The following is a 45,140-nucleotide window of genomic DNA, read 5'->3' as shown; positions in this document are numbered from 1 at the left end:
GCGCCTCAGCCCCCGGCGGCCCCGGGCCGTCCCGGCGCCCCGCAGCCTCCGGGCGCTCCCGGGGCTCCCTCTGCTCACGGTGCCGTGCACCACGCCGAGACGGTCCTGTCCGCTCCGCCGGTGGCCGGGCCGGGCGCGCCCCCGCCGCCCGCGCCGGGCGCACTCGGCATGCCGCACCCGCCCGGCGCCCCGGGCGTCCCCCCGGCGCCGGGCGCCTCCGCCGTGCCCCCCGGCACTCCGGGCGTCCCCGGCATGCCCCCCAGCGCTCCGGGCGTGCAGCCCCCCATGCCCCCCGCTGCCATGCCCCCCGGTCCCATGCCGCCAGGGGCCGCCATGCCCGGACCGGCACCGGCGTACGGCTATCCGCAGCAGGGGCAGCCGACCGTCGGTCCCGGTTACCAGGCCGTGCTGCGGTACCGCGCGCAGGACGGGTCGGAGCAGCAGCTGATCCGGCGTTCGGCGCCGGGGACGCCGCACCCGGAGTGGCAGATCTTCCACGAGCTGCGGGCCATGAACGTGCCGCCGGACCAGGTGCTGGAGCTGCACACGGAGTTGGAGTCGTGCGAACTGCCGGGGGCGTACTGCGCACGGATGATCCGGGAGCAGTGGCCGCAGGCGCGGATCGCGAGCATCGCGCCGTACGGCACGGACCACGCGAGCCGGCAGCAGGGCATGCGGCAGCTGCTGGCGCACCAGGGCGAGTTGCACCAGGTGGCGGACGGTCCCGCGCGGCCCGCGCCGGTGCGGGCGCCGCTGCCCCCGGTGCAGGCCGCGCCGCCGGTGCCCCCGGAGGGGATCGCGCAGGAGCTGGCGGCGGCGTTCGGGCCGGGGATCTTCCGGTTCGAGCAGCAGGCGGTGTCCCGGCAGGGCGTGCCGCCGATCGTGGCGCACACGCTGGTCGTGGCGGGGCTGCCGCTGGACATGGGTCCGTTCTTCTGGGCGCAGGCTCAGCCGGGCCGGCCGGTGCCGACGCTGGCGGAGCTGGCGGCGGAGCGCGGGGTGCTGCCGGCGGCGGACGCGGGGTCGTACCTGGTCATGGGCACGGACTTCGGCAAGGCGATCTGTGTGCAGTACGGGACGGCGAACATCGTGGCCGTGCCGGTGGAGGCGGGGCCGGGCGGTGCGCCGGTGCCGCCGCAGTTCGTGAACACCGGGCTGCCGGAGTTCACCCGGTGCCTGGCGCTGCTGGGCCGGATGTGGCGCCTCAGGTACGGGCTGAACCAGGAGCAGGCGGGCCGCTGGACCGTCGACTTCCAGGCGCAGCTGGCCGCCCTCGACCCGGCGGCGCTCGGTTCGCCGGAGAGCTGGTGGTCGGTGCTGCTGGAGCAGATGTGGGACGGGCTGCTGTAGCGCCGTGGCCGCCCGGCCTCCGGGTGTGAACATGCGGGCCCCGCACGTGCGCGTGCGGGGCCCGCTGCGTTGTCCGTCGGAGGGGCCGTTCGGAGCAGTGGCGTGACGTGCCTGCGGAGTGTCGCGTTATGAACCCTTACTCCCGATCCATCAAGATATGCGCGAAATCATCCTGTCGTGCAGGTCCGGTGGAGAGGGGTCCCCAGGGTGAGCAGCGCATCGATGCCGCCGCACGGCTTCGCGACCGTCCGGGGGCGTGGCTACCGTCCCGACCAGGTCGAGGCGTACCTGGAGGCGCTGTCCGAGGACCGGGACGCCGCCTGGGAGCGCGCCGCCCGGCTGACCGTGCTCGCCAAGGACATGGGGGCGGAGGCCGCGCTGTTGCGCGAGACCCTCGCCGAGCTCCCGCCGCAGACGTACGAGACGCTCGGGGAGGGCGCCCGGCAGCTGTACCAGTTCGTGCTCGACGAGGCGGACGCCCTGCGGGAACGCGCCCGGCGGGAGGCCGAGGAGGAGGTCGCGCGGGCCCGGGCGGACGCCGAGCGCGTCCTGGCGGAGGCGCGGGAGGCGGCGGACGCGGTCCGCGCGGAGGCCGACGAGCACGCCCGTCAGTGGCTCCTCGGTGTGCAGGCGGAGGCCGAGGGGATCCGCGTGGGTGCCCGGCGCGCGGTGAAGTCGGGGCGCATGGAGGCGCTCGCGGAGCTGCGTGAGGCGCGCCGGCGCACCGACGGCATGCTCGCCGAGCAGTCCCGGGAGCACGCCGCGCGCTGGGCCCGGGCCGAGCGGGAGGAGGCCGACCGGATGGCGGAGCTGGACGCCGGGCACGCCGAACGGGCGAGCCGGGCCGAGGCCGCGCTGGCCGACGCCGAGCGTGCCCTCGCGGAGGCCGAGGAGTACGCCCGCCGCTCCCCGGAGGAGGCAAGCGCGCGCGCCGAGGAGATCATCGCCGAGGCGCATGCGCAGGAGGAGCGCATCGCCGCGGAGACGGAACGGGTGCTGCGCGAGCACGGCGAGCTGTGGGACGAGATGCAGGCGCACATGGACTCCGTGCGCGACAGCCTCATCGAGCTGACCGGCCAGGTGGTCCTGGAGTAGCCGGCCGGCCCGGCGGAGGCGCCGGCACTCCCGTCAGCCCCCCTTCCGTACCGCCCCGGCCAGGATCCACCCCTCCACCGCCTCGTACTGGTGGCGCTGCCGTTCCGCCTTCGCGCGGCCCGACAGGACCGTGCCGAGCCAGCCGAAGAAGAACCCGGCGGGGATGGAGACGATGCCGGTGGTGGTGAACGGGAACCAGTTGAAGTCGGCGCCGGGGAACGCGGAGACGGGCGACCCGGAGACGAGGTTGGTGCCCGGCATGAGCAGCAGCACGGTCAGCGAGCCCCCGATCAGCGTGCCCAGCAGTCCGCCGCGGGTGTAGCGGCGCCAGAACAGGCCGTAGACCAGGGCGGGGGCGAGGGCGGAGGCGCCCAGGCAGAAGGAGAGCGTGACCAGGGGCTGCAGGCTGTGGTGCTGCACCAGCGTGGCCAGCAGGATCGTCGGCACTCCTATGGCGAGCGCCGAGACGCGGGCCAGGGTCATCTCGCGGCGGGCCGGCATCTCCTGCACCCGGGCGGCGAACACGTCGTGCGCCAGGGAGTTGGCGCAGGCGAGGATCATCCCGGCCACCGAGGCGAGCAGGGTCAGGAAGAGCGCGGTGGTGACCAGGGTGAACAGGAAGGTCTCCGCCGTCGACACGCCGGCGCCGAACACCGCGCGCGAGCCCATCAGGTACGCCGTGTTGCCCTGCGGGTCGGCCGTCGCGATCGCCGTACGCCCCAGCAGGGCCGTGGCGCCGAACCCCACCACCGTGATGACGAGGACGAACAGGGCGACCAGGGACACCGCCCAGGACATCGAGCGGCGCACCTGGCGGGCGCTGGAGGCGGTGTACATGCGCATGGTGATGTGCGGCAGGCAGGCGCCGCCGAGGACGACGGTCAGCTGGGAGGCGATCATGTCGACGCGGCCCGTGGGCGTGGTGCCGAACTCCAGCCCGGAGCGCAGGAACGCGGGCCCGGCGCCGCTCTGCCGCGCGGCGGCGGTGAACAGGGCGCCCGGGTCCCAGTCGAAGCGGCGCAGGACCAGCAGGGCGACCGCGGCGCCCGAGCCGATCAGCAGCACGATCTTCACGATCTGGATGAGCGCGGTGCCCTTCATGCCGCCGATCGCGGCGTAGGCGATCATGAGGAGGCCGAGTCCCACGACGCACCCGGTCTTCAGGGACTCGTTGGTGAAGCCGAGGATGAAGGCCATCAGCTGCCCGGTCCCGGCCAGTTGGACGAGCATCAGCGGCAGCAGCGCGGCGATGGTCACCGCGCAGGCCGTGACGCGTACGCAGCGGCCCGGCATGCGGCGGGCGAGGGCGTCGCCCATGGTGAACCGGCCCGCGTTGCGCAGGGGTTCGGCCAGCAGGAACATCAGCAGCATCAGCGACAGGGCCGTGCTGAGGGCGAGGACGACACCGTCGTAGCCGCACAGGGCGATCACTCCGCCGGTGCCGAGGACGGTGGCGGCGGAGATGTAGTCGCCGGCGATGGCGAGGCCGTTGCGCAGCGGGGACAGGGAGCCGTAGCCGGTGTAGAACTCGTCCAGGTCGTCCCGGTCGGGGCCGGTCATCACGCACAGCAGCAGGGTCACGGTGGCGGCGGTGGAGAAGGCGACCAGGGACATCGTCTGCGCCGAGTCGCTGAAGCCGGTGGACGCCGCACCGGCGGCGGCCGTCATCGGGCCGCTCCGCGCCGCGCGTCCAGTTCGGCGTGCCTGCGGATGCGGTCGGCGAGGGGATCGACGTGCCGGCGCGCGGTGTGCTCGTACAGGGCGATCGCCAGCCAGGTGACCGGGAGTTGCACGAGGGCGAGCAGCAGTCCGGCGGGGATGCCGTCGGCGACCGTGCGCGTCATGGTGCCGGGCGCGTACGCGGACAGGACGAGGAACAGCGTGAAGTAGCCGAGCGCGGTGAGCGTGGCCGTGCGCCGCTGCCAGCGGTAGGCGCCGCGCAGCACGCGCAGGTCACTGTGCCGGCCGAGGGGTTCGCGCGGCACCCGGCGGGCCGGGCGCGCCGGTTCGGGCGGCGCGGGCGGCTGCCAGGGGTAGGTGGGCGCCCCCGGGTGCGACGGCTCGCGCGGGGGCGGGGGGTACGAGGGGAAGGGTGCGTGGGACGGGTGGGCGGAGTACGGGGGACGGGGTGCGGGGGACGGCTGCGGCGGGTCGTAGGACATCCCGGGGCTCCTTGCGTGGCTCGGGTCCGTGGCGGCGGACCGCAGGGAGGTGGGGGAGCTGAGTCACGCACGCTACTCGCGCGCCGCGGGCCGCGCGGCGTTTTCACCGAACTGGCCGGTCGGTATGCGCTTTCCCCGGGAGGACGCGCCCCACCTGGGGTGTTACCCGCGTTAACCCTGCCCGGTTCAGTCCTGGAGCACCGGGAACCGCCGGGGCGCCACCAGCAGCAGCACCACGAAGGCCACGGCCGCCGCGCCCGCCGCCCCGAGATACACCGCGTGGACCGCGCCGGCGATGGCCCGCCGGGTCGCCTCGGGGGCCGTACCGGCGTCCAGCGCGCGCGTGACGGAGTCCAGGTCGCCCGCCCCGCCGAGCCGCGCGGCCAGCACACCGTTGGCGACGGCGCCGAACAGGGACGCGCCGAGGGTCTGGCCGGTCTGCCGGCAGAACAGGACCGACGCGGTCGTGGTGCCCCGCTCCGACCAGCCCACGGTCGACTGCACCCCCACGATCAGCGGCAGCTGGAACAGCCCCAGCGCCCCGCCGAGCAGCAGCATCAGCAGCGTCGGCTGCCACCACGACCCCGGGTACGGCAGGAACGGGAACGCGCACAGGATCAGCGCGGCCAGGCCGATGCCGAGCAGCGCGGTGTCCCGGAAGCCGATCCTCCGGTAGACGTGCTGGCTGAGCGCGGCCGACACCGGCCAGCTCAGCGTCCACACCGACAGCACGAACCCGGCGGCCACCGGCGCGAGCCCGAGCACCGACTGCGCGTACGTCGGCAGGAACACGCTCGGCGCCACCATCAGCAGCCCCAGCGCGCCCAGCGCCAGATTGACGGCCGCGATCGTCCGGCGCCGCCACACCCACCCGGGGATGATCGGCTCCGCGGCCCGCCGCTCGATCCGGACCACCACGGCCACCAGTGCCAGGCCCGTGCCGAACAGGGCCAGCGACGGCGCCGACAGCCACGGCCACGCGACCCCGCCCTGCACCAGCGCGGTCAGCAGCACCCCGCCGCACGCGAACACCGCGAGCGCGCCGGCCCAGTCCACGCGCGCCCGGCGTGCCTTCTCCCGCTCCGGCTCGTGCAGATGACGGACGATCAGCCACAGGGCGGCGGCGCCGATCGGCAGGTTGACCAGGAAGATCCAGCGCCAGTCGGCGTAGGCGGCGAGCACCCCGCCGAGCCCGGGGCCGGCCACCGCGGAGACCGCCCACACCGTGGAGAGCTTGGACTGGATCTTCGGGCGTTCCGCCAGCGGGTACAGATCGGCGGCCAGCGTCTGCACCGTGCCCTGCAACGCCCCGCCGCCCAGGCCCTGCACGATCCGGAACGCGATCAGCGCCCCCATGTTCCAGGCCGCCGCGCACAGCACGGAGCCCAGCAGGAACACGGCCGCGCCCGCCACCAGCACCGGCTTGCGGCCGAAGGTGTCGGAGAGTTTGCCGTACACGGGGAGCGTGACGGTGACGGCCAGCAGATAGCCGGAGAACAGCCAGGAGAAGACGGAGAACCCGCCGAGGTCGCCGACGATCTGCGGTACGGCCGTGGAGACCACGGTGGAGTCGAGCGCGGCCAGTGCCATCGCCAGCATCAGCGCGGCGACCACCGCGCCCCGCCGCCGGGTGTCCTGGCGCCGGCCGGCCCCGCCGCGTATCGCCGGTGTCGTACTCCCCACCGCGCACCCCTCCCGTGGTCCCTGCCGGACGCTGCCCGTGCCCCCTGCACGTATCACCGGGACGACAGCTTCCCACGGTGTGCGGGGCTTGCGCCTGACGCGGCGGAAGGGTGGAGGCTTTCCGCACCGAAGGGTGGAGGCGCCCCTGAGAACGGCTCCACCCGGCGGTGGAGCACCCCTAGGGGTTCCTCCGTACTACGGCTCGGGGAGGGTTCGTCCCGGCGGAGGACGAGACGGGACACGGGTGCTCCTTAACCTGGCTTTACGCCGCTGGGGGGCGGCGGACCGCACCGGCGGGGGGTGGGGATTACCCCCGGGAAAGACGGGGCTCCGCACCAGCGCGTGACGCCCCCGCCGACCGCGAGACTCAACGACGTAAATCCAGGACGACGCCCGGAACACCGGGACATCGACCACGACCTGTCAACCGACATAGGAGACATACCGTGACTTCGGCTGTGACCATTCCCGGGCACGGGGGCGATTCGGAGGGTGCGGCGCGAAGCGCCTCGATGAGGGGTGGCGGCCGGGTGACGGGAGGGCGTACGGCCGTTGCCGCGCGGGCGCGGCAGGTCGTGAAGGCGTACGGGTCCGGCGAGACCCGTGTCGTCGCCCTGGACCACGTCGACGTGGACATCGCCCGCGGCCAGTTCACCGCGATCATGGGCCCCTCCGGGTCCGGCAAGTCCACCCTGATGCACTGCCTCGCCGGCCTCGACACGGTGACGAGCGGTCAGATCCACCTCGACGAGACCGAGATCACCGGCCTGAAGGACAAGAAGCTCACCCAGCTGCGCCGGGACCGGATCGGCTTCATCTTCCAGGCGTTCAACCTGCTGCCGACGCTGAACGCGATCGAGAACATCACGCTGCCCATGGACATCGCCGGCCGCAGGCCCGACCGGGCCTGGCTGGACCGCGTGGTGGAGACCGTCGGGCTCGCCGGGCGCCTCAAGCACCGCCCCACCCAGCTCTCCGGCGGCCAGCAGCAGCGCGTCGCCGTGGCCCGCGCGCTCGCCGCCCGCCCGGAGATCATCTTCGGCGACGAGCCGACCGGGAACCTCGACTCGCGCGCCGGAGCGGAGGTGCTCGGCTTCCTGCGCCGCTCGGTGGACGAACTCGGCCAGACCATCGTCATGGTCACCCACGACCCCGTGGCCGCCTCCTACGCCGACCGCGTGCTCTACCTCGCCGACGGCCGGATCGTCGACGAGATGTACCAGCCGACGGCCGAACAGGTCCTGGACCGCATGAAGGACTTCGACGCCCGGGGGCGCACGTCATGACCGTGCTGAAGACCTCGATGCGCAACTTCCTCGCGCACAAGGGCCGCATGGCGCTGTCGGCGGTCGCCGTCCTGCTGTCGGTGGCGTTCGTGTGCGGCACGCTCGTGTTCACCGACACGATGAACACCACCTTCGACAAGCTGTTCCAGGCCACCTCCTCCGACGTCCAGGTCAGCGCCAAGGGCTCCTCCGACACCGGGGAGACCACCTCGCGCACCGGCAAGCCGCCCGTGCTGCCCGCCTCCGTGGTCGGCGAGGTCCGCAAGGCCCGGGGCGTGCGCTCGGCCGAGGGCACGGTGTTCTCCACCGCGGTGACCGTCGTCGACGCCGACAAGGACAAGCTGTCGCCCAGCAGCGGCGCGCCCACCATCGTTGGCAGCTGGAACGGCAACGACGCCCGGACCATGGAGATCACCTCCGGTACGGCGCCCAAGGGCCCGGACCAGGTGATGGTCGACGCCGACACCGCCGACAAGCACCACCTGAAACTCGGCGACGAGATCGGCGTGATCACGGCCGTCGGCGCGCACCACGCGCGCGTGTCCGGCATCGCCGCCTTCAAGGTCACCAACCCCGGCGCGGCGATCTTCTACCTGGACACCAAGACCGCCCAGCGGACCCTCGTCGGCCGGACCGGCGTCTACACCGACGTCAACGTCATGGCCGCCCAGGGCGTGAGCGACGCGCAGCTGAAGAGGAACGTCACCGCCGTCCTCGGGCACGGCTACAAGGTGCAGACCGCCAAGGAGGTCGCCGACGCCAACCAGAAGGACGTCCAGAGCTTCCTGAACGTCATGAAGTACGCGATGCTCGGCTTCGCCGGGATCGCCTTCCTCGTCGGCATCTTCCTGATCATCAACACCTTCTCCATGCTGGTCGCCCAGCGCACCCGCGAGATCGGGCTGCTGCGCGCCATCGGCTCCTCCCGCAAGCAGGTCAACCGGTCCGTGCTGGTCGAGGCGCTGCTGCTCGGCGTGCTCGGCTCGGTGCTCGGCGTCGGCGCGGGCGTCGGCATCGCGATCGGCCTGATGAAACTCATGGGCCAGATGGGCATGAACCTGTCCACCGACGACCTCACCGTGGCCTGGACCACCCCCGCGATCGGCCTCCTCCTCGGCGTGATCGTCACCGTCCTCGCCGCCTACCTGCCCGCCCGGCGCGCCGGCAAGGTCTCGCCGATGGCCGCCCTGCGCGACGCCGGCGCCCCGGCCGACGCCAAGGCCGGCGCCGTGCGCGCCGTCATCGGCCTGCTCCTGACCGCCGCCGGCGGCTGGTGCCTGTACACCGCCGCCACCGCCGACCAGGCCAAGACCGGCTCCGGCTGGCTGGGCCTGGGCGTGGTGGCCACGCTCATCGGCTTCGTCGTCATCGGACCGCTGCTCGCCGCCGGACTGGTCCGCGTTCTCGGCGCGGTCATCCTGCGGGTCTTCGGGCCCGTGGGCCGCATGGCCGAACGCAACGCGCTGCGCAACCCGCGCCGCACCGGTGCCACCGGCGCCGCCCTGATGATCGGCCTCGCCCTGGTGGCCTGCCTGTCCGTGGTCGGCTCCTCCATGGTGGCCTCGGCCACCGAACAGCTCGACAAGACCGTGGGCACCGACTTCATCATCCAGGGCGAGCAGGAGTACAACCTGATCAAGCCGCAGATGGTGGAGAAGGTCAAGAACACGCCCGGTCTGGAGCGGGTCACCGAGTACAAGCTCCTGGACGCGTCCCTGACCACACCGGACGGCCGGGTCAGCAAGAAGGAGACCATCAACGCGGCCGACCCGACCTACGTGCAGGACCTGCGCACCAAGACCGTCGCCGGTGACCTCGCCGACGCCTACGAGCCCGACTCGATGTCCGTCTTCGAGGGCTTCGCCAAGGACCACGGCATCAAGCTCGGCTCCACGGTCGCCGTCCACTTCGAGGACGGCCGCACGGCGAAGCTGACGGTCCGCGCGATCACCAGCGACGACGTCGTCGTCGACAAGGGCGCCATGTACGTCTCCATCGCCACGGCCGCCAGGTACGTCCCGGCCGACCGCATGCCCCTCGACCAGCTGATGTTCGCCACCGCCAAGGACGGGCAGGAGGCCGCCGCCTACAAGGCGCTGAAGTCGGTACTGCGCGACGACCCGGCGCTGACCGTGCGCGACCAGACCGACTACAAGCAGGCGCTGAAGGACCAGATCGGCCAGCTGCTCAACATGATCTACGGCCTGCTGGCGCTCGCGATCATCGTCGCGGTCCTCGGTGTGGTGAACACCCTGGCCCTGTCGGTGGTCGAGCGGACCCGGGAGATCGGCCTCATGCGGGCCATCGGCCTCTCCCGCCGTCAGCTGCGCCGCATGATCCGCCTGGAGTCCGTGGTGATCGCCGTCTTCGGCGCCCTGCTCGGCCTCGGCCTCGGCATGGGCTGGGGGGCGACCGCCCAGAAGCTCCTCGCCCTGGAGGGACTGAACGTCCTGGAGATCCCCTGGCCGACGATCACCGGCGTCTTCGTCGGCTCGGCCTTCGTGGGCCTGTTCGCCGCGCTGATCCCGGCGTTCCGCGCGGGCCGCATGAACGTCCTGAACGCCATCGCGACCGACTAGCGGACAGCCGCGCGAGCTGAGCCGACGGCCACCGCACACGGGGGTTGCGGCGGGCGGACCCGGTGCCGGGGAGTCCTCAGGGACTGTCCGGCACCGGGTTTCCGCGCTGTCCGGCCGCCCGGGGTTGTCCACAGCCCCCCGCACCGCCGCCCACGCCGTCGTACGCTGGACAGCCCCGGCCCGTCACACGAGTCGGGCCCTTCGTGTTGCCGACCCCCTGGACGGAAAGCCCCTCCATGAGCCTGCACGGTCTGCTCGACGCCGTAGTCAAGGACCCCGCCCTCGCGGAAGCGATCAGGGCGGCGGCGGACGGCAACCGCCCGCACGTCGACCTCGTCGGCCCCCCGGCCGCCCGCCCCTTCGCGATCGCCGCGCTGGCCCGCGAGGCCGGCCGCCCGGTGCTGGCGGTCACCGCGACCGGCCGGGAGGCCGAGGACCTGGCCGCCGCCCTGCGCTCCCTGCTGCCCGAGCAGGGCGTCGTGGAGTACCCCTCCTGGGAGACCCTCCCGCACGAGCGGCTCAGCCCCCGCAGCGACACCGTCGGCCGCCGCCTCGCCGTCCTGCGCCGCCTCGCCCACCCCAGCCCCGACGACCCCGAGACCGGCCCGGTCTCCGTCGTCGTGGCCCCCGTGCGCTCCGTGCTCCAGCCGCAGGTCAAGGGCCTCGGCGACCTGGAGCCGGTGGCCCTGAGGACCGGCCGGAGCGCCGACCTGAACGATGTCGTCGAAGCCCTCGCGGCCGCCGCCTACGCGCGCGTGGAGCTGGTCGAGAAGCGCGGCGAGTTCGCCGTGCGCGGCGGCATCCTGGACGTCTTCCCGCCCACCGAGGAACACCCCCTGCGCATCGAGTTCTGGGGCGACGACGTCGAGGAGATCCGCTACTTCAAGGTCGCCGACCAGCGCTCCCTCGAAGTCGCCGAGCACGGCCTGTGGGCGCCGCCGTGCCGCGAGCTGCTGCTCACCGACGACGTCCGCGCACGCGCGCGTGCCCTCGCCGAGGAACACCCGGAGCTGGGCGAACTCCTGAACAAGATCGCCGAGGGCATCGCGGTCGAGGGCATGGAGTCCCTGGCCCCGGTCCTGGTGGACGACATGGAGCTGCTGCTCGACGTCCTGCCCAAGGGCGCCATGGCCGTCGTCTGCGACCCCGAACGCGTCCGCACCCGCGCCGCCGACCTCGTCGCCACCAGCCAGGAGTTCCTCCAGGCGTCCTGGGCGGCCACCGCCGGCGGCGGCGAGGCCCCGATCGACGTGGGCGCGGCCTCCCTGTGGTCCATCGCCGACGTCCGCGACCGGGCCCGCGAGCTGGACATGATGTGGTGGTCGGTGTCCCCGTTCGCCGCCGACGAGGAACTGGACGCGGACACCCTCAAGCTCGGCATGCACGCCCCCGAGACCTACCGCGGCGACACCGCGCGGGCCCTCGCCGACACCAAGGGCTGGCTCGCCGACGGCTGGCGCACGGTGTTCGTCACCGAGGGCCACGGCCCGGCCGCGCGCACGGTGGAGGTCCTCGGCGGCGAGGGCATCGCCGCCCGCCTCGACAACGACCTCGGCGAGCTGAGCCCGTCGGTGGTGCACGTCTCCTGCGGCTCGATCGAGTACGGCTTCGTGGACCCGGCGCTCAGGCTCGCCGTCCTCACCGAGACCGACCTGTCCGGCCAGCGCGCCGCCGGCCGCGACGGCACCCGCATGCCCGCCCGCCGCCGCAAGACCATCGACCCGCTCACCCTGGAACCGGGCGACTACATCGTCCACGAACAGCACGGCGTCGGCCGCTACATCGAGATGGTGCAGCGCACCGTGCAGGGCGCCACCCGCGAGTACCTGGTCGTGGAGTACGCGCCCGCCAAGCGCGGCCAGCCCGGCGACCGGCTGTACATCCCGACCGACCAGCTGGAGCAGATCACCAAGTACGTCGGCGGCGAGGCACCCACCCTGCACCGCCTGGGCGGCGCCGACTGGACGAAGACCAAGGCGCGCGCGAAGAAGGCCGTCAAGGAGATCGCCGCCGACCTGATCAAGCTCTACAGCGCCCGCATGGCCGCCCCCGGCCACGCCTTCGGCGCCGACACCCCCTGGCAGCGCGAGCTGGAGGACGCCTTCCCCTACGCGGAGACCCCCGACCAGCTCACCACCATCGCCGAGGTCAAGGAGGACATGGAGAAGTCGGTCCCCATGGACCGCCTGATCTGCGGCGACGTCGGCTACGGCAAGACCGAGATCGCGGTGCGGGCCGCCTTCAAGGCCGTACAGGACGGCAAGCAGGTCGCCGTCCTCGTCCCCACGACCCTGCTGGTGCAGCAGCACTTCGGCACGTTCTCCGAGCGGTACGGACAGTTCCCGGTGAACGTGCGCGCGCTGTCCCGCTTCCAGACCGACACCGAGGCCAAGGCCGTCCTGGAAGGGCTGAAGGACGGCTCGGTGGACGTCGTCATCGGCACCCACCGCCTGTTCTCCTCGGAGACCAAGTTCAAGGACCTGGGCCTGGTCATCGTCGACGAGGAGCAGCGCTTCGGCGTCGAGCACAAGGAGCAGCTGAAGAAGCTCCGCGCCAACGTCGACGTGCTGACGATGTCCGCCACCCCGATCCCGCGCACCCTGGAGATGGCGGTCACCGGCATCCGCGAGATGTCCACGATCACCACGCCCCCGGAGGAGCGCCACCCGGTGCTCACCTTCGTCGGGCCCTACGAGGAGAAGCAGATCGGCGCCGCCATCCGCCGCGAACTGCTGCGCGAGGGCCAGGTCTTCTACATCCACAACCGCGTCGAGTCCATCGACCGCGCCGCCGCCAGACTCCGCGAGATCGTCCCCGAGGCACGGATCGCCACGGCCCACGGACAGATGTCGGAGTCCGCCCTGGAGCAGGTCGTCGTCGACTTCTGGGAGAAGAAGTTCGACGTCCTCGTCTCCACCACGATCGTCGAGTCCGGCATCGACATCTCCAACGCCAACACCCTGATCGTGGAGCGCGGCGACACCTTCGGCCTGTCCCAGCTGCACCAGCTGCGCGGCCGGGTCGGACGCGGTCGCGAGCGCGGCTACGCGTACTTCCTGTACCCGCCGGAGAAGCCGCTGACGGAGACCGCGCACGAGCGCCTCGCCACCATCGCCCAGCACACCGAGATGGGCGCCGGCATGTACGTCGCGATGAAGGACCTGGAGATCCGCGGCGCCGGCAACCTGCTCGGCGGCGAGCAGTCCGGGCACATCGCGGGCGTCGGCTTCGACCTGTACGTCCGCATGGTCGGCGAGGCCGTCGCGGACTACCGGCGCCAGCTGGAGACGGGCGGGATCGAGGAGGAGGCCCCGCTCGAGGTCAAGATCGAGCTTCCGGTCGACGCGCACGTCCCGCACGACTACGCGCCCGGCGAGCGGCTGCGCCTCCAGGCGTACCGCTCGATCGCCTCCGCCAACTCCGAGGAGGACATCAAGGCCGTCCGCGAGGAACTCACCGACCGCTACGGCAAGCTGCCCGAGCCGGTGGAGAACCTGCTGCTGGTCGCCGGGCTGCGGATGCTCGCACGCGCGTGCGGCGTCGGCGAGATCGTCCTCCAGGGCACCAACATCCGCTTCGCGCCGGTGGAACTGCGCGAGTCGCAGGAACTGCGGCTCAAGCGGCTCTACCCGGGCACGGTCGTCAAGCCCGCCGCGCACCAGGTGCTGGTCCCGCGGCCGAAGACCGCGAAGGTGGGCGGCAAGCCGCTGGTCGGCCGCGAACTGCTGGCCTGGGTGGGCGAGTTCCTGACGTCGATCCTGGGGTGAGGGCCGGTGCGCGGGGGCGGCTCGGGGGCGCGCGTGCGGATCGGTGAGCTGGCCGAGGCCACCGGGACGACACCGCGCGCCCTGCGCCACTACGAGCAGCACGGCCTGATCACGTCCGTGCGCGCGGCCAACGGCTACCGCACGTACGACACCGGCACGGCCGTCCGGGTCCGCAACATCCGCCGGCTGCTGGAAGCGGGCCTCACCCTGGACGACGTACGGGCGTTCCTGCCCTGCCTGGACGGCGACGTCACCGCCGGCCCGGCCTCCGCCGGGGCGCTGCGGGTCGCCCGGGCCCGGCTGGCCGTGCCGGACGCCCGCATCGCGGCCCAGACGGCTGTCCGGGACCGGCTGGCGGCGGCGCTGCGGGAGGCGGGCGACGCGGTGCCCTGAACGGGCCGGGTCAGGCGACCACCGCTCCGCCGTCCACCGGCAGCACCACCCCCGTCACGAACGACGCCCCCGGGGAGGCGAGCCGGCTGACGGCCCAGGCGACCTCCTCGGGCCGGCCGATCCGGCCGAGCGGGGTGTGGTCGAGCTGCCACGCGCGCAGGGCGGCGCGCTGCTCAGGGGTGAAGCCGGCGTGGTCGGCGATCGGGGTCTCGATCGCGCCCGGGGCCACGGCGACCACCCGGATGCCGTGCGGCGCCAGTTCCACCGCCCAGCTGCGGGTCAGCGTCTCCAGCGCCGCCTTGCCCGCCGCGTACAGGGAGTTGCCGGGCCAGGCGCGCTGGCCCACCGAGGTGGTCACGTTCACCACGACACCCCGGCTCTCGGTCAGCGCGGGCAGCGCCGCCTGGGTGAGCAGCACGGGCGCGAGGAGGTTCGTCTCCAGCAGCGGCCGTACCGACGCACGCGTGTAGCCGCGCAGGGAGTCGGTGGTGACGACGGCCGCGTTGTTGACGAGCACGTCGATCCGGCCGTACCGCTCCAGCGCGGCCCGTACGACGGTTGCGGGCCCGTCCTCGGCGGTCAGGTCGGCGGACAGGGGCGTGATCCCGGGATGTCCCCCGGCGGTCTCGGCCAGCGGTGCGGCCCGGCGGCCGACGGCGAGGACCCGGGCGCCCTCGGCGGCGAAGGCACGCGCGGTGGCGCGGCCGATCCCGGTGCCGGCGCCGGTGACGAGGACGGTACGGGGACCTGGGACGTGGCTGTTCTCGGTCATGCGAGGATCGTCGGACCCTGACGCCAGCGGCAAGGTCAAGCCCGGCCCCGGGGGCGCTCGTACGGCAACGGCCCGTCAGAATCCCCGCCAAGCGCCCGATTTGCTTCCCGACGCCCCCTTTGCGCTGGCATCCGGCGGCCCAGGAAGGGAAGTTACGGTGGTGAGCGAAACGATCCGCCCGCGCCCGCGGGGCGGATCCAGGGCGAGCGAGGGAGACGCACCGTGACGCGTCCGAGGGGCGGAGCGGCCATCGCCGTGGCGGCGCTGGTCGCCGTGACCGGCTGCACGGCCGAGCAGACCGGAGGGGCCTCCGGGCCCGCACGGAGCGGAAGCGGGGGCGCAGCCCTGGCCGCCGCCGACTCGCTGACCGTCAAGGGGCGCGCACCGAAGACCGGTTACTCCCGGGAGCGGTTCGGCACCGCCTGGGCGGACACCGACTCCAACTCCTGCGACACCCGCGACGACATCCTCAAGCGCGACCTGAAGCAGGTGCGGTTCACCGGCGGCAGCTGCAAGGTCTCCTACGGCCTGCTGGACCCCGACCCCTACTCCGGCAAGGACATCACCTACCGGCGCGGTCGCAGCCAGGTCGACATCGACCACGTCGTCGCCCTCTCCGACGCCTGGCAGAAGGGCGCCAAGTACTGGGACGCCAGTAAGCGCATAGCGCTGGCCAACGACCCCCTGAACCTCCTCGCGGTCGACGCGAGCACCAACCGCGGCAAGGGCGACGGCGACGCGGCCACCTGGCTGCCGCCCAACAAGTCCTACCGGTGCGCCTATGTGGCGGCGCAGGTCGCGGTCAAGAAGAAGTACGGCCTGTGGGTCACCGCGGCCGAGCGGGCCGCCATGAAGAAGGTCCTCGCCGGCTGCCCGGACCAGAAGCTCCCCGCCGGCGGCAACCCCACCACGGCGCCCGAGCGCTTCCGGGCCCGGTGACCCGCCCGGCCGGCGGCGAAATCGCTGTCCCGGCCCGGGCCGTACCGCCTACCGTGACCGCCATGGACATCAAGGTGAGCACCCTCGCCGAGCGGCCCGACCGGCTCCCGGCGGTGCTCGGCATGACCGACACCTGGCCCGAGTTCGTCACCCACGACCTCGTCGGCAACGCCCACTACGGCCGCATCCCCGCCGAACTGCCGCAGTACACGCTGTTCGCCGAGGACGCGGACGGCCGGGTCGTCGCCCACGCCTACAGCGTGCCGTTCGCCCTCGGCCTGGACGGCCGGCGCACCCTGCCGGCCCGCGGCTGGGACCAGGTCCTGGTGTGGGCCTTCGCCGACCTGCGCCACGGCACCCGCCCGGACACCGTCAGCGCCGTCGCGGTCACCATCGCCCCGCACGCCCAGGGCCGGGGCCTGTCGTCCGTCATGCTCTCGGCGATGCGCGACAACGCCCGTGCCCGCGGCTTCCGCGAGGTCGTCGCCCCCGTCCGCCCCAACGCCAAGCACCGCGAGCCGCACACCCCGATCGCCGAGTACGCCCACCGCCTGCGCCCCGACGGGCTGCCCGAGGACCCGTGGCTGCGCGTGCACGCCCGGGCCGGCGCCACCATCGACTCCATCGCCCCGGCCTCCATGACCGTGACCGGCTCGCTGGAGGAGTGGCGGCGCTGGACCGGGCTGCCCTTCGACGGTTCGGGCGACGTGGAGGTGCCCGGCGCGCTGGTCCCGGTCCGCTGCGAAGCGGAGCACGGGTACGCCGTCTACACCGAGCCCAACGTCTGGATGCGGCACCGCCTGTGACCCCGCGGCGGGCCGCACCGCGCTTCAGCGGTTACAGCGCGTCCAGGTCGACGATCTCGCCCGTGGGCTTGCGCGCGGGCACCGGCTTGCCGTAGTCGAGGAACGACAGGTGCTCCGGCTCCTTCCCGCCGGACACGCTGTCGACCCGCAGCAGGTACGGCTTGCCCTCGGTCGCCACGTACGCCGTGTAGCGCTCCTTGCCGTCCTTCTCGTGCAGGGCGATCGCGGGCGTGCCGTCGACCCGCGTGGTCTTCCCGCGGGTGGTGCCCGCCGTGTCGCCGTCGCTCACGTCACCGAGGACCGAGTCCAGGTCGCAGAAGCTCGCGATGTCCTTGGCGTCCTGGCCCTTCACGGCCATCTTGGTCCACTTCCCGGCCAGCATGTCCACGGCCGCCTCCGTGTCCTCCTTGGACTCGCCCTTGCTCTGGGCACGCAGGAACGCCTCGTCGTACTTCATGTAGACGGTGCTGCCCGTCTTGATCAGCTGGGCCTTGCCCTGGCCGCCCATGCTCATCGTGCCGGCGCACTCGCCCTCGTGGTTGACCGCCATGTCGATCTCGATGACGCCCTTGCTCTCGTCGTCGGTGACCCGGCCCTTCAGCCGCACGGACGAGGCACCCGTGGTGGCCTTCAGCGCGCGTTCGGTGATCTCGGCGCCGCTCAGCCCGGCGAACGGCCCCTTCGGCTTGCTGTCCGCCGAGTCCTGCCCCGGCAGGCAGCCCGTGGTGAGTCCCGCGGTGGCCGCGGCGGCGAGACAGAGGGCGGCAAGTGCGGTACGACGCATGACAGTTCCTTGTGAGAGAGGTGGGTGGTGGGCGCGGAGCCGAGGGGCTCCGCGGGGTGCGGTGGTGCGGGACCGGCACGGGGTGTCGTACCCCGCGCCGGGGCGGGCGGACGGGCCGGGCCGGACGGGTCAGGCCTTCTTCCAGGTGCCGCAGTCGTTCGTCTTGAAGTAGGCGTCCGACGGGCTGATGGTGACGACGGCCGTGCCGGTGACGTTGTTGTTGGCGATGATGGAGTCGAGCCCGTGGCCGGCGTCCTTCGTACGCTCCCAGTAGCAGGAGTCGTCGGCGTTCCCGGTCGACCTGTAGGTGCCGGGCGCGATGTCCGTACCGACCTTGAACATACCCCCGTCGCCGTCCATCGAGGAGGCGGGCGTGCCCTTCGCCTTCGGGTCCACGGCCTGCCAGTCCTCGCAGCCGCTGGACTTGAACAGCTTGTCGGTGGGCTTGATGGTCACGTAACTCGTGCCGCTGACGTTGTCGTTGGCGAGCAGGGAGTCCAGTTCGCCGGAGGCGTCCTTGGCGCGCTCCCAGTAGCACATGCCGTCGTCGTTGCCGGTCGTGCGGTACGTCCCCGGCTTCACGTCGGTGCCGACCCGGTACTCACCGTCGCCCCCGAACGCGGCCTTCTTCTCCTCGGCCTTCTTCGCGTCGGCCTTCTCGGCGCCCCCCGAGTCCTTCTCGCCGCCGGACCGGTGCCCGGCCGACGCCGAGGAGCCTTTGTCGCCACCGCCGGAGCCGCCGGACCCGCCGTCCTTGCCGTCGCCGCCGGCGTTGGCGGACACGGCACCGATGACGACGATCCCCACGACGGCACCGAGCGCGACCTTGGCCTTCATGCCCATGGCGAACCCCTCCCCAGATCCTGCGGCCTCCCCCTCCGGCGGCCGCTCGTTCGCTGGGTCAATAAGACCAGAGCTTGTGAACCGAGTCAACACGATTCACAGATTGATGCCGGTACACGCTCGTGAATCGGTAGATCTTGTGTACGTCGGTATGCTCAGTGCTCACACGGGACGAGGGGAGCGGGGCCGGTGCACGACAACGCGACAGAGGTGACCGCGGCCGGTATCGCGCGGCTGGCCGGAGTGGGCAGGGCCGCCGTCAGCAACTGGCGCCGTCGGCACGCCGACTTCCCGAAGCCGGTGGGCGGCACCGAGACCAGCCCGTCCTTCGCGCTCGCCGAGGTCGAGGCCTGGCTGCGCAAGCAGGGCAAGCTCGCCGAGGTCCCGCTGCGCGAACGCGTCTGGCAGCAACTCGCCGGGCACCCGGAAGGGCCGCTGACGGCCCTGGTCCACACCGGCTGTGTGCTGCTGCTGATCCACGAGCGGCCCACCGTCTGGCTCGACGCGAGCGCGGGCTCCGACGCACGGCTGGCCGCGATCCTGTCCGGGGCCCTGGACGAGGTGCTGGTCCCGCGGCTCGGCCTCCCGGCGGGACGCGCGGCGCGGGAGGCCGGTGTGAAGCCGGGCCCTGAGGCAGGCGGCGCGGACGGGGCTGCCGGCGCCCGTGCCGTGAAGCCCGCCGGTGCGCACACCGGCACAGGCGCCCCCGAGGGCGGCAGCCGACAGAGCGCCCCCGCCCTGCGGACCCCCACCGGCCCCCAACTCCTCCTCTCCGCCCCCCTCCTGCGCGGTGCCGCCGAACTGGCCGCCGAGACGGGGGCGCGACAGGCGTTCGAGTTCCTGCTGGGCCGGCACCTGGACGCCAACCCCCGCCAGTACACGCTCACCCCGGCCGAACTCGCCGGTCTCATGGCCGACCTCGCCGGCCCGGCCCGCACCGTCCTCGACCCGGCCTGCGGCACCGGCGCCCTGCTGCGCGCCGTGGCCCCCCGCCCCGGCCAGGAGCTGTACGCCCAGGACAGCGCCCCCGAACTCGCCGCGATCAGCGCGCTGCGGCTCGCGCTGCACAGCCGGGCCACCGTGCGCGCCGCCGCCGGGGACACGCTGCGCGCGGACGCGCACCCCGGGCTGCGCGCCGACGTGGTCCTGTGCCATCCGCCGTTCAACGAGCGCAACTGGGGCCACGACGAACTCGCCTACGACCCCCGCTGGGAGTACGGCTTCCCGGCCCGCACCGAGTCCGAGCTGGCCTGGGTGCAGCACGCGCTGGCCCGGCTGGCCGACGGCGGCACGGCCGTGCTGCTCATGCCGCCGGCCGCCGCCTCCCGCCGTTCCGGGCGCCGGATCCGCGCCGACCTGCTGCGCCGGGGCGCGCTGCGGGCCGTGGTCGCGCTGCCGGTCGGGGCGGCACCGCCGTACAACATCCCGCTGCACCTGTGGGTGCTGCGCCGGCCCGACCGTGCGCCGGCGGCGCCCGAGGTGCTGCTCGTGGACACCGGGAGGTTCGCCGGGGAGGGGCGCGGCGGTCCGGACTGGGAGGCGGTTCGGGAGGCGGTGACGGACGCCTGGGGCGCCTTCACGCGCGGGGGGCGGCTGGAGGAGCGGCCGGGGCTCGCCCGTTCCGTTCCGGTCATCGACCTCCTGGACGACGACGTGGACCTGGCCCCCGCCCGCCATCTGCCGCCGGCCGCGGTCGCCGACGGCGCGGAGCAGCTCACGCGGGTGCGCGAGCGCCTGGGCGCGACCCTCCGCCTGACCGCCGACCTCACCCCGCCCCCGGCCGACCCGTCGCCGGCCGCGCGCTGGCCGCTCACCACGATCGGCGAACTCGCGCGCGGGGGCGCGCTGGTGATGCGCTCCGGAGGCAACGGCGGCCACGCGCGCGTGCCGGTGCTCACCGACCACGACGTCCTCGCCGGCACGGCGCCCTCGGGCACGCTTCCGGAGAGCGAGGAGGAGGCCGTACTGACCGAGCCGGGCGATGTCGTCGTCCCGGTGCTCGGCGGGGGGTCGGTGGCGCGCGTGATCGACGAGACGACCGCCGGCGCGGTCCTCGGGCGCAACCTCGTGCTGCTGCGCCCGGACCGGACGGCGCTCGACCCGTGGTTCCTCGCCGGGTTCCTGCGCGGTACGGCCAACAACCGGCAGGCCAGCAGCTATGCCTCCACGGCGACCCGGCTGGACGTGCGCAGGCTCCAGCTGCCCCGGCTCCCGCTGGAGGAACAGCGGCGCTACGGCGACCGGTTCCGCGCGCTGGACGAGTTCGAGCGGGCGCTCAGGCAGGCGGGCCGGCTCGGGGAGCAGCTGGTGCGCGGGATGTACGACGGACTGACGGACGGCACGGTCGCACCCGGCTGAACCCGCTCCGACCGGTCCCGGCCGGGCCGAACCGCGGGAAGCGGCCGACCGGCGTGAAGTGATCAGTGCGACAACGGTTCGGTACAACCCGGGACCGGTTGTCCTTGTCGGCCTATACGCTCGGACTCCGACCGGGACACCGTCCCGTCGGCGTCCGTCCCATCCTTTTCCATCGGTCCCCATCGGCCCCCATCGGTCCAGGAGCAGTCATGTACGGCCACGGCGCGGTGCCGCCTCCCCGCAGCGCGGGAAAGGTCATCTCCCTGCGCGTGATGTTCGCGGCGGCCGGGGCGCTCAGCTGCGGAATGCTGTCGTGCCTGCCGTTGTTCCGGGTGGCCTTCGTGCGGGGCCGCTGGGCGGACTGGCTGACCGCCTGGCTGAGCCTGCCGCTGTCCATCACCGGGTTCGTGGTGGTGGGCGAACTCCCGGAGGAGGACTGGCGCAGCGACCTCGCGCTGGCGCTGCTCCTGCTGCTCGGCGTGGCGTCCGCGGTCTACTACCTGGTCATGGACATCCGGCTGCACCAGCGGCAGCAGCCCGCCGGGTTCGCCCCCGCCCACGCCGCCCCCCACGTCCCGCCCGTGCCCGGCCCCTACGGCTTCGGGCACGCGGCGCCGCCGTACACGGCGCCCGTACCGGCCCCGCAGCACCCCGTACCGCCCGCGCACCCCACGCCGCTGCCCCAGCCGCACACCCCCATACCCGGGCCGCCGCACACCTCGGCCGTGCCCCCGGTCCCCGTCCCGCGGACCGAGCCGCCCCAGCGCCCCGCGCCCGCCCGCATCGACCAGGTACGCGCCGAGCTGGACGAACTCAGCGACTATCTGCGCCGGCACGACGGACACGGGGGCCACGGCGAGGGCGGACGGTGACCGTGACGACGGGACGCATGGTCGCCGGCCGTTACGAACTGTCCACGCTCATCGGACAGGGCGGCATGGGCCAGGTCTGGACGGCGTACGACCGCAGGCTGGACCGTCGCGTGGCGGTGAAGCTGCTGCGCCCGGACAAGGTGGCGGGCCAGGAGGCGGACGAACTGCGCCGCCGGTTCGTGCGCGAGTGCCGGGTGACCGCGCAGGTGGACCACCCGGGTCTGGTGACGGTGCACGACGCGGGCAGCGAGGGCGAGGAGCTGTTCCTCGTCATGCAGTACGTCGACGGCGCCGACCTCTCCGACCACCTCGCCGAGCACGACCCGTACCCGTGGCAGTGGACGGTCGCGGTGGCCGCGCAACTGTGCGCGGTGCTGAGCGCCGTGCACGCCGTGCCGATCGTGCACCGCGACCTCAAGCCGCGCAATGTGATGGTGAAACAGGACGGCACGGTCACCGTCCTCGATCTGGGCGTGGCCTCGGTGATGGACACCGACACCACCCGCCTGACCCACACCGGTTCCCCGATCGGCTCGCCCGCCTACATGGCGCCGGAGCAGGCGATGGGCGGCGCGGTCGGCCCGTACACCGACCTGTACGCGCTCGGCGTGCTGATGCACGAACTGCTCAGCGGCGAGGTGCCGTTCGCCGGCTCCACGGCGCTGGGCGTGCTGCACCGGCACCTGTACGAGCCACCGCTGCCCGTGCGCCGGATCCGCCCGGAGGTCCCCGAGGAACTGGAGACCCTGGTGCTGAGGCTGCTCGCCAAGGACCCGCAGCACCGGCCTGCGTCCGCGCAGGAGGTGTACGAGGACCTGGCGCTGCTTCTGCCCGCGCGCGGCACGCCCACCGGAGCGCCGCTGGACCCCACGCGCCCCTTCCTGCGCCCGCACGCCCCCTGGCCGGACCGCGCGCGGACCCCCGCGCCCCAGCCCGCCCCCGTCGCGCCGGCACCACCGGTGGCCGAGAAGCCCGATGTCGCCGCCGCCGTCGACGAGGTCAAGCGCCTGCTGGGGGAGGGCCGCATCACGCAGGCCGTCGACATCCTGGGCGCGATCCTGCCGACCGCCGCCGAGCAGCACGGCGAGCACTCCCCGGTCGTCCGCACCCTGCGCAAGCAGTACGCGGCCACGCTCCTGGACGACGGCCAGTACCGGCGCGCGCTGCCCGAACTGCGCCGCCTCGCCGACGAACGCGCCGCCGAGGCCGGGCAGGCCGACCCGCAGTCGCTGCGCTACCGCTACGAGGCCGCCCAGTGCCTGGAGCAACTGGGCGAACCGGCGGCGGCGCTGGCCGAGTACCGGGCGCTGCTGCCGTACTACGAGAACCAGTACGTCTCCGGGGATCCGCAGCTCGCCCACGAGGTGCGCCGCCGCATCGGCCACCTGCTGCTCGCCCTCGGCGACCGGCCGGCCGCCCACGACATGCTCGCGCGGCTCGTCCTGGACGTCGAGCGGCTGCACGGCCCCGGCCATCCGCTGGCCGTGGAGGTCCGCCGCACCCTCCAGTGGCTGGGGCAGGTGCGCGGGTAGCCGCGCGGGGATTTCGCCCGCCCAGGAGGCGATGTTGGGCACTCGTGGGGCTCGTGTTTCCCGGTGGCGACCCGGCGCCCGGTACGTTTCGCTTCGCGTCGCCGGGGGCGGGATCGCCGCGCAGACCTCCAAGCCGCCACCGCCTGGCCCGCCCGGAAGACCTGCACGGGCCGCGCGTTCGACACCTGCACCGCGCCGTCGCTGTCGGCCATGAAGGCCTGGCACACCGGTTTCTACGGTGCCGCCGCCGTCTACGTGGGCGGCAGGAACCGCGGTTGCGCCCAGCCCAACCTCACCGCCTCCTGGGCGAAATCGGTCAACTCCCCGGGCTGGAAGCTCGTCCCGATCCACGTCGGCGTCCAGCCGCCCTGCCAGAGCGGCTCCAGCCCCGAGAAGCCGACCGCCACGACGGCCGCCTCCTCGGCGTCACCGACGCGGCGGACGCCGTCGCCAAGGCCTCGGCGCTCGGCATGAGGGCCGGCAGCCCCGTCCACCTGGACATGGAGCCGTACGGCATCTCCGCGCCAAGGCCGTCGCCACCGCGTCCGACAGGACGGACCTGCCGGGCAACCTCTGGTACGCGCTGTGGGACAGGCAGAACACGACGACCGCGGACTGGCCGTGGGGCGCGACCCCGTACACGAACCACAGCCGCGGCCACCAGTACATGGTGACCAGCAAGGAGTCGCACGGCGGCGTCACGCTGACCGTCGACCGGGACGCCTGGGACGCGCCGGTGGCCGTCATCGGCTGACCCGGCCGGCCTGACGGCCCCTCGGGGAGCGGCGCGGCGGTGCCCGAAGCGCGCGCGAATCGTTGGTCGAATGGGTTGGCCCCGGCCTGCCCACTGCCTACCATCGATCACCGCAAGACTTTGTGCACCGCCGCACAATCTCCCTGGGAGGTCCCCTTGCACCGCCGCCGCACCGCGCTCGTCCTCACCGCCGCGATCGCCGCCGCGGCACCCCTGCTGACCGCCTGCGGAAGCGACGCGCACCCGGGCGCCGCGGCCGTCGTCGGCGGGCAGCGGATCACCGTCGCCCAGCTGGAAGGCCGGGTCAACGAGGTCCGCCGGGCGCAGCGGGCCGCGGTGCCGGACGAGACGCAGTACCAGCAGGTCGTCTCCTCCACCAGCACCCTCACCCGCGACACCCTGCACAACATGGTGCTCGACCGGGTGCTGCACCGCGCCGCGCGGGACGCGGGCATCAGCGTCACCCGCAAGGAGATCCAGCAGATGCGCGGCGAGCTGGAGCGGCAGGCCGGCGGCGGCAAGGGCCTGGAGACGGCCTGGTTGCAGAAGTACGGCATCGCCCCGGCCCGCCTCGACGACAACCTGCGCCTGCAACTGGAGGCGCAGAAGCTGGCCGCGCGGCTCGGCACCGACACGAGCCAGCCCGCCTTCTGGAAGGCCCTGTCCAAGGCCTCGGAGGAACTCCACGTCGACCTCAACCCGCGCTACGGCTCCTGGGACGTGCAGAAGAGCAGCCGCGTGGACGCCAAGACGCCGTGGGTGCGGGAGGTCACGACGGCGGGCGGGGAGCCGGTGACCGCGTAGACGGGCCCTGACCGGCGCGGCGGCCCATCCGGTCATACGATCACAGGACCCTGTCGGGCCTGTGGACAACCCGATCCGCTCCCTCGCCCCGTGGGTTACGTTCGGATCGTGAACGAAACCAGCCCCGAAGCCCGTGGGGAAGCCCCCGGCCGCATCGTCCTGCTCACCACCAGCCACCGCGTCGCCCCCGGCCTGCTGTCCTGGCCCGCCTGGCAGGCCCTGCGCACCGCCGACGCCGTGCTGTGCGCGGACGGCGCCCACCCGCAGCTGCCGTATCTGCGCGAGGCCGGGATAGCCGTGACGGAGGCGTCCCCCACGGCCCAGGAGCTGGTCGACGCCTGCGCCGGAGGCCGGACGGTGGTGGTCGTGGCCACGGGCGAGGGAGAGCCCGCCCTCACCGACGGTCTCGCCCGCCTGGCCGGCTCCGGCCGGGTCGCCCTGCCGGAGCTGGAGCTGCTGCCCGCCTCCTACGACCTGCCCGGCGCCCGCCTGCTGGACCTCGTGCAGGTCATGGACCGCATCCGCGCGGAGTGCCCGTGGTCCTCCCGGCAGACCCACGAGGGCCTGGCGAAGTACGGCATCGAGGAGGCGTACGAGCTGGTCGAGGCGATCGAGGCCGGGGACCGCGCGGAGCTGCGCGAGGAACTGGGCGACGTCCTCCTCCAGGTGGTCTTCCACTCCCGGATCGCCGAGGAGGACCCGGACGCGCCGTTCTCCATCGACGACGTCGCCGGCGGCATCGTCGCCAAGCTCATCCACCGGCACCCGCACGTCTTCGGCGACGAGGAGGCCGAGACGCCGGAGGACGTCAAGGAGCACTGGCTGCGCACCAAGGCCGAGGAGAAGCGGCGCGCCTCCGTCACCGACGGCGTCCCGCTCGGCCAGCCCGGCCTGGCCCTCGCCGCCAAGCTCGCCTCCCGCACCCGCACGGCGGGCCTGGACGTCCCGCTGCCGCAGGGGGACGGCATCGGCTACGAGCTGCTGGCGCTGGCGGTCCGCGCGGAGGCGGCGGGTGTCGACCCCGAGGCGGCGCTGCGGGCGGCGGCCCGGGCCTACCGGGACGCGATACGGGCCGCCGAGGGCCTGCCCGCCTAGGGTCTTTCGTGTGGATCGGGCCGGATCAGGGAGCGGTGCCAGACCCCGCGAGCCCGGCATGATCCGGACGAAAGGTGGGGGCACCGCCGGCGCCCCCACCCGGCCCGGCACTCCGCGGCGAGCCGGATACGGTCGAGGAGTGACCGACCAGCCCCGCCCCGCCCAGCCGTCCTCCCATCCGGACCAGCCGGCTCCCGCCCTCTTCACCTGGGAGTTCGCCGCCGATCCCTACCCCGCCTACGCCTGGCTGCGCGAGCACGCCCCCGTGCACCGGACGCGGTTGCCGAGCGGGGTCGAGGCCTGGCTGGTCACCCGGTACGCCGATGCCCGGCAGGCCCTGGCCGACCAGCGGCTCAGCAAGAACCCGGCGCATCACGACGAGCCCGCGCACGCCAAGGGCAAGACCGGCATCCCCGGCGAGCGCAAGGCCGAGCTGATGACGCATCTGCTGAACATCGACCCGCCGGACCACACCCGGCTGCGCCGGCTGGTCAGCAAGGCCTTCACGCCCCGCCGGGTCGCCGAGTTCGCGCCCCGGGTGCAGGAGCTGACCGACCACCTCATCGACCAGTTCGCGCGGCGCGGCTCCGCCGACCTCATCCACGAGTTCGCCTTCCCGCTGCCCATCTACGCCATCTGCGACCTGCTCGGCGTCCCGCGCGAGGACCAGGACGACTTCCGGGACTGGGCGGGCATGATGATCCGGCACGGCGGGGGCCCCCGGGGCGGGGTCGCCCGGTCGGTGAAGAAGATGCGCGGCTATCTCGCCGAGCTGATCCACAAGAAGCGCGCGGCGCTGCCCGTCGAGCCCGCGCCCGGGGAGGACCTGATCTCGGGCCTCATCCGCGCCTCCGACCACGGCGAGCACCTCACCGAGAACGAGGCCGCCGCCATGGCCTTCATCCTCCTGTTCGCCGGCTTCGAGACGACCGTCAACCTCATCGGCAACGGCACCTACGCCCTGCTCACGCACCCCGGGCAGCGCCGGCGGCTGGAGGAGTCCCTGGCAGGCGGGGAGACGGAGCTGCTGGCGACCGGCGTGGAGGAACTGCTGCGCTACGACGGCCCGGTGGAGCTGGCCACCTGGCGGTTCGCCACCGAACCGCTCACCATCGGCGGGCAGCGCATCGCGCCGGGCGACCCGGTGCTCGTCGTCCTCGCCGCCGCCGACCGGGACCCGGAGCGGTTCGCCGACCCGGACGTGCTGGACCTCTCCCGCCGCGACAACCAGCACCTCGGCTACGGCCACGGCATCCACTACTGCCTCGGCGCGCCGCTCGCCCGCCTGGAGGGCCAGACCGCGCTCGCCACGCTGCTCACCCGGCTGCCCGATCTGCGGCTCGCCGCGGACCCGGACGAACTGCGCTGGCGCGGCGGACTCATCATGCGCGGCCTGCGCACCCTGCCGGTGGAGTTCACACCCGGCGCCTGAGCGCACCGCCTGACGGCCACGGTCCGGCGCGGTCCGGCACGGCGCCCACACAGCCTCTTCGCGGAAACATGACGGACGTTCAACTATGTGATCTTCACGTGATCTGCGCGGCATGAACTTGTGACAAGTGATCGTCTGCCGATACGTTCACCCATCAGCGCGGCGACCGGCACCATCCGCCGCGCCGGTCCTGCTGTCGCTCGAAAGGCTTCTGCATGCTCTCCGGGAACGGCCGACACCGTCGCCCCCGTCAGGCCCCGGCCCTCCTCGTCGCGGCCGGAGTGACCGGCTCCGCCATCGCCATCCCGCTCCTCGGCGCGGCGAGCGCCAACGCGGCCGACGGCACCACATGGGACAAGGTGGCCGAGTGCGAGAGCGGCGGCTCCTGGAGCGCCGACACCGGCAACGGGTACTACGGCGGCCTCCAGATCTCGCAGGAGGACTGGAACGCGTACGGCGGCGGCCGGTACGCGGCCAGCCCCGACCAGGCGAGCCGCAACCAGCAGATCGCCGTCGCCGAGAAGATCCTCGCCGACAAGGGCACCACCCCGTGGGCCACCTGTGCCCTGCTGTCCGGCCTGACCGAGGACTCGGGCTCGACGCACGTCGACACGGGCGTCGGAGGCTCCGGTGGCACGGGCGCTGCGGGCGACTCGTCCGGATCGGCGGGCCACTCCGGTACGTCCGGTTCCTCCGGCAGTCCCGACTCGCCCGGTCTGCCGGATTCGTCGCCCTCCACCGGTGCGGGCTCCGACTCGGGCTCCGGCGCCGGTTCCTCCTCCTCGGACGAGGCCGCCACGCCGAGCGCCAAGCCGGGCAAGGGCGCCGGCACGGCCACCGGTTCCACGGGGACCAACGCCCCCAAGTCCGACAAGTCCGCCGCGCCGGACACCGGCAGCCCGCAGGGAGCCGACAGCTCTCCCTCGGCCGGCCCGGACACCGGCGTCGCGGACAACCCCCAGCAGGCGGCGGGTTCCTGGAGCCTGGTGGACACCGGATCCCTCGGCGGCGGGCGGCACCGCGGAGCGAGCGCCGACGAGAGCGGTGCGGACGAAAGCGTGACAAACGGTCAGAACGCCACGTCTTCCGGCCGGCACGCCTCCCGCGAGACGGACACGTACACCGTCCGCCAGGGCGACACGCTCGCCTCCATCGCCGACTCTCTTGACGTCGACGGCGGGTGGCGCGCGCTGTACGACGGCAACAAGAAGGCCATCGGGGCCGACCCGAACCACATCAGTGCCGGTCAGACCCTGGAAGTCGGGGGCGAAACGGGCGCCGAGTAGCGGGAGTTGACGCCCCACTTAGCGCCCTAATGTCCGCTTTCGGGAAAGTGTGGGATGAGTCTCAGAAGCCCTGATCGTCTTTGAAATTCCGCGGATCACGTGTCTACGGTCGGGACCGCTCGTCACCACGAGCCCCGGCAGCCGCAACGCCGAATCCTGCCAGCGGTTGCCCGGGAACAGTCGTCGCGTCAAGCGCCGTAGGCAGGAGCGGGGGACCCAAGGTAGGTGCCGGGCCCGGCAGTTGATGCCGGAACCGGCTTGGGGTGAAGCCGCATCCGCGCAAGCGGAGTGCGGCCGGGCAACTCAACCGGCCCGAACCCGACAGCTCACCTCGCAGGCGTCGGTGAGGGGATCGATCCATGCTGTTTTCCAGCAAGGGCAAGCACCGTCGTCCGGCCAAGGCCGTCCGCGCCATCGCGCTCGCCGGTGTCACCGGTGCCGCCGTCGCCGCCCCGCTGATGGCGGCCGGCAACGCCTCCGCCGCCACCGCCTCCCAGTGGGACGCGGTCGCCCAGTGCGAGTCCGGTGGCAACTGGTCCATCAACACCGGCAACGGCTACTACGGCGGTCTGCAGTTCTCCGCCTCCACCTGGGCCGCGTACGGCGGCACCGCCTACGCCCCGCAGGCCAACCAGGCCAGCAAGGCGCAGCAGATCGCCGTCGCCGAGAAGGTCCTCTCCGCTCAGGGCAAGGGCGCCTGGCCGGTCTGCGGCACGGGCCTGTCCAGCACCCCGTACAACGGCTCCGCGCCGAGCACCTCCACGAACTCGGGCGGCTCCACCAGCACCCGCTCCACCGAGCAGCAGACCGCCTCCCGCTCCGCCGAGCGCCCGGCCGCGAGCCCGAGCAAGGGGCAGAGCAAGACCGTCACCACCCCGACCGGCAAGAAGGTCAAGAAGGGCGACGGCGAGTACAAGGTCGTCACCGGTGACACGCTCAGCTCCATCGCCGAGCAGCACCACGTGCAGGGCGGCTGGCAGAAGCTGTTCGAGCTGAACAAGGACATCGTCGAGGACGCCAACCTGATCTACCCGGGTCAGCAGCTCCACCTGAAGTGACACCCCGCTCGTGGCCCGCGCGTTCGCGCGGGCCGCGGTGAAGGCCCCCGTGCGGGCCGTCCCCCCGTCCCCACGGGCTCCCCGCCCCGGTGCGTGTTCCCCCGTACGCACCGGGGCGGGGCCTTTTTGCGCCCACCATCCCCGGACCCTTTGTTTCGGCGAGAAACAAAAGGTACCGTCGGCTTGTCCACGGGGCGGTCGGTCGGTGGCCGACGCCCCCGGGACGGTTAGGCTCTAGTCGCAAGGCACAGCCGTAAGGCACACCGCCCCGCACTTCCAGCGTCACATCCAAGAAGGAGATGCTCGTGCCGTCCATCGACGTCGTCGTAGCCCGGGAAATCCTGGACTCCCGAGGCAACCCCACGGTCGAGGTCGAGGTCGGCCTCGACGACGGCAGCACGGGTCGTGCCGCCGTCCCGTCCGGCGCCTCGACCGGCGCCTTCGAGGCCATCGAGCTCCGCGACGGCGACCCGAACCGCTACCAGGGCAAGGGCGTCGAGAAGGCCGTCCTCGCCGTGATCGAGCAGATCGGTCCGGAGCTGGTCGGTTACGACGCCACCGAGCAGCGCCTGATCGACCAGGCCATGTTCGACCTGGACGCCACCGACAACAAGGGCTCCCTCGGCGCCAACGCCATCCTCGGCGTCTCGCTCGCCGTCGCCCACGCCGCCTCCGAGGCCAGCGACCTCCCCCTCTTCCGCTACCTGGGCGGCCCGAACGCGCACCTGCTGCCGGTGCCGATGATGAACATCCTGAACGGCGGCTCGCACGCCGACTCCAACGTGGACATCCAGGAGTTCATGATCGCCCCGATCGGCGCGGAGTCCTTCTCCGAGGCCCTGCGCTGGGGCACCGAGGTCTACCACACCCTGAAGAAGGTCCTGAAGAGCAAGGGCCTGTCCACCGGCCTCGGCGACGAGGGCGGCTTCGCCCCGAACCTCGGCTCCAACCGCGAGGCCCTCGACCTCATCCTGGAGGCCGTCAAGGAGGCCGGCTACGCCCCCGGCGAGCAGATCGCCCTCGCGCTCGACGTGGCCGCCTCCGAGTTCTACAAGGACGGCAAGTACCTCTTCGAGGGCAAGGAGCGCTCCGCCGCCGAGATGACGGAGTACTACGAGGAGCTCGTGGCGGCCTACCCGCTCGTCTCCATCGAGGACCCGCTGTTCGAGGACGACTGGGCCGGCTGGAAGGTCATCACCGACAAGCTCGGCGACAAGGTCCAGCTGGTCGGCGACGACCTGTTCGTCACCAACCCCGAGCGCCTCGCCCGCGGCATCGAGGAGGGCGCCGCCAACGCCCTGCTGGTCAAGGTCAACCAGATCGGCTCGCTGACCGAGACCCTGGACGCCGTCGAGCTGGCCCAGCGCAACGGCTTCAAGTGCATGATGTCGCACCGCTCCGGCGAGACCGAGGACGTCACCATCGCCGACCTGGCCGTCGCCACCAACTGCGGCCAGATCAAGACCGGTGCCCCGGCCCGCTCCGAGCGCGTCGCCAAGTACAACCAGCTGCTGCGCATCGAGGAGATCCTCGACGACGCGGCGGTGTACGCCGGCCGCAGCGCGTTCCCGCGCTTCAAGGGCTGAGCCTTCCCGGGTTAAGTCCTAGCCAGTCGTACGTACGTCCCCGTACTCGGTCCCGTACCGTGTCCGGGGACGTACGCACGTGTGACAGGGGAGGCGGAGAGCCAGATGGCCGTGAAGGACCGGGACCGTTTCTCCACCGCGACCAGGCTGCGGCTGCTCGGTGAGCAGACCGCGGCCCGTGTCTACCGCTCCCAGACCAAGCGGCAGGCCCGCCGCTCCCGGCTGACCGGCCGGGCGGCCCTGCTCGCGCTGGTGCTGTGCACGATGATCGTCGCCCTCGCCTATCCCATGCGGCAGTACGTCTCCCAGCGCGCGCAGATCGCCGACCTCCAGCGGCAGCGGGAGCAGGCCCGCCAGCGCGTCGAGCAGCTGCGCGACCTGAAGGCGCGCTGGCAGGACGACGCCTACGCCGAGCAGCAGATCCGCCGCCGGCTGCACTACGTGATGCCCGGCGAGACCGGGTACGTGGTCGTGGACCCGGGCGCGGCCAGGCAGTCCCGGGCCGACCTCGGGGCCGCCCACCGGCCCTGGTACGCGAACGTCTGGGACGGCGTCGACAAGGCCGACGCCTCCGACCAGTGACCGGCCCGCCCGGTCCGGCAACCGACAGCAACCCACCCTGAAAGCAGTCATGGAAACCCCTCCGCCGCCCACTCCGCGCACCGAGCCCACCGACGCGGACGTAGAGGCCTTCAAGCAGCAGCTGGGCCGCCCGCCGCGGGGCCTCAGGGCCATCGCCCACCGCTGCCCGTGCGGTCAGCCGGACGTCGTGGAGACGGCGCCGCGCCTGCCCGACGGCACGCCCTTCCCGACGCTGTACTACCTGACGTGCCCGAAGGCGTCCTCCGCCATCGGCACGCTGGAGGCGAACGGCGTGATGAAGGAGATGACCGAGCGGCTGGGGCGCGACCCCGAGCTGGCCGCCGCGTACCGGGCCGCGCACGAGGACTACATCCGGCGCCGGGACGAGATCGAGGTGTTGCAGGGCTTTCCGAGCGCGGGCGGCATGCCGGACCGGGTCAAGTGCCTGCACGTGCTCGTCGCCCACTCGCTGGCCGCCGGGCCGGGCGTGAACCCGCTCGGCGACGAGGCCCTGGCCATGCTGCCGGAGTGGTGGCGCAAGGGCGCCTGCGTGACGCTGGACAGCGGCGAGGGGGACGTGCACGACGACAGCGAGGGGGACGAGCAGTGACCCGCGTGGCCGCCATCGACTGCGGTACCAACTCCATCCGCCTGCTGGTGGCGGACGCCGACCCGGCGACGGGCGAACTGACCGACCTGGACCGCCGGATGACGATCGTGCGGCTCGGCCAGGGCGTCGACCGCACCGGCCGGCTCGCTCCCGAGGCGCTGGAGCGCACCTTCGCGGCCTGCCGCGAGTACGCGGCCGTCATCAAGGAGCACGGCGCCGAGCGCCTGCGCTTCGTCGCCACCTCCGCCTCCCGCGACGCCGAGAACCGCGACGACTTCGTGCGCGGCGTGCTGGACATCCTCGGGGTCGAGCCGGAGGTCATCACCGGCGACCAGGAGGCCGAGTTCTCCTTCACGGGCGCCACGAAGGAACTCACCGGCCGCACCGACCTCGCCCGGCCCTACCTGGTCGTGGACATCGGCGGCGGCTCCACCGAGTTCGTCGTCGGCGACGACCACGTGCGCGCCGCCCGGTCGGTGGACGTCGGCTGCGTGCGGATGACCGAGCGGCACCTGGTGCACGGCGGCGAGGTGAGCGACCCGCCCACCGAGGAGGAGATCGCCGCCATGCGCGCCGACATCGAGGCCGCCCTGGACCTCGCCGAGGAGTCGGTGCCGCTGCGCGAGGCGCACACTCTGGTGGGCCTGGCCGGGTCCGTCACCACGGTGTCCGCCATCGCCCAGGAACTGCCGGCGTACGACTCCGCGCGCATCCACCACTCCCGGGTCTCCCGGGACCGCGTGCGCGAGATCACCGAGCGGCTGCTGCGCTCCACGCACGCCGAGCGCGCCGCGATCCCGTCCCTGCACCCGGGCCGGGTCGACGTCATCGGCGCCGGCGCCCTCGTCCTGCTCGCGATCATGGAGCGGATCGGCGCCGAGGAGGTCGTGGTGAGCGAGCACGACATCCTGGACGGCATCGCCTGGTCCGTGGCGTGAGCCTGCCCTGTGGCGTGGGCCCGGCCCGTGCCCGAGGCGTGGCGTGGCTCTCTTTTGTTACTGAGTAGTAGCCACCTGCTGAGCAGGTTGGATAACGTTTGAGCGGTGTCCGGGGCCCCCTTGGGGGGCCCTTGGTCATCCCGGCGCGGAAACCTTCGTGAAGTTCTTCACAAGGAATTCCCTCCCGTGGGGCTCCGGAAGGGGGCGCATTGGCCCTTTCGGGGGTTCAAGGCTTGTTTGAACGTGTTCAGATGGAGGGCGCGAGAGGGTCCCGGAGAGGTGGTGTTCCGGGGTGTCACGGCACCCTCACGGCCGGCCCGCCGACCCGGAGAGGCAGCTCACGCGGCCTTGACAACGGGGCGAAGCGCCCCGCGGCACCCGCTTACCCCCCTGGTCCGCGCCAAGCGAGCCGCGGAGTTTAACACAGGCCCTGTCAGACCTTGTGAAGGGGCGCACGAGCGACCCCCCGGGGGCGGGTGGATACTCGATGGCATGAGCACCACGGAGCGTCCCAGGATCCTCGTAGTAGGCGGTGGGTACGTAGGCCTGTACGCAGCTCGGCGCATCCTCAAGAAGATGCGCTACGGCGAGGCGACCGTCACGGTCGTCGACCCCCGGTCGTACATGACCTACCAGCCCTTCCTCCCCGAAGCCGCCGCCGGCAGCATCTCCCCTCGCCACGTCGTCGTCCCGCTGCGACGCGTGCTGCCGAAGGCGGAGGTGCTCACCGGTCGGGTCACCACCATCGACCAGGACCGCAAGGTCGCCACGATCGCCCCGCTGGTGGGCGAGGCGTACGAGCTGCCCTTCGACTACCTGGTCATCGCCATGGGCGCGGTCTCCCGCACCTTCCCGATCCCCGGCCTCGCCGAGCAGGGCATCGGCATGAAGGGCATCGAGGAGTCCATCGGCCTGCGCAACCACGTGCTGGAGCAGCTGGACAAGGCCGACTCGACCAACGACGAGGAGATCCGCCGCAAGGCGCTCACCTTCGTCTTCGTCGGCGGTGGCTTCGCGGGCGCGGAGACCATCGGCGAGGTCGAGGACATGGCCCGGGACGCGGCCAAGTACTACAAGAACGTGTCCCGCGAGGACATGCGCTTCATCCTCGTCGACGCCGCCGACAAGATCCTCCCCGAGGTCGGCCCCAAGCTCGGCCAGTACGGCAAGGAGCACCTGGAGAGCCGGGGCGTGGAGATCTACCTCTCCACCTCCATGGACTCCTGCGTCGACGGCCACGTGGTGCTCAAGAACGGCCTGGAGGTCGACGCCAACACCATCGTGTGGACGGCCGGCGTCAAGCCGAACCCGGCCCTCTCCCGCTTCGGCCTCCCGCTCGGTCCGCGCGGTCACGTCGACTGCGAGCCCACGCTCCAGGTCAAGGGCACGGACTACATCTGGGCCGCCGGCGACAACGCGCAGGTCCCGGACGTCGCCGCCCGCAAGGCCGGCGTGGAGAACGCCTGGTGCCCGCCGAACGCCCAGCACGCGCTGCGCCAGGCCAAGGTCCTCGGCGACAACGTGGTCTCCGGCATGCGGGGCTTCCCGCAGAAGGAGTACGAGCACGCCAACAAGGGCGCGGTCGCCGGTCTCGGCCTGCACAAGGGCGTGGCGATGATCGTCATGGGCAAGATGAAGATCAAGCTCAAGGGCCGCCTCGCCTGGTACATGCACCGTGGCTACCACGGTCTGGCGATGCCGACCTGGAACCGCAAGATCCGCGTCTTCGCCGACTGGACGCTCGGCATGTTCCTCAAGCGCGAGGTCGTCTCCCTCGGCGCCATGGAGAACCCGCGCGAGGAGTTCTACGAGGCCGCCAAGCCGGCGCCGGTCGCCGCCGCGAGCAAGACCGAGGAGAAGGCCAAGGCCTCCTGACCTCGGGGCACCGACAGATCCACCGGTCGCTGACAGACCGTCCGGTCACCGACGGACCCTCCTGTGGGTGACCGACCCGGAAGACCTCCTGCCATCCGTGGTGCGGGAGGTCTTCCGGCGTTTCCGGGCACCCATCTGCATGGTTTCTACAACCGTTTTGCCCAGTCGTAACTCCTTTGCGGGACTGCGCCGAGGCCGTCGCGGTGTTTACGTGGTATCCGGCATCCGGGATCGTCGTCTTGGAGGTGTGCGCCATGGCCGACGCCGCGTCGCGGCTGAGGAGTCTTGCCGAGCAGATGCTGGGAGCCCCGCTCCCGGTGCGTCTGAAGGCCTGGGACGGGTCGCAGGCCGGCCCGCCGGACGCGCCGACGCTGGTCGTGCGCAACCGTCGCGCCCTGCGCCGCATGCTGTTCAAACCGGGCGAACTGGGCCTCGCCCGCGCCTGGGTCTCCGGCGACCTGGAGATCGAGGGCGACCTGTACACCACGCTCGACGCCATGGCGGGTCTCGTCTGGGAGCGCGGGGAGGACGCCCGCAGCCTCGCCCAGGCCCTCCGCGACCCCGGTGTCCGGGCCGCCGCCCGCGAGCTGCTGAAACTGGCCGGCCCGCCGATCCCGCCCGCCCCGCCGCGCGAGGAGGTCCGCAGACCCCGCCGGCACCTGCACACCCGCCGCACCGACAAGCGGGCCATCAGCCACCACTACGACGTCGGGAACGACTTCTACGAGATCGTCCTCGGTCCCTCCATGGTGTACTCCTGCGCCTACTGGGAGGACGCCGGAACGCTGGAGTCCGCCCAGCGCGACAAGCTGGAACTGGTCTGCGCCAAGCTGGGCCTGAAGGAGGGTCAGCGGCTGCTGGACGTCGGCTGCGGCTGGGGCTCCATGGCCATCCACGCGGCCCGCGAGCACGGCGTGAGCGTCGTCGGCGTCACGCTGTCCCAGGAGCAGGCGGCGTACGCCCGCAAGCGCGTCGCCGACGAGGGGCTGACCGACCGGGTGGAGATCAGGGTCCAGGACTACCGGGACGTCGTGGACGGCCCCTTCGACGCGATCTCCTCCATCGGCATGGCCGAACACGTCGGCGCAGAGAGGTACCTGGAGTACGCCCGCCAGCTGTACGCCCTGCTCAAGCCCGGCGGCCGGCTGCTCAACCACCAGATCGCCCGCCGCCCGCAGCGGGACGAGTCGACGTACGAGGTGGACGAGTTCATCGACGCCTACGTCTTCCCCGACGGCGAACTCGCCCCCGTCGGCAGCACCGTCACCCAGCTGGAGCGGGCCGGATTCGAGGTCCGGGACGTGGAGTCCATCCGCGAGCACTACGCCCGCACCCTGCGCCGGTGGGTCGCCAACCTGGAGGCCGACTGGGACCGGGCCGTCCGCCTCACCAGCCCCGGCCGCGCCCGCGTCTGGCGGCTGTACATGGCCGCCTCCGCGCTCGCCTTCGAACGCAACCGCATCGGCGTCAACCAGGTCCTCGCGGTCCGCACCCCCGAGTCCGGCGCCTCCGGACTCCCGCTGCGGGCCCGCACCTGGCACGGCTGACGGCGGCACGGCGCGAGGGCGCCCCTTCCCGAGGGGCCCCCTCGCGCCGTCGTACGGCGGTCTACTCGGCCGTGATGGCCGTCAGCATGTTCAGCCGGGCCGCGCGCCGGGCCGGCCACAGCGCGGCCAGCACACCGACCACGCCCGCCAGGAGCAGGAACACCGCCATCCGGCCCCACGGCAGCACCAGTTCGTACGTCGGCATCTTCGTGCCCAGCAGTTCGCCGGCCGCCCAGCCGAAGAACACGCCCAGGCCGATGCCCAGCACCCCGCCGAACAGGGAGATCACCAGGGACTCCAGGCGGACCATCCGCTTGACCGCCGAGCGGTCCAGGCCGATCGCGCGGAGCATGCCGATCTCCTGGGCGCGTTCGAAGACGGACATGGCCAGCGTGTTGATGACGCCGAGCACCGCGACGATCACCGCCATGCCGAGCAGGCCGTAGACCATGTTCAGCATCAGCGTGAACATCTGAGCGATGTCGTCGGAGATGTCCTGCTTGTCCTGGACCCTGATCGCCGGGTTGGAGCCGAGGACCTTCTCCAGCCTGTCCTTGGCCGCGCCGGACGCGCCGTCCGCCGTCTTCACCATGACCTGCATGTCGGCCGGGTCGGACAGGTGCGGGGTGAGGACCTTGTTGTCGAGGATGATCCCGTTGAGCATGTCGTTGCCCTCGTAGACCCCCGCGACCGTCAGCCGCTGCGCCTTGCCGTCCTCGAAGTGCGCGGTGAAGCGCGAACCGGCCTTCCAGCCGTACTCCTTGGCCCGGTCCTCGTCCACGACGACGCGCGTGCCGCCCACGGTGAACGACCCGTCGGTCACTTTCAGGTCCGTCAGCTCGCCGATGGTCGCGCCGTCGACGCCGGTCAGGTACTCGGTGCCGCCGTCGACGCGGGACTCGCCGTTGCGCAGCGGGCTGCTCGCGGTGACGCCGTCGGCGGAGGCGATCTTCTTCTCCACGTCGGGGGAGAGCGGGCCGCGGTTGGCCATGGAGACGACGTAGTCGGCGCGGATCGCCGAGCTGGCCATCTTGTCGATGGACGTCTGCAGGCTGCCCGCCATCACCGTCATGCCGGTGATCAGCGTCAGACCGATCATCAGCGCGGAGGCGGTGGCCGCGGTACGGCGCGGGTTGCGCACCGAGTTCTGCCGGGCCAGCTTGCCCGACACCCCGAAGGCGCGCAGCACCGGCGCGGCGGCGGCGATCAGCGGGCGGGACAGCAGCGGGGTCAGGACGAACACGCCGATGATCAGCAGCACGGCGCCGATGCCCATCGCGCCCTGGCCGGTGTCGGCGTTCATCCTCGTGGCCGCGAGGACCACGGCGACGCCGGCCGCCGCGAACAGGGAGCCCAGCGTGTTGCGCAGCACCAGCGACTTGGCGGTGGCCTTGGCGTGCACGCTGCCCATCGCCGCCACCGGCGGGATCTTCGCGGCCCGCCGGCCGGGCAGCCAGGCGGCCAGCATGGTGATGAGGATGCCGACCGCGAGGGCGGTAACCACCGTGCCGGGGCTGATCACCAGCGGACCGTCGGGCATGTTCGCGCCGAACGAGCCGAGCAGGGAGCGCAGGCCCGCGCCGATGCCGACACCGGCGGCCAGACCGGCCACACCGGCGACCGCGCCGACGGCGAACGCCTCGATGAGCACCGAGCGGGTGACCTGGCGGCGGGAGGCGCCGACCGCCCGCAGCAGGGCCAGTTCCCGGGTGCGCTGGGCGACCAGCATGGTGAAGGTGTTGGCGATGATGAACGTGCCCACGAAGAGGGCGATTCCGGCGAACACCAGCAGGCCCTGCTTCAGGCTGCTCATGGACGAGGAGATGGCCTCCGCCTGGTCGTCGGCGAGCTGCTTGCCGGTGGTGGTCTCCACCAGCTTCGCGGGCAGGGCCTTGTCCAGCTCGGCCTTGAGCGCGGTCTGGCTGGTGCCGGCCGCGGCCTGCACGTCGATCTCGTCGTACGTGCCCTTCTTGCCGAACAGCGTCTGCGCGGTCGCCGTGTCGAACAGGGTGAGGCTGCCGCCCGCGGCGACGTTGCCGTCGTCCGTGGTGAAGATGCCGCTGACGGTGGGGGTGAGGACCGGGCCGTCGACGGACAGCCGCACGGTGTCGCCGACCCGGTAGCCGGCCCGCTCGGCGGTCGCGGAGTCGATCGCCACCTCGTGGCTGTTGCGCGGGGCATGGCCGCTGACCAGCGGGTAGCGGGGATCCTTCGTGCCCCAGTAGTTGCCGCCGGCGGACTGCCAGTCGCCGCCGACGAGCTTGCCGTCCTTGCCGGCGAGGGCGGTGAAGCCGGTGACGACACCGGTGGCGGAGGCGGCCCCGGGGACCTCGGCGGCCTTGTCGAGCAGGGCCCGGGTCAGCTCCGGCGTCCTGCCGACCCGGTTGCCCTTGGAGTGCTGGTACTCGGGCCGTACGGCGACGTCGACCCGGTCGAAGCCCTTGGCGGAGCTCTTCTGGTAGGCGTCGGAGACGGTGTTGGTGAAGACCAGCGTCCCGGAGACGAACGCCACGCCGAGCATGACGGCGAGCACGGTCATCAGGAGCCGGGCCTTGTGCGCGAGGACGTTGCGCAGGGCGGTGCGGAACATCAGCTGGTACGGCCCTTCGCGTCGAACTGCTTCATCGTGTCGAGGACGGAGTCGGCCGTCGGGCCGTACATCTCGTCGACGATCCGCCCGTCGGCCAGGAAGATCACCCGGTCCGCGTAGGCCGCGGCCACCGGGTCGTGCGTGACCATGACGACGGTCTGGCCCAGCTCGCGCACGGAGTTGCGCAGGAAGCCGAGGACTTCGGCGCCGGAGCGCGAGTCCAGGTTCCCGGTCGGCTCGTCGCCGAAGATGATCTCGGGCCGGGAGGCGAGGGCGCGGGCGACGGCGACGCGCTGCTGCTGGCCGCCGGACAGCTGGGAGGGCCGGTGGCTGAGCCGTCCGGACAGCCCCACCATCTCGATGACCCGGTCCAGCCACGCCTTGTCCGGCTTCCGCCCGGCGATGTCCATCGGGAGGGTGATGTTCTCCAGGGCGGTCAGGGTGGGCAGCAGGTTGAACGCCTGGAAGATGAAGCCGATCTTGTCCCGGCGCAACTTGGTGAGCTGCTTGTCCTTCAGGGATCCCAGCTCGGTGTCCCCGATGCGCACGGAGCCGGAGGAGAAGGTGTCCAGCCCGGCCACGCAGTGCATCAGGGTGGACTTGCCGGAGCCCGACGGCCCCATGATCGCGGTGAACTCGGCGGCCCGGAAGTCGACGGAGACCCGGTCCAGGGCGACCACCCGGGTCTCACCCTGTCCGTAGATCTTCGACAGCTCCGTGGCGCGCGCGGCCACGGCGGTGGTCCGGCCGGCGGTGGGTGTGGTGGTCACGGAAGGGCGCTCCTGTCGGTACGGCGTCTGTTCGATGGGGACCGGTCCATCGTCCCGGCGGCAAGCGCGCGTGTAGTCAGTCGCTGTTCCGGTTCCCAAGGGCGACTCGGGTCGGACGCAGCGGTCCGCCGTCATACCTGGGGAGGACGGGCGACCCTGACTCCGTCCGTGTCGGGAGCCTTGCCGGGGACCGTGTCGAGAACAGGTGGAACACCCTCGTTCGGACGGTGAAATTCCGTCATTTCGCGTGCGGACGTACAGCCGTCACGTCAGGCTATTGGCAAGTGCGGATGGCGCGTTCCGCGGGCTGATGCACCCTCAGACGTCAATAAAATAAGACAACATCGGTCCACCCTTCCGCTGTTCGGGGGATGGGTCCCGATAGGCTCGAACCTCGCAAGCGGAGCCCATGGCCTGCCCGGATGGTGGAATGCAGACACGGCGAGCTTAAACCTCGCTGCCCCTTCGCGGGCGTGCCGGTTCAAGTCCGGCTCCGGGCACCTTCCGCCGTCGGTTTCCCCCTGTGACCCGCTGGACCCACGTGTCACCGCGCGACCGTTGACAGCCGGCCCCGTGCGGCCGGAGACTCACGCCCATGGAGAAGTGAAGGAAACTTCACCAGGCGAACCGTGGGTGGAGCCGGCGGCGAGGAAGGGACGGTCGATGCGTACCACCGTGGGGATCATCGGAGCGGGGCCGGCCGGGCTGCTGCTCGCCCGGTTGCTGCACCGTGCCGGGATCGCGTCGGTCGTCCTGGAGAGCCGGGACCGGGCCTACGTCGAGCAGCGCCAGCGGGCCGGGATCCTGGAGCAGGGGACCGTCGACGTGCTGCGCGCCGCCGGGGCCGGGGAGCGGATGGACCGGGAGGGGCTGCGGCACGACGGCATCGAGCTGCGGTTCGACCGGCGCCGGCACCGCGTCGACTTCCCCGCGCTCACCGGCGGGCGGTCCGTGACCGTCTACGCCCAGACCGAGGTCTGCAAGGACCTCATCGCGCTCCAGCTGAAGGAGGGCGGGCCGCTGCTCTTCGAGGCCGAGGCGCTGGCCGTGGAGGGAGCCGGGAGCGACCGGCCGCGGATCCCCTTCCGGCACCAGGGGCGCGAGGACGTGCTGGAGTGCGACTACGTCGTCGGCTGCGACGGGTTCTGGGGGGTGTCCCGCCAGGCCTTCCCGGCCGGGACCTCCCGGGTGTTCGAGCGGTCGTACCCCTACGCCTGGCTCGGTGTCCTCGCCGACGTCCCGCCCTCGCACGACGAACTCGTCTACGCCCGCCACGAGCGCGGGTTCGCCCTGCTGTCCATGCGGTCACCGGCCGTCTCGCGGCTCTACCTCCAGGTGCCCGCCGGGACGGACGCCGGGGCGTGGAGCGACGAGGAGATCTGGGACGAGCTGGAGCGGCGGTTCGAGACGGACGACGGCTGGCGGCTGGAGCGCGGGCCCCTCACCCAGAAGTCGGTCACCCCCATGCGCTCCTTCGTGCACGAGCCGATGCGGCACGGCCGGCTCTTCCTCGCCGGCGACGCCGCCCACATCGTGCCGCCGACCGGCGCCAAGGGGCTGAACCTCGCCGTCGGCGACGTCGTCACGCTCGCCCGGGCCCTCGTCCGGGAGAAGGAGACCGGCTCACCGGACCTCCTCGACGCCTACTCGGCGACCTGCCTGCGCCGTATCTGGCAGGCCGAGCGGTTCTCCTACGACATGACGACCCTGCTGCACCGCGCCCCGGACGCCACCGCCTTCGACGTGCGGCTCCAGCGGGCCCGGCTGGAGCGGATCGCCTCCTCCCGGGCGGCCGAGACCGATCTGGCCGAGGCGTACACGGGCCTTCCGCTCGGTTAGCCGTCCGTCCATGGCCGGGAATCAGACGCCCGCGTAGCGTGTTGGGCAGCACGGCAGGGGAAAGATCCTCCTCAGGTATCATGGTCGATCCTTTGCCAATCCATTACTCTTGAGCCAAGGCTGCGCTCGGCAGCCATGGAGGAGTGAAATGAGGAGCAGCAACCCGGTCTTCTCGCGACGGGGGTTCAGCCGCGACAACGGCTACGCCGGCTTCAACACCGCACCGCAGGCCGGGTACGCACAGGGCAACCCGTACGCGCAGAACCCCTACGCGCAGAACCCCTACGCACAGCAGGGCGTCGGCGCCCCGCCCCAGGCCCCGGCCACCACCGACCGGATGACCATGGACGACGTCGTCGTCCGCTCGGCCGTCACGCTCGGCACGGTCGCCGTCGGCGCCGTCCTCGCCTGGACCCTGCTGCCCGTCTCGGGCACCAGCTACGGCCTGGCCATCGGCTCCGCGCTGATCGCCTTCGTGCTGGCGATGGTCCAGAGCTTCAAGCGCACCCCGTCCCCGGCGCTGATCCTCGGGTACGCGGCCTTCGAGGGCGTCTTCCTCGGCGTCCTCAGCGAGATGTACAACAGCCGCTGGAGCGGCGCGCCCTTCCAGGCCGTGCTCGGCACGATGGCCGTCGCGGCCGCGACCCTGCTCGTCTACAAGGCCGGCTGGATCCGCGTCACCGCACGCTACGCCCGCATCGGCCTCGCCATCGCGATGGCGTTCCTGGTGGTCATGGCGGTCAACCTGCTGCTGGTCGCCTTCGGTGTCGCGGAGGACGGCGGACTGCGCAGCTTCGGCCCGCTCGGCGCGCTCGTCGGCATCATCGCGATCGTGCTCGGCGCGTTCTTCCTGACGCTCGACTTCAAGCAGATCGAGGACGGCATCGCCTACGGCGCCCCGCGCAACGAGGCCTGGCTCGCCGCGTTCGGCCTCACCCTGACCCTGGTGTGGATCTACGTGGAGATGCTGCGGCTGGTGGCGATCTTCAGCAACAACGACTAGCGGCGACGCCGGTCAGCGGCAGGGCCCCGGGCGATCCGCCCGGGGCCCTGTGCCGTTCAGAGCAGCTTGCGCGCCGCCCTCCTCAGGTCGTACTCGTGCACGATCGCCTTCGCGTGGCCGTACGCCAGGTCGTACTCGTGCCGGAGCCAGCTGACCTTCTCCTCGAAGCGGAAGAGTGCCGGGCCTTCTTCGACGGTGCGCAGCCAGTCGGAGACCTCACGACCGGTGCAGTGCGGGATGCGGGCGAGCAGATTGCGGTGGGTCTCCTCGGAGAAGACGTGGGACATCGGCGCCTCCGAACGCAAAGGGGATGTAAGCCGGTCCTTCACGTCACCGTGCCTGAGCGTTCGCCTATTGGCAACAGTGCGGGGCGTTACGCTCGGCGGGTGGTTGATACGACGCCCTTGACCCAAGCAGTGGATCACTTCGCCGACCGGTTGCGGGCGGCCCCGCAGAGCCGGCTCCAACGGAGCGCCGCAGCGGAGGCCTTGGCCCTGGCCCGCGAGCTGTCCCGGCGCGCCCAGCTGTTGGAGGAGCCGGGGCGCGAGCCCCGGGAGATGCCGGACGCGGGGATGTTCGCCGCGGCCGATCAGATCCTGGTGGCCGCGCATGACCTCGCTGTCGCGGTACGGAGCGAGGATCAGGTCGCGGAGGCCGTGCGGCTGGTGGAGGAGGCGCGGAAGCGGGCGGGGGTCTGACGACGGCCGTCGGCGCGACGCGATCAGAACGACGCGATCACCCTGTCGGCCAGGATGTACACCGTCTCCTCGCCGCAGGCGAACGTCAGCGTGTAGGCGCCGGAGATGCCCGAGCCGCCCAGGAGGTACGGGGTCTCGCCGGCCTCCAGGGCCCTCGCCAGGCGTTCCGCCGTCTCGCGGTGGCCCGGGGTCATGCACAGGGTGGTGCCGTCGGCGAAGACGTAGACGTCGAGCGTGCCGAGCGGACCGGGGCGGACGTCGGAGAGTCCGACGCGCTCGGCGGTCAGCTCCTCCAGCGTGCTGACGGTGCGTTCGTGGTCGTTCACGGCGGGCGACTGCCCCGGGACGAAGTCGGGGTGCGAGGGGTGGCGGCGGCGGGCCGCGGCCAGCTCCGGGGACTCCCCGGCGAACTCGTCGGCGTCGGCGCCCGGCTCGGCCACCGGCTCCAGCGGCTCCAGGCCGGCGAAGTCCGCCTGGCGGGGCAGGAACAGGTCGGCGTCGGGCAGGCCGTACAGAGGCGAGTCGGAGGCGTCACGGGCCTCCTGCGCCGCCCAGAAGGCGCGCGCCTCGGCCAGCTCGCGCTCCCGCTCCTCGGCGAGCGCCTCGGCCACGGCCGCGCGTATCTGGTCGGCGTCGGCGGTGGAACGGGCGTTCGGCAGCAGGGCGCGTGTCGTGGCCGCCTGGCCGTCGGTGAGCTGCCGCTGGAGCTCGGTGAGCTGGCGGCGCAGCTTCAGCACGGTGCGCAGGACGGCGACGCCCACGGCGCCGGTGGCTGCCGTGGTGAGCAGCAGAGCGATCGGCATGGCGCTCACTGACATACTCCCGGTTCAAAGTCGACCCCCGACTTCCTACATCAGCTTGAAGGGTGGACTAACCAGCTGTCAGTGCGTAACGTCACGAAACGGACAGGACTTTGGGTTCGCTGTTTCGTCGTGCGCCCTGTCGACCCGCCCTGACCTGCACCGATGTGCCGGTCGAGCGAGATAGGTCACATCCTGGGGGAGATTGGGTCACGAAAAGGCCCAGAACCATGCTGTTTCCTGGGTTCTGGGCCCTTCTGCGACGTAACGTACGTGGCCCGCTACGGACGGTGGGTCAGCTGAGGCGCTCGATGACCATCGCCATGCCCTGGCCGCCGCCGACGCACATCGTCTCCAGGCCGAACTGCTTGTCGTGCCACTGCAGCGAGTTGATGAGCGTGCCGGTGATGCGGGCGCCGGTCATGCCGAAGGGGTGGCCGACGGCGATGGCGCCGCCGTTGACGTTCAGCTTGTCGAGGTCGATGCCGAGGTCCCGGTACGACGGGATCACCTGGGCGGCGAAGGCCTCGTTGATCTCGACCAGGTCGATGTCGTCGATGGTCAGGCCGGCGCGCTGGAGCGCCTGCTTGCTCGCCTCCACCGGACCGAGGCCCATGATCTCCGGGGAGAGGCCGGAGACACCGGTGGACAC

The 45,140-nt window shown here is 72.4% G+C and carries 36 protein-coding genes, 1 tRNA gene, 1 pseudogene and 1 riboswitch (1 of these 39 cut by a window edge); of the genes and pseudogenes, 27 read left to right on the top strand and 11 right to left on the bottom strand.

The window, feature by feature from the left end; translation table 11 throughout:
* Together ABZV94_RS05900 and ABZV94_RS05895 are read left to right on the top strand one after the other, a co-directional pair.
* Positions 1 to 1,350: SUKH-4 family immunity protein (locus tag ABZV94_RS05900; RefSeq protein ID WP_356337606.1), on the top strand; the 1,350-nt coding region annotated here is incomplete at its 5' end.
* 207 nt (positions 1,351 to 1,557) lie between these two features.
* Positions 1,558 to 2,445 (top strand): cellulose-binding protein, encoded by an 888-nt coding sequence (locus ABZV94_RS05895; protein WP_356337604.1) that lies wholly within the window; start codon positions 1,558 to 1,560, stop codon positions 2,443 to 2,445.
* A gap of 33 nt (positions 2,446 to 2,478) precedes the next feature.
* On the opposite strand, the gene ABZV94_RS05890 is transcribed toward ABZV94_RS05895, so the two are convergent.
* From ABZV94_RS05890 to ABZV94_RS05880, 3 genes are all read right to left on the bottom strand, one after another.
* Positions 2,479 to 4,113, bottom strand: a complete 1,635-nt coding sequence (locus ABZV94_RS05890) for a cation acetate symporter (protein ID WP_356337602.1) — start codon at positions 4,111 to 4,113, stop codon at positions 2,479 to 2,481.
* The gene (locus ABZV94_RS05885) at positions 4,110 to 4,607 is read right to left on the bottom strand and encodes a DUF485 domain-containing protein (protein ID WP_356337599.1); all 498 of its coding nucleotides are present in this window, start codon (positions 4,605 to 4,607) and stop codon (positions 4,110 to 4,112) included. The genes ABZV94_RS05890 and ABZV94_RS05885 overlap by 4 nt, the downstream gene beginning before the upstream one ends.
* Before the next feature lie 186 nt (positions 4,608 to 4,793).
* Positions 4,794 to 6,290, bottom strand: a complete 1,497-nt coding sequence (locus ABZV94_RS05880) for an MFS transporter (protein WP_356337596.1) — start codon at positions 6,288 to 6,290, stop codon at positions 4,794 to 4,796.
* Between the two features lie 512 nt (positions 6,291 to 6,802).
* Here ABZV94_RS05880 and ABZV94_RS05875 point away from each other — a divergent pair.
* From ABZV94_RS05875 to ABZV94_RS05860, 4 genes are all read left to right on the top strand, one after another.
* A complete protein-coding gene (locus ABZV94_RS05875) occupies positions 6,803 to 7,576 on the top strand; it encodes an ABC transporter ATP-binding protein (protein WP_356337594.1) in 774 nt (257 codons plus the stop codon).
* Positions 7,573 to 10,155 (top strand): FtsX-like permease family protein, encoded by a 2,583-nt coding sequence (locus tag ABZV94_RS05870; RefSeq protein WP_356337591.1) that lies wholly within the window; start codon positions 7,573 to 7,575, stop codon positions 10,153 to 10,155. The genes ABZV94_RS05875 and ABZV94_RS05870 overlap by 4 nt, the downstream gene beginning before the upstream one ends.
* 236 nt (positions 10,156 to 10,391) lie before the next feature.
* On the top strand, positions 10,392 to 13,922 hold the full coding sequence (mfd, locus tag ABZV94_RS05865; protein ID WP_356337589.1) for a transcription-repair coupling factor: 3,531 nt from the start codon (positions 10,392 to 10,394) through the stop codon (positions 13,920 to 13,922).
* Positions 13,923 to 13,955: 33 nt separating this feature from the next.
* Positions 13,956 to 14,315 (top strand): MerR family transcriptional regulator, encoded by a 360-nt coding sequence (locus tag ABZV94_RS05860; protein ID WP_356337588.1) that lies wholly within the window; start codon positions 13,956 to 13,958, stop codon positions 14,313 to 14,315.
* Between the two features lie 10 nt (positions 14,316 to 14,325).
* Here the strand turns inward: ABZV94_RS05860 and ABZV94_RS05855 are convergent, their stop codons facing one another.
* A complete protein-coding gene (locus ABZV94_RS05855) occupies positions 14,326 to 15,087 on the bottom strand; it encodes an SDR family oxidoreductase (RefSeq protein WP_356337585.1) in 762 nt (253 codons plus the stop codon).
* A gap of 222 nt (positions 15,088 to 15,309) precedes the next feature.
* Between ABZV94_RS05855 and ABZV94_RS05850 the strand changes: the two genes are divergently transcribed.
* Positions 15,310 to 16,026, top strand: a complete 717-nt coding sequence (locus ABZV94_RS05850; RefSeq protein ID WP_356337583.1) for an HNH endonuclease family protein — start codon at positions 15,310 to 15,312, stop codon at positions 16,024 to 16,026.
* 62 nt (positions 16,027 to 16,088) lie between these two features.
* Positions 16,089 to 16,832 (top strand): N-acetyltransferase, encoded by a 744-nt coding sequence (locus ABZV94_RS05845; RefSeq protein ID WP_356337581.1) that lies wholly within the window; start codon positions 16,089 to 16,091, stop codon positions 16,830 to 16,832.
* Positions 16,833 to 16,863: 31 nt separating this feature from the next.
* Here ABZV94_RS05845 and ABZV94_RS05840 read toward each other — a convergent pair whose 3' ends face one another.
* Both ABZV94_RS05840 and ABZV94_RS05835 read right to left on the bottom strand, forming a co-directional pair.
* Positions 16,864 to 17,616 (bottom strand): hypothetical protein, encoded by a 753-nt coding sequence (locus ABZV94_RS05840; protein ID WP_356337579.1) that lies wholly within the window; start codon positions 17,614 to 17,616, stop codon positions 16,864 to 16,866.
* Positions 17,617 to 17,745: 129 nt separating this feature from the next.
* Positions 17,746 to 18,459 carry a hypothetical protein gene (locus ABZV94_RS05835; protein ID WP_356337576.1) on the bottom strand — a complete coding sequence of 238 codons (714 nt, stop codon included), beginning with the start codon at positions 18,457 to 18,459 and terminating at the stop codon, positions 17,746 to 17,748.
* Between the two features lie 189 nt (positions 18,460 to 18,648).
* Between ABZV94_RS05835 and ABZV94_RS05830 the strand changes: the two genes are divergently transcribed.
* From ABZV94_RS05830 to ABZV94_RS05760, 15 genes and pseudogenes are all read left to right on the top strand, one after another.
* Positions 18,649 to 20,817, top strand: a complete 2,169-nt coding sequence (locus ABZV94_RS05830; protein WP_356337574.1) for an N-6 DNA methylase — start codon at positions 18,649 to 18,651, stop codon at positions 20,815 to 20,817.
* Positions 20,818 to 21,026: 209 nt separating this feature from the next.
* Complete coding sequence (locus tag ABZV94_RS05825) at positions 21,027 to 21,689, top strand: hypothetical protein (RefSeq protein ID WP_356337572.1); 663 nt, start codon at positions 21,027 to 21,029, stop codon at positions 21,687 to 21,689.
* A 17-nt stretch (positions 21,690 to 21,706) separates the two neighbouring features.
* On the top strand, positions 21,707 to 23,221 hold the full coding sequence (locus ABZV94_RS05820; RefSeq protein ID WP_356337610.1) for a protein kinase: 1,515 nt from the start codon (positions 21,707 to 21,709) through the stop codon (positions 23,219 to 23,221).
* 31 nt (positions 23,222 to 23,252) lie between these two features.
* Positions 23,253 to 23,975: pseudogene (locus tag ABZV94_RS05815) on the top strand (glycoside hydrolase domain-containing protein).
* Between the two features lie 156 nt (positions 23,976 to 24,131).
* Entirely contained in the window at positions 24,132 to 24,779 is a 648-nt protein-coding gene (locus ABZV94_RS05810; protein WP_356337570.1) for a SurA N-terminal domain-containing protein, read from the top strand.
* Positions 24,780 to 24,887: 108 nt separating this feature from the next.
* The gene (locus ABZV94_RS05805) at positions 24,888 to 25,874 is read left to right on the top strand and encodes a nucleoside triphosphate pyrophosphohydrolase (RefSeq protein WP_356337568.1); all 987 of its coding nucleotides are present in this window, start codon (positions 24,888 to 24,890) and stop codon (positions 25,872 to 25,874) included.
* 139 nt (positions 25,875 to 26,013) lie between these two features.
* Positions 26,014 to 27,306, top strand: a complete 1,293-nt coding sequence (locus ABZV94_RS05800; protein ID WP_356337567.1) for a cytochrome P450 — start codon at positions 26,014 to 26,016, stop codon at positions 27,304 to 27,306.
* 215 nt (positions 27,307 to 27,521) lie between these two features.
* Positions 27,522 to 28,592, top strand: a complete 1,071-nt coding sequence (locus ABZV94_RS05795) for a transglycosylase family protein (RefSeq protein WP_356337564.1) — start codon at positions 27,522 to 27,524, stop codon at positions 28,590 to 28,592.
* A gap of 183 nt (positions 28,593 to 28,775) precedes the next feature.
* Positions 28,776 to 28,947, top strand: a riboswitch (cyclic di-AMP (ydaO/yuaA leader).
* Between the two features lie 4 nt (positions 28,948 to 28,951).
* The gene (locus tag ABZV94_RS05790) at positions 28,952 to 29,650 is read left to right on the top strand and encodes a transglycosylase family protein (protein WP_356337562.1); all 699 of its coding nucleotides are present in this window, start codon (positions 28,952 to 28,954) and stop codon (positions 29,648 to 29,650) included.
* 299 nt (positions 29,651 to 29,949) lie between these two features.
* Positions 29,950 to 31,236, top strand: coding sequence for a phosphopyruvate hydratase (gene eno, locus ABZV94_RS05785; RefSeq protein WP_356337560.1), 1,287 nt, complete (start codon positions 29,950 to 29,952; stop codon positions 31,234 to 31,236).
* Positions 31,237 to 31,341: 105 nt separating this feature from the next.
* Complete coding sequence (locus ABZV94_RS05780) at positions 31,342 to 31,818, top strand: septum formation initiator family protein (protein WP_356337558.1); 477 nt, start codon at positions 31,342 to 31,344, stop codon at positions 31,816 to 31,818.
* A gap of 49 nt (positions 31,819 to 31,867) precedes the next feature.
* The gene (locus ABZV94_RS05775) at positions 31,868 to 32,428 is read left to right on the top strand and encodes a DUF501 domain-containing protein (protein WP_356337556.1); all 561 of its coding nucleotides are present in this window, start codon (positions 31,868 to 31,870) and stop codon (positions 32,426 to 32,428) included.
* On the top strand, positions 32,425 to 33,366 hold the full coding sequence (locus ABZV94_RS05770; RefSeq protein ID WP_356337553.1) for a Ppx/GppA phosphatase family protein: 942 nt from the start codon (positions 32,425 to 32,427) through the stop codon (positions 33,364 to 33,366). Before ABZV94_RS05775 ends, ABZV94_RS05770 begins: the two co-directional genes overlap by 4 nt.
* A 492-nt stretch (positions 33,367 to 33,858) precedes the next feature.
* Positions 33,859 to 35,241, top strand: coding sequence for an NAD(P)/FAD-dependent oxidoreductase (locus tag ABZV94_RS05765; protein ID WP_356337551.1), 1,383 nt, complete (start codon positions 33,859 to 33,861; stop codon positions 35,239 to 35,241).
* A gap of 254 nt (positions 35,242 to 35,495) precedes the next feature.
* Positions 35,496 to 36,788 carry a cyclopropane-fatty-acyl-phospholipid synthase family protein gene (locus ABZV94_RS05760; protein WP_356337549.1) on the top strand — a complete coding sequence of 431 codons (1,293 nt, stop codon included), beginning with the start codon at positions 35,496 to 35,498 and terminating at the stop codon, positions 36,786 to 36,788.
* 61 nt (positions 36,789 to 36,849) lie between these two features.
* Here ABZV94_RS05760 and ABZV94_RS05755 read toward each other — a convergent pair whose 3' ends face one another.
* Together ABZV94_RS05755 and ABZV94_RS05750 are read right to left on the bottom strand one after the other, a co-directional pair.
* Positions 36,850 to 39,378 carry an ABC transporter permease gene (locus ABZV94_RS05755; RefSeq protein WP_356337547.1) on the bottom strand — a complete coding sequence of 843 codons (2,529 nt, stop codon included), beginning with the start codon at positions 39,376 to 39,378 and terminating at the stop codon, positions 36,850 to 36,852.
* The gene (locus ABZV94_RS05750) at positions 39,378 to 40,148 is read right to left on the bottom strand and encodes an ABC transporter ATP-binding protein (protein ID WP_356337546.1); all 771 of its coding nucleotides are present in this window, start codon (positions 40,146 to 40,148) and stop codon (positions 39,378 to 39,380) included. The genes ABZV94_RS05755 and ABZV94_RS05750 overlap by 1 nt, the downstream gene beginning before the upstream one ends.
* 416 nt (positions 40,149 to 40,564) lie before the next feature.
* Here ABZV94_RS05750 and ABZV94_RS05745 point away from each other — a divergent pair.
* The 3 genes from ABZV94_RS05745 to ABZV94_RS05735 all read left to right on the top strand — a co-directional run bounded on the left by ABZV94_RS05745 (position 40,565) and on the right by ABZV94_RS05735 (position 42,990).
* Positions 40,565 to 40,648, top strand: a tRNA-Leu gene (locus tag ABZV94_RS05745).
* A gap of 163 nt (positions 40,649 to 40,811) precedes the next feature.
* Positions 40,812 to 41,987 (top strand): 4-hydroxybenzoate 3-monooxygenase, encoded by a 1,176-nt coding sequence (locus ABZV94_RS05740; RefSeq protein WP_356337544.1) that lies wholly within the window; start codon positions 40,812 to 40,814, stop codon positions 41,985 to 41,987.
* Positions 41,988 to 42,135: 148 nt separating this feature from the next.
* Complete coding sequence (locus tag ABZV94_RS05735) at positions 42,136 to 42,990, top strand: Bax inhibitor-1/YccA family protein (RefSeq protein ID WP_356337541.1); 855 nt, start codon at positions 42,136 to 42,138, stop codon at positions 42,988 to 42,990.
* Positions 42,991 to 43,046: 56 nt separating this feature from the next.
* Here ABZV94_RS05735 and ABZV94_RS05730 read toward each other — a convergent pair whose 3' ends face one another.
* Entirely contained in the window at positions 43,047 to 43,277 is a 231-nt protein-coding gene (locus ABZV94_RS05730) for a DUF4287 domain-containing protein (protein ID WP_030653267.1), read from the bottom strand.
* A gap of 99 nt (positions 43,278 to 43,376) precedes the next feature.
* Here ABZV94_RS05730 and ABZV94_RS05725 point away from each other — a divergent pair, with 99 nt between their 5' ends.
* The gene (locus tag ABZV94_RS05725) at positions 43,377 to 43,688 is read left to right on the top strand and encodes a hypothetical protein (RefSeq protein ID WP_356337539.1); all 312 of its coding nucleotides are present in this window, start codon (positions 43,377 to 43,379) and stop codon (positions 43,686 to 43,688) included.
* A 23-nt stretch (positions 43,689 to 43,711) separates the two neighbouring features.
* Here ABZV94_RS05725 and ABZV94_RS05720 read toward each other — a convergent pair whose 3' ends face one another.
* Both ABZV94_RS05720 and ABZV94_RS05715 read right to left on the bottom strand, forming a co-directional pair.
* The gene (locus ABZV94_RS05720) at positions 43,712 to 44,500 is read right to left on the bottom strand and encodes a hypothetical protein (protein ID WP_356337537.1); all 789 of its coding nucleotides are present in this window, start codon (positions 44,498 to 44,500) and stop codon (positions 43,712 to 43,714) included.
* 283 nt (positions 44,501 to 44,783) lie between these two features.
* On the bottom strand, positions 44,784 to 45,140 hold the end of the coding sequence (locus ABZV94_RS05715) for an acetyl-CoA C-acetyltransferase (protein ID WP_356337536.1). The gene runs 864 nt beyond the window's last position; the window shows 357 of its 1,221 coding nt (coding positions 865-1,221); the start codon falls outside the window, past its right edge — the gene reads right to left on this strand; its stop codon occupies positions 44,784 to 44,786.

Origin of the sequence: Streptomyces sp. NPDC004658 (genome assembly GCF_040609555.1) — a bacterium.
Classification (GTDB): domain Bacteria; phylum Actinomycetota; class Actinomycetes; order Streptomycetales; family Streptomycetaceae; genus Streptomyces.
The sequence above is the reverse complement of the archived record's forward strand: the minus strand, read 5'-3'. Positions and strand labels throughout refer to the sequence as shown.

Coding starts and splice junctions, on each gene's coding strand:
- ABZV94_RS05855 (WP_356337585.1), bottom strand. CDS start 15,087: ATGACCGAGAACAGCCACGTCCCAGGTCCCCGTACCGTCCTCGTCACC.
- ABZV94_RS05790 (WP_356337562.1), top strand. CDS start 28,952: ATGCTGTTTTCCAGCAAGGGCAAGCACCGTCGTCCGGCCAAGGCCGTC.
- ABZV94_RS05775 (WP_356337556.1), top strand. CDS start 31,868: ATGGAAACCCCTCCGCCGCCCACTCCGCGCACCGAGCCCACCGACGCG.
- ABZV94_RS05820 (WP_356337610.1), top strand. CDS start 21,707: ATGGTCGCCGGCCGTTACGAACTGTCCACGCTCATCGGACAGGGCGGC.
- ABZV94_RS05845 (WP_356337581.1), top strand. CDS start 16,089: ATGGACATCAAGGTGAGCACCCTCGCCGAGCGGCCCGACCGGCTCCCG.
- mfd (WP_356337589.1), top strand. CDS start 10,392: ATGAGCCTGCACGGTCTGCTCGACGCCGTAGTCAAGGACCCCGCCCTC.
- ABZV94_RS05735 (WP_356337541.1), top strand. CDS start 42,136: ATGAGGAGCAGCAACCCGGTCTTCTCGCGACGGGGGTTCAGCCGCGAC.
- ABZV94_RS05835 (WP_356337576.1), bottom strand. CDS start 18,459: ATGGGCATGAAGGCCAAGGTCGCGCTCGGTGCCGTCGTGGGGATCGTC.
- ABZV94_RS05760 (WP_356337549.1), top strand. CDS start 35,496: ATGGCCGACGCCGCGTCGCGGCTGAGGAGTCTTGCCGAGCAGATGCTG.
- ABZV94_RS05795 (WP_356337564.1), top strand. CDS start 27,522: ATGCTCTCCGGGAACGGCCGACACCGTCGCCCCCGTCAGGCCCCGGCC.
- ABZV94_RS05825 (WP_356337572.1), top strand. CDS start 21,027: ATGTACGGCCACGGCGCGGTGCCGCCTCCCCGCAGCGCGGGAAAGGTC.
- ABZV94_RS05875 (WP_356337594.1), top strand. CDS start 6,803: ATGAGGGGTGGCGGCCGGGTGACGGGAGGGCGTACGGCCGTTGCCGCG.
- ABZV94_RS05870 (WP_356337591.1), top strand. CDS start 7,573: ATGACCGTGCTGAAGACCTCGATGCGCAACTTCCTCGCGCACAAGGGC.
- ABZV94_RS05730 (WP_030653267.1), bottom strand. CDS start 43,277: ATGTCCCACGTCTTCTCCGAGGAGACCCACCGCAATCTGCTCGCCCGC.
- ABZV94_RS05780 (WP_356337558.1), top strand. CDS start 31,342: ATGGCCGTGAAGGACCGGGACCGTTTCTCCACCGCGACCAGGCTGCGG.
- ABZV94_RS05755 (WP_356337547.1), bottom strand. CDS start 39,378: ATGTTCCGCACCGCCCTGCGCAACGTCCTCGCGCACAAGGCCCGGCTC.
- ABZV94_RS05885 (WP_356337599.1), bottom strand. CDS start 4,607: ATGTCCTACGACCCGCCGCAGCCGTCCCCCGCACCCCGTCCCCCGTAC.
- ABZV94_RS05765 (WP_356337551.1), top strand. CDS start 33,859: ATGAGCACCACGGAGCGTCCCAGGATCCTCGTAGTAGGCGGTGGGTAC.
- eno (WP_356337560.1), top strand. CDS start 29,950: ATGCTCGTGCCGTCCATCGACGTCGTCGTAGCCCGGGAAATCCTGGAC.
- ABZV94_RS05890 (WP_356337602.1), bottom strand. CDS start 4,113: ATGACGGCCGCCGCCGGTGCGGCGTCCACCGGCTTCAGCGACTCGGCG.
- ABZV94_RS05740 (WP_356337544.1), top strand. CDS start 40,812: ATGCGTACCACCGTGGGGATCATCGGAGCGGGGCCGGCCGGGCTGCTG.
- ABZV94_RS05840 (WP_356337579.1), bottom strand. CDS start 17,616: ATGCGTCGTACCGCACTTGCCGCCCTCTGTCTCGCCGCCGCGGCCACC.